This window comes from Ruminococcus sp., from assembly GCF_017549005.1.
Lineage (GTDB): Bacteria > Bacillota > Clostridia > Oscillospirales > Ruminococcaceae > Ruminococcus.
In genome coordinates, this window is sequence record NZ_JAFYYT010000038.1 from 115,344 (window position 1) to 172,072 (window position 56,729).

Sequence of the window (56,729 nt, forward strand, 5' to 3'; positions counted from 1 at the left end):
GGAGCTCATAAGTTCCATACAGCTCTTGAGATCCTGGAGCAGACTGCGGTAAAGATAGACGGTTTCTGCTCGGGGATCGGCACGGGCGGAACTATCACAGGTATCGGCGAGGCTCTCAAGGCTCAGTATCCAGATATGATAATATGGGCTGTAGAGCCCGAAAACGCTGCCATACTGGCAGGCGGAAACATCGGAACTCACCTTCAGATGGGAATAGGCGACGGAATAATCCCCGATATACTCAACCAGAACATATACGATGATATTTATATAGTTACCGACGAGGAGGCTATCCAGACCGCAAAGGACCTTGCTTCAAAGGAGGGCATAATGTGCGGCATCTCCAGCGGCACAAACGTAGCGGCTGCTCTCAAGCTTGCTGAAAAACTGGGTGAGGGCAAGACAGTGGTCACTATTCTTCCCGATACTGCGGAGAGATATTTCTCCACGCCGCTTTTCGAGGACTGACAAAAACGCCTCAGGGCGTTATGCCTGATGCTTATATAGAAAGTAAAAAAGTTTCTATATGAGTATCAGTGATAAAAATAAGGAGGTATATTTATCATGAGCAAACTTAACGATTTTCTTACGGAGGCAGGCATTTTTTTCGTTGCAACAAACGACGGAGCACAGCCTAAGCTCAGACCTTTCGGGGCTCACGTCGAGGTCGACGGCAAGGAGATTTTTGCTGTGGGCGATTTCAAGGCAGTTTACAGACAGATGCTCGCAAACCCTCTCTGCGAGATAGTTGCCTGCAAGCCTGACGGCGTATGGCTCCGCTACACGGGAAGGATCGTTTTCGACGATGATCCGAAGTATCAGGAAGCTATGTTCGCAAGCAGTCCGCTTCTCAAGGAGATATACAACGAGAAAACAGGCTTCAAGATGAAAACTTTCCACCTTGAGGACGCTACCGCGTTCATTATGCCGCCTATGGGCGAGCCCGAGAAGATACTCTGATAATGCATAATTCATAATTATGCATAAAAAAGTCATGAGTTTTAACTCATGGCTCAGTCTGTCAAAAAACTATTTTATTTAAGGAGACGCCCTCACTTGCAGGGCGTCTCCTCTTCAAAAACAGTCCACCGGACTGTTTTTTGAATTCACCTCTTGCGGAGCGCTTTGAAGCTATATGTGGGGCTTTGCCCCACTCCCCACCAGAGGCGCTGCCTCTGGACTCTGCCAAAGGGTTGTGAACCCTTTGGAATCCCTTTCGTGGGTAAAGTAACTTTTCGCCAATTATGCAATTATTAATGAAAAAGCCATGAGTGGAAACTCATGGCTTTTGTCATCTGTATGCGAGTTTTAAGTCCTCTGAAAGTATCTTTCTGAGGTCGAATGCGAATATCGCGCCGCCTGCGGCTGCGGTGACAAGCTCCGAAACGGGGATAGTCAGCCATACCAGATTTATGCTGCCGAGGCAGTATGCAAGGAATGCAAGCGGTATGACGAGGAGCGTTCCCCTCAGGAGAGATATCATCTGCGCTGTGTGAGGCTTTTCACTTGACGAGAAGTACACGGCAAGTATGGTGTTTATACCCATGAACGGCATGAAGAGGAAGTAAAGCCTCAGACCGTGTTCGGCTATTGACTGTAATGTCCTGTCGCTGCTGCTGTTGAAAAGTCCGACTACAGGCGATACCTGCATGAAAAGCAGAGCGTAGGCTGCTGCCGAGAATATCAGCGCCGTGACTACGGAAAGTTTCAGCAGGTAGCGTATAGCTGCGTCGTTTTTTCTGCCGTGGTATCTGCACATCAGCGGCTGCACGCCGCCTGAGATACCTACATATATAGCCGTAAAGACTATTCCTATATTTGCGATGACGCCGTATGCGGCAATTCCTGTATTGCCGAGCAGGCGATAAATTACGAAATTGAAAACAAGTATGACTATTCCGCCCGAAACTTCTGTAAAGAATGAGTGCAGTCCGAGCGAGACTATCTCGCGTATGAGCTTCGGAGAGGGGAGCGATAACCGCAGACTGAATGCGTTCCAGCCTGTGATGATATGTATGCTCATAATACCCATACTTACGAACGGAGCGATACACGTAGCAAGCGCCGCGCCGTCCATTCCCATATCCATTCTGAAAATAAAAATGTAGTCAAGCACTACATTGACAAGACTGCCGCTCAGCATTCCAAGCATTGCCAGCTTAGGAGCGCAGTCGTTACGCATAAAGCAGGCAAGCAGGTTATTGAAAAGGAAGGCAGGCGAAAACAGCAGTATCCTGTGCAGATAGCTGTGCGACATCTCGAACACGGCAGCGTCTGCGCCGAGGAGATGTGTTATCTGCCGCGAGAAAAATATCCCCAGTATCTCAAACACGGCTGCAATGAGCAGCGTTGTCATGAACGCATTTGAGAAAATTCTGTCAGTTTCTTCTCGTTCGGTCCTGCAATACATCATGGAGAACTTGCTTCCACCGCCCATTCCGAGCATAAGCCCGAAACCGTTCAGGAAATTGAACACAGGCAGGGCAAGGTTCAGTGCTGCAAGACCTTCCGACCCCATTCCCTTAGAAATAAAGAACGTATCTATCAGTATATAGATAGATACGCCTACAGAGCTGGTGACATTTGCCAATATGTACCTGAAAAAATCATTACGTATTGGTTTTCTGTCCATTAAAAATGTTTACCCCCTGTAAACAAGCGAAGCAAGCCGGAACGGCCTGCTGACCTGTACGTACACTCGGTATGTGCGCAAGGTCGATCCTCTAATACATAAATATATTATATCACAATATCACTAAAATTAATAGCCTGGTTTGGGAAGTTTGTATGAATGACGAAATTAAATGCTTAAATTATTACCTTGACTTAGCATGTCAAACAAATATCAGGCGAAAAAATGTGCATTTCGTGTGGAACTTTGATGACATTTATGTAAAAAGGCTGTTTTCAGGACAGATCAAGGGTGTGTATGCCGACGCCGCTGAGTTTTAAGTGAAGCTCACGGAAGGCTTCATGCTGCTTCTTTTTAGCAAAGAGGCCTGTGCATTCCACGGTTATCCTCAGCTCCATAAGAGGGGAGCTGAAACGGAAAAACGGCGGCTTTGCCGTGATATCCCTTTCAAAGTTCGTGAACATTGACCAGTAAAAGGTCGAAAGGTCATTGAAAACTATCTGTTTGCCGTCTATGGATTTTATATCGTTATAGCTTTTGACGAATGGTTCCCAGTATTTGAAGCCGAAGCCGTCCTGAGGCTCGCCGATCTCATAGCCGAGGGCTTCCGTAAGCTTTGCTTTGAGCTCGGGGTACCATTTGTCCCATATCTCGTCGGGCATTTCTCCCGATATCTGTATTCCGCCGGGTTCTGCGGAAGAGTAAAGCCCGATATCATTTCCCTGCCATGTAAGACAGTTCTCACCTTTGCTGTAGTATTCCATTGATCTGTAGACTTCATCTATCTTAGCCCATATTTCATCAGGGGCGCAGTCGTCAATATTCAGGGAAACATCATGGTGTGACATATTTTCAGCTCCTGTCTCTGATTATTGTAATGAAAAAAGAGCGCCCCGTCAGGAACGCTCTTCATTATCCATGTTGATCGATCAAGCTCTTTCAACCTTACCTGAACGCAGGCATCTTGAGCAAGCGTAGATATGACAAGGAGTACCCTTGACGATAGCCTTAACACGCTTTACGTTAGGCTTCCATGTTCTGTTGGAACGTCTGTGTGAGTGAGAAACCTTGATACCAAAGGTTACGCCCTTTCCGCAGATATCACATTTTGCCATTAGGTTGCACCTCCTTAACTAACCTGTAAAAATACAACATGATTATTCTAACACATAATCAGAAAAAAAGCAAGTGTTTTTTGAAAAAAAACTAAAAAAATTTTTTTTGAAGCATAAAAATACTTTTTTACTTGAAATATATAGCGATTTATAGTATAATATATATTGTATATCTATATGCATTAATGATACTGCATAAAAGAAAGGACATTAATATGATAGGCGGCACTTTGGATATCCAGACTTTTTTGAAATACTTTTCGAGGATAGCGACGCTTCTCCTCGTTTTACCGCTGCATGAATCGGCTCACGGCCTTATGGCGAAGTGGCTTGGAGATGATACTGCACAGAGACAGGGAAGGATCTCGCTCAATCCCTTCGTACACCTTGACCCGCTGGGCTCGATACTTATGATACTCGGCGGATTCGGCTGGGCAAAGCCTGTTGAGGTAAACCCGCTGAGGTTCAGGCATTACCGTGCAGGATACGCGCTTACAGCTCTTGCGGGACCTGTTTCAAACCTGCTGGCGTCATTTGTTTCAGCGCTTGCATTTGCGGTGATCCTCTGCTTCAGGAGCGGTCAGATGGCTTATTTGAGACTTATCACCAATCAGTATGACACCATGTCGTGTCTGCTTCTGCTTCTGCAGTTCCTTATTATCGTCAATATCGGACTTGCGCTGTTCAATCTCATACCTGTGCCGCCCCTTGACGGATTCAACATTCTCCGCGCATTCACGCCCGAGAAGTTCGACCGCTGGGTATATCAGCACCAGAGAGAGATAAATTACGTTTTCTTTGCACTGTTTTTCCTTATCAACGTTGTTCCGTCCAAATATTCTCCGCTTGCCATAGCCTCCGAATATCTCTACGGACTTATGATGAAGGCTGTACTGTGGATACCCGATGTCTTCGGCGCGTAATTAAAGGTTTTGGGAGAATAAAATGGAATATAAGATATACAGAGTTTTTCTTACACTTGTCAGCAGAGGAGTCGTGCTTACTGCTTTAATGCCTCTTGCCTGCTTTGCTAAGGCGTGGGTCGCCCAAAAGCTGGGTGACAGGACTGCCGCAGGAGAGGGGAGACTTTCCCTTGATTTCCGCAGGCATACGGACTGGTTCGGAATGCTCATGGTAATGGTAATCGGCTTCGGATTCAGCAGGGAGGTCAATATCGACGTAGCAAGGCTGAAGAATATGAAGCGCGACGTTACTCTTATCTCGCTGACTGCGCCTGTTACGTACTTTATCATGTATGTGCTCCTCAGGAACATAAGTCAGCTGATACTCGGCATAAGTCCTGCCTCGTTCATACTGGCGAGCGTGTATTTCGTGCTGAGAAAGGCGGCTTTCTCATCGCTTTTCTTCGGTGTGATAGCGCTTCTGCCGATACCGCCCCTTGACGGCTTCCACATATTCTATCAGTTCTCATGGCCGAAGTTCAGGCGCTGGTATTTCACAAATTATCAGAAGATAACGGAGTGGTCGAGATTTATACTTCTTGCGGTATTCTTCCTTGAAAGCGTCAGCGACGGCGAGTTTTCGATACTTGCGCCCCTTGTGTATCTGTGGAGACTGCTGCTTGACCGCCTTATATTCTTTTTCCCCGATCTTTCGGACGCTACGCAAACATTACTGAGAGAGATCATTTATAAGTGCTGACGAAGCGAATGGTCCCTGTTTTTACGGTGAAATATGGAAAGTATATCATTCAAGCTCGAGGTCTTTGAAGGACCTCTCGACCTTCTGCTGAGCCTTATCGCAAAGCATAAGCTGAATATCTGCGATATCGAGATATCCAAGCTGCTGGAGCAGTATCTGCTCTACATAGATCAGGCTCATGAGCAGAATCTTGAGCTTGCAGGCGAATTTCTTGAAATGGCTGCAAGGCTCATATATATCAAGACTGCGTCGCTGCTGCCGCAGCCCGAGGAGGCTGAGCAGATGAAGCGTGAGCTGGAGGGAGCTCTCATCGAGTATTCTCTCTGCAAGATCGCCGCAAAGCAGCTTGCGGACGCATATGTGGGCGGAAGTATTTTTGTCCGCGAGCCCATGAAGATAAAGGCGGACATGACCTATACACTTGTGCACGAGCCGGAAAGGCTTGCAATAGCATACAGCGCAATATCGCTGAAAAATATAAAGTCCGAGCACGCTAAGCTCCATGTTGAGAACAAGATAAACTCAGTGGTGAAACGGCGTATCGTTTCGGTAATGTCAAAGGTAGTCCATGTGCTCCGCGAGCTGTACACCACCGGCGAGGTATATATGGATAAGCTCTATGACGGAGTTACCGACCGCTCGGAGAGAGTCGCCACCTTCCTTGCAGTGCTGGAACTGACGAGGTCGGGCAGGATAACCATAAGCGACGATAATATGATGATATTCTTCAAGGGAAGAAAGAACGGAGTGAAGAAATCTTGGAGATCAAGGACAGGCTCGGAGCAATAGAAGCTATACTCTTTGCAAGCGGCGAGCCCATAGAGATATACCGCCTTTCGGAGGCGAGCGGAGTTGACGCGGGAACGCTCCCGTCCATGATCAGGCTGCTCAATGAGCGCTATGAGGACTGCGGAAGCGGCATCTGCATCAAAAAGTTGGACAGCAGCTATCAGATGTGTACCCGTGAGAAGTATGCAGAACAGATAAGAGCCGCTCTCGAGACAAAACGAGCTGCTCCGCTTTCAAATGCGGCTATGGAGGCTCTTACTATAATTGCCTATAATCAGCCCGTATCAAAGGGCTTCGTTGAGAATGTAAGAGGTATCGACAGCTCCTCGGTCATCAATAATCTGGTCGAAAAGGGGCTCGTTGAGGAGGCGGGACGTCTTGACGTTCCGGGAAAGCCCATAGTCTACAGGACTACCTCCGTGTTCCTGAGAAGCTTCGGACTCAGTTCAACTGCCGATCTTCCGCCTCTTCCGGGACAGGGAGACCTGGTCCTCGAAACTGAGGACGAGTTCGTGGACAGAGAGCTGGCAGAGGCTCAGCAGGAAAGACAATAACAGAAAGGAGCGGCAGGAATGATCGTACTGAAAATTCTGCTGTATATACTTCTTGCCGTTTTAGGCATAATACTTCTTGTGCTGATAACTCCCGCAGGCGGTGAGTTCAGCTATATCGACGGGAAATTCAGTTATAAGGTGAAGCTGTGGGTGCTGAATCTTACGGACTCGGAGGGCGGAGGCATTTACGGCTGGTGGAAAAAGCGCAGGGCAAAGAAGAAGGAAAAGCCCGAAAAGCCAAAAAAACCGAAAAAGATCAAGGAAAAGAAGCAGAAAAAGAAGAAAGAACGGGATAAGTATGAATGGGAAGAGGAGCTTGACAGCATTCCCGTGAATGATCCCGGAAGTGATATGCAGTCCGCGGCGGCTGCAGAAACTTCTTCGGAGACTGCCGGAAGCGGAACTCACGAAGCTGTTCCGGACAGCTCTGAGGAAGAGCCGAAGAAAAAGAAGGACAGGAAGAAAAAGGACGATACCGACGAGGATATCTTCGCGGAAGAGGCCGCTCCTGAAAGCGGTGATGACGACGAGGAGAAGAAGTCCCTGAGCGATAAAATAGAGTTCCTTGTTGGCATATGGGAGAGCGCTCAGCGCCCTATGCTGAAGATATTCAAGGGCTTCAGACTGAAAGACCTGTATATCGACTTTGTTATAGCTGACGAGGACGCATATGACTGTGCGCTGAAATACGGTAAGTATTCCACTCTCGTCTACAACGGGATAGCCTTTTTCAGCCAGCTTTTCACAGTAAGGCTGAAAACCATAGACGTCCGTCCGCAGTTCGGCGTATCAAAGGGACGGTGGGACGCAGCCGGAAAGTTGTATTTCCGTCTCGGAACAGTGGTTATTGCAGGAGCATGGTTCCTGATAACATACCTTTTCAGGACTTTCCTGCCTGAAAAGCTGAGAAAATTCAGAATGAAACGCAAAATGAAAAAATCCGCCGCAAGGCAGAAGTGAGGTATATAATCATGAGTGCAAACAATACACCTGTAAGCGATCTCTTAGGTATTTCCATTGAAAAGATCAAGGAAATGGCAGACGTAAACTCAATAATCGGCGAACCCATAAAGCTTCCCGACGGAACTACGATAATCCCCGTTTCAAAGGTGAGCTACGGCTTTGCGTCAGGCGGCTCCGACCTTCCGTCAAAGTACGATAAGGACCTTTTCGGCGGCGGTGCAGGCGCAGGAGTTTCCATAAAGCCTGAGGGATTCCTTGTTATAGCTCCAGACGGCTCTGCAAAGATGGTGAACATGGAGGGCTCAAACGATCCTATCAGCAACGCTATCGAGAAAATGCCTGCGATCATCGACAAGGTCAGCGGCTTTATCAGCAAGAAAAAGGGCGGAAACGCTGAGGCAAAGACCTCGGATATCACAGACGGCTCTGTTTCAATAAACTGAGCATAAAACCGTGATGTACGGCATATCCTTTAGCATGAACTTATGCGGAGGTGTGCCTGTGAAACGACTTATATCTGTATTTTCGGCAGTTCTGCTCATATTTCCATGTATGTGCGGTACTGCGGCTTTCGGAGCGGAAGAGCCCGAAATATCTGCAAAGGCGGCAGTGCTCATATCTGCCGATACCGGCGAGGTGATATACGGTCTCAATGCCGCGGAGAAGCTCCCTATGGCAAGCACTACCAAGATAATGACGACTCTGCTGTGCCTTGAAAGCGGCGGACTTTACGACGAGTTCGTTGTGGACAGCGAGGCTATAAAGGTGGAGGGCTCGTCAATGGGGCTGCGCGAAGGGGATACAGTCACGAAATATGCGCTGTGCTGCGGAATGCTGCTGCCCTCGGGCAATGACGCGGCAAATGCGGCAGCCGTAAGGATATCGGGCAGTATCGAAGCCTTTGTGGAGCTTATGAACCGGAGAGCCGCAAAAATGGGACTTTCAAAGACATTTTTCGTCACTCCCTCGGGACTTGAAGGTGAAGGACACGGTTCATCGGCGGCGGACATGGCTCTGCTTGCACGGGAGGCTCTTAAAAACGAGACTTTCCGCGATATCTGCTCAAAAGAGAGCATAAAGGTGCGCTTCGGCGATCCGCCGTATGACAGGTGGCTGAAAAATACAAACAGGCTCCTCACTATGTATGAGGGAGTTTACGGCGTAAAGACGGGCTTTACCGATGAGGCGGGGCGCTGTCTTGTATCTGCCTGCGAGCGTGACGGGAAAAGGCTGATTTGCGTTACTCTCAATGACAGCAACGACTGGAACGACCATATTGCAATGTACGGATACGGCTTCGGAGAAGTGCGTCAGCTTGAGTTTTCGCTTCCGGAGGATATAACTGCCGATATAGTGGGCGGTGCTTCGGAAAAGCTCAGGCTCGTACCGGAAAACAGCACATATACCGTGTCAACTGTGGCAGGAAATGCCGACGACTTTACATATACGGTGCTGAGACCGCCTTTTCTGTATGCTCCCGTAAAAGAGGGCGATGAGGCGGCTGCACTCAGGATAAGCCGGTTCGGGCAGGAGGTGGATACGATACCCCTCTATGCCGCGGAGAATATCAGTGCAGCTCCCGTAAAGGCTGAAAAAGCCAATAAAGGGCTGTTTACAAGGATAAAAGAATTTTTCGGGAGAGTTTTCTCCCCTTAAGGACTGGATAAAAGTGGAAAAAATAAGGATTCAGAAAATGATCGCCGACAGCGGCGTATGCTCCCGCAGAAAAGCTGAGGAGCTCATAACACAGGGCAGGGTAAAGCTCAACGGTCACCCCGTGAAGCTGGGTGACAAGTGCGGCTTCAAGGATATCATCACCGTTGACGGCGAGCGTATCAATATGCCGAGGAAGAAGAGCTTCCTGTACCTCATGATGAACAAACCGAGAGGCTATGTCACCACGGTCTCGGACGAGCTCGACAGGCGCTGCGTCATGGACCTCCTCACGGACGTTGAGGAGCGCGTTTACCCTGTAGGACGTCTCGATCGCAATTCCGAGGGACTTCTTCTCTTTACCAACGACGGCGAGTTTGCAAACAGCATAATGCACCCCAGCCGCCATATATCCAAGACATACCGCGTTACCGTGCGCCCCGACATAAATGACGAACAGCTAGTAAGGCTGTCCGAGGGCGTCGAGATAGACGGCAAGAAAACTCTCCCTGCCTCTGTTGTGGTAAAAGAAAAGGAAGAGGGCAGAGTTGTGCTCCTTATGACCATAAAAGAGGGCAGGAACCGTCAGATACGCAAGATGTGCGAAGCTGTGGGACTCGAGGTCGCAAGGCTCCGCCGTATCAGCATCGGTCCTCTCAAGCTCGGTATGCTCAAGCCCGGAACTTACCGCGAGCTGACAGCCGAGGAGCTCCGTGCCCTGCGTAACGCCATAGGCAAGGAGAAGTAATATGCTGGAGATACAGGAAAGGTTCGATACTGTCGGCTATGAGAAGCTGAAAGAAGCCGCAGGCGGCGCAGAGCTCCACATCACGGAGGCTCTTGACAGGGGCGGCGTTATAGGATTTATTGCCTATTCCTACGGAGCTGACAGGACTGTCGTTTACGATTACGACGACGGCGGCGACCTTATGCTTTGCGACGGGCTTGTCCGCTCCGTCATGCTGAAAAGCGTACTGAAAGGTATAAAGCATATGCTTTTCGAGCTTGACGACAGCTCCAGATTCGACGATCTGAAAAAGCTTCGCTTTGTGAGCGGAGACAGCAGACAGTGCAGCGACCTGGACAGCTTCATGAACGGCTGCCAGAGCTGCAGGAACAAGAAAGAATAAATACGAAAGGAACGATAAGGATTGCCAATCAGGATTTCTTCAGAGCTTCCTGCTTTCAAAACTCTTGGAAATGAAAATATCTTCGTTATGTCGAAAGAAAGGGCAGAACATCAGGATATCCGTCCGCTGAGAGTGGTCATTCTCAATATCATGCCCAAAAAGATAGAAACGGAGTGTCAGCTGCTGAGACTTCTCAGTAATACGCCGCTTCAGGTGGACGTCGATCTGCTTCAGATGGCTTCGCATACATCGAAAAATACCTCGCACCATCATCTTGAAGCCTTCTACAAGACCTTCGACGAGATCGCCGACGACAGATACGACGGAATGATAATAACGGGTGCTCCCGTGGAGCTGCTCGACTACGAGAAAGTTGACTACTGGAAAGAGATATGCAGTATCATGGAGTGGTCGAAGACACACGTTTTCTCCACTATCTATATATGCTGGGCTGCTCAGGCCGGACTTTACTACCATTACGGTATACCTAAGTATACCCTCGACCACAAGATGTTCGGTATATTCCCTCACAGGGCGGAGGTCAGCAACTGTCAGCTCCTCAGGGGCTTTGACGATATATTCTACGTTCCCCATTCCCGCAATACGGAGGTACGCAGAGCCGATATCGAGCGCATTCCCCAGCTGGAGGTGCTTACCTCGTCGGATATCGCAGGAGTCCATATAGTTGCAAACAAAAACGGCAGACAGTACTTTATCACCGGACATTCCGAGTACGACAGGGACACTATAGCCAACGAATACAGGAGAGATGTGGAAAAGGGCATAGATATACAGATACCGTATAACTATTTCCCCGGGGACAATCCTGAGAATATGCCTGTTTTCTCATGGCGCTGTACAGCAAACCTCATGTTCTCAAACTGGCTCAACTACTGCGTTTATCAGAAAACTCCATATAATCTTGAAGAACTCGAGGTTCGCAACTGGAACTGGGAAACAAGTTTATAAAGCAAGGAGAATACAAAATGGAAGATATGTTTAACAACGGCAACTACGACAGCAACGGATACAGCAGCAATAACGGACGCGGATATTTCCCTGACGGCGAGTTCAGAGGCGATTACGGCGAGAACTATGATCTCCCTCCCGAGCGCAAGGGCGGCGGACTGGCAATAGCGGCTTTTGTAATAGCTCTTGTAAATATTGTGCCATGCTGTACGGCTCTGAGCATAATCTCAGTTCCGCTCTGTCTCATTCTTGCCATAGTTTCGCTTGCAGGCAGAAGAAAGGGCACGGGCTTTGCGATAACGGCTATAATACTTTCGGTGCTGGCAGGTCTGATGTTTGCTTACTACGGATTTATCATGTATAAGATAGCTCCCGATTATCTTTACTTTGTGGCGAATGCGGAGCAGATAGCCGCAGACTACGAGGAAGACGGAACTATCCCCGAAAGATATGAGAAGTACCGTGATCCCAAGTATGACAAGTACTGGCAGAGAAGCGGATACAATTCCTTTGACGAGTTCTTCGGAAAGTTCATAGAGAGCTACAGGTCGAGCCTGAATTCAGCGGCAGGCAGCTATTCGGGCAGCAGCTCCCCGGAGGAAGGCGGCAAGGATCAGATAGCAAGACAGTTTATCCCTGTTTTTGAATAATTAACGGACAGACAGCCATAGAGGAGCTCTGACTTCTTTATGGCTGTTTTTTTATATGCTGACATATCAGTTCACGGCTGAAAGCCTTGCCATGTATTCTTCCGTTGTGAGCAGTCCGCTTCTGTTATAGCGGAAAATGCCGTACAGACAGCGGGGCTCGCGAGTGATATAGTTCATGCCCTCGCGGCAGGTCAGGGTCATAAGTATGCCGCTGTCACGGAGCACGGGGAGGCTTTCCCTGCTGAGTGCGCCGAACGGATAGGCGAAAACCGCAGGAGCTATTCCGCAGTTCTGCATGAGCTCGGTCTTCAGCAGCCCTATATCAGCACTCAGGAGCGAAGTGTACTCCTCTGAGGTCTCATCCGGTAGCTTCGCACAGCCGTTCCTTTTGCTTTTGTTTGAGTGCATATCATAGGTATGGCTTCCTATCTCCACCCGTCCAGAAGCCGCAAGCTGCGATATGTCCTCCCATGTGAGGTAGGAATAGCTGTCCGCGTGAGGGTCGGCAGGTGCATAATCGTCGGTATACCTGCCAACAATAGAGACAACGGCGCACATATCGTACTTCTCCAGCAATGGCAGGGCAAGGGATAGATTATTGTAAAAGCCGTCGTCAAAGGTTATGAGGACCGACTTCCCGGGGAGCTCGCCTATGCCGTTGGTGTAGTCTATGAGCTGTCGGGCGCTTACAGAGGTATAGCCATTGTTTTTCAGCCACGCAAGGTCGTTTTCGAGCTGCTGCGGAGTTACGGTGTAGTCCGATGGCGTTTTTCCGCAGACGCTGTGATACATTATGACTGGGAGAGGGACAGGCTTTTCGCCGCTTTTTCCTGCCGAGGCAGTGAATATCGTTCTTCCTGCAATGAAAAAAGCCGCGCATAGGGTCATAATCAGCAGCGCAGACAGCAGTCTGTACAGGAGCTTGCTGACAGAAAGGCATTTGTACATCATTATCACCTCTTTCCCATGATATGCCGTTATCTGTCGGAAAATGACATGAAAATGCGGACATATAGCTCTGCGGTGCCGAATATACTTATTTCAGTGAAAGAGGTGAGTATATGACGCGCCATAAACGCAGAAAAACAAGGGGCTTCGCAAGGTGTATCGCAGCTGTGCTCGTACCTGCCGCAGCGGCTTTCGGAGCAAAGGAGATGGCAGGTATAAAAGGCTTTTTTGACGGAGCTGACAGCTATACGATGGGAATAACGGAAAAAGCGTCGGCAGATCATATAAGTGCCGACGCAGAAGTGATAAAGCGCATAAAGCTTGAGGACGAAATGCTTGCAGGAGCCGATACAGTGTCCGAGGGCTACGGTTATGCAGATGAGGACGACAGGAACAGGGAATACGTAAGACTGCCCGACCCTCTCGACATGAAAAGCTCCGATGCAGGAGCAAAGCCCTACCCTGAGGTATGGAGCGACGGCGGAGAGATAATCCGTACCGCCTACGGAAAATACAGCGGAAATTCCTTTTTTGACCTCGTGGGCGGAGGACAGGTGAACAACAGGACGGGTATCCCGAATGAGGAGCTCTTCCGTGAAAGCGGCTATTATCCCAATTTTACGGTAGATGATACAGACGAACCCCTTGTGCTCATCTATCACACCCACACTACCGAGAGTTTTGAGCCCTTTGTCCGCGAAAGCTACGACCCGACCTTCAATTACAGGACTACAGACGATACAAAGAATGTGGTAATGGTGGGAAACGCTATACAGGCGGAGCTTGAAGCTCTTGGTATAGGCGTTGTCCACGCGACAGAGATACACGATTATCCTTCTTACAACGGTTCATACGGCAGGAGCCGCGGTACTATCACGCCGATACTCGAGAAATATCCCAGTATAAAGGTGGTCCTCGATATCCACAGGGACGCAATTTCGGGAGAGGGTTACGCCTATCAGCCGTTTATTGAGGTGGACGGCAGGGAAGCGGCTCAGATAATGATAATATCGGGCTGCGACGACGGAACTCTCGGTATGCCGAATTATATGCAGAATTTCCACTTTGCCTGTACTCTTCAGAGCAAGCTCGAATCCGACCATGAGGGCTTGACGCGCCCCATACTCTTTGATTACAGGCACTATAACCAGGACCTCACCAACGGAAGCCTGCTTATCGAGGTCGGCTCGCACTGCAATACTCTCGGGCAGGTGCAGTTTGCAGGGCAGCTTTTCGGGCGCTCGCTTGGGGAGCTCCTTAATTCAATGAAAGGACGATAATATGCGTATAAAAAAGAAAAAGACCGCCCTGAAAGCAGCTTTTCTGTATCTGCTTCTGAGCGGCGGCTCATGGATGTTTATCAATTCATATGCTAATTCATATAATATGCTGAGCAATAAATGCATAGCTCCCGCAGGACTTGTGCTCAGGGACGAGGAACTGTCCGTGAAACTGCTGGGTCACAGCGGAAATATTGATATATCGCTGATAGCTCCCGAAAGCAAAGCCTACTGCGGAGCATATATCCTTGCGCCCGATGAGGTAAGGGCTGCGGCGTATATCATATCATTATGTATATAGCTTGGATTTTCTTGTGTAATAGAAGGTATTGAGCTCGCCTGCGTAAATAAGATCGGCTCCCGGGAAATTCCTGAAATCATCAGGAGTGTAAAGCGAGAAGGCTTTGTCGAGAGGAATGCCTATTTTATCCATAATGTATGCGACAAACTGCGAACAGACGAAGCTGCGCTCTCTTTTCCACTCGATGTTGAAGTATACCGCAAGAAGTCCGAGAAGGTTGTAAGAATAGACCTTGCGGTGCTGGGCAAAGTGGGAAATAAGTTTGTTATAGGCTTCCTTTTGTTCGGGAGATACGCTTATCCGGTATATTTCACACGGGATATTGTGGTACTGACCGAGAGTGCCCTGTCCGACTATCTCTTTATTGAAGGTGGCAGGCAGCGGAAAAGGTCTGTATGTACGGCAGAAGCTGTACATTTCCGAAAGTTCCATATCCCCTGAAAGAGAAACGTGATTGAACGGTTTTTTAGTACAGAACTTGAAGAACCGCGCAGGTCTGGTACCTGTTTGTGCAACTATTAAATAGATATAGTCCACCAAAACGTTCCCTCCTAATATATTTTTTATAATTATATCATAAAAGCTTGCAAATTTCAAGAGTTTTTGATATAATTATATGGTACTTGAAAATATGCGCCTGTAGCTCAGTGGATAGAGCATCCGCCTCCGACGCGGTGTGCGCTGGTTCGATTCCAGTCAGGCGTATTCAAAAAGGCAGTATACAGAGAAAAGCAGGTATCGGGTCCGTCAGTGAAATGCGCTCGTTTTCCTGCTTTTTCTGTTTTCTGAGAAAACGGCTGAAAATGAACGGTTTGTAAATATTTTGGATATGGTAATATGATGATGTGAATTCTTTGGGTTTGAAAGTTTGCTTGTCATATATTAAGAGTATTGATTTACTCTATGCAGTCATATAATATAAAAATATATTTTCTGAAATAAATATTTTGTCAACTATAGACATTCAGCACTTAATATTGTATAATTAAGGTGGATATTCTGCTTATCGGCAAAAAGGAGGAGCCGCTATGAAAAAATTTCATCGTCACATGTTTTCTCTGCTCTGTTCCGCTGTGCTCGCAGTTATGGCTGCAATCCCGTTGTCCGCTTCGGCTGACTGGGAGCATATCGGTTATATGGGAGACCTGAACAATGATAAAGTGCTGAATGTAGCTGACCTTGTTATTATGAAACGACATCTGCTCGGTATCGAACCACTGAACGACAGCAACAGCTACCACGTTCAGGAGTCGTTTATCGGTATCAACGGAGCAGACGGTTTCAAAGCAGGGGAGTACTTTGTTACTGCTGATATAAATCAGGACGGAGCAGTTGATGTTTTCGACCTTGTACAGCTGAGAAAGGCTGTTGTGAATAACAGCGGACTATGGGTCTGGCAGTGGGAAAATGAACAGATAGTTCCCGATGATCCCATTGGAGAAAACGGTGAATTCATCGGTGCTTCCGTAAATGATGTCTATAAGTTCATGCCGTCGCAGGGAAGCGGAAGAATGCTTATCATCTATGCGGATTTTTCGGACTGCAAGTTCAGCTATTATCCCGATACGGACAAGATAGAAGAGGCAGCCTTTGGCCCCGAAAATCCGTACAGCAGTCAATACCCCTGGGAGAGCGTATCGGCGTTCTTCAGTCGAGCCTCTAAGGGAGCTCTTGATCTGAGCGGCAGGGCTTATTATTACAACTGCCCGTATCCTGTCGGCAATTACAATGGAGTCAAGGGACAGAAGGCTCTTCTTACCGAGGCCTGCAAGGCTCTTGACAGCACGATAGACTTCCATGATTTTGACGGCAACGATGACGGTTACATAGACACGGTAACTGTGATCGTTCCGGGGCAGGCAAGCAAGGATACATGGTGGCCTGCGTCGGTACAGTTCGCCAATGATAAATACGTCTATGACGGGCTGAAAATAGGTCATATGATAACAGGAAACTGTCAGATAAAATCGAACTCGGACTCACGTGATTTTGTATCTACGCTTACTCACGAATCAGGTCACTGTATGGGACTGCCCGATTACTACAGATACGATAAGAGCAGTGACGCTGACGGCTTGCACGGTCAGGCAGGAAGTGAGCTTATGGACGATACAGGCGGCGACCTGAGCTGCGTATCAAAGCTCCATCTCGGCTGGTACAGGACCGATCAGGTACAGGTATATGACGCTTCAGCAGGAACGCAGAGCTTTACGCTCCATAATGCTCAGACATCGAAGGGCAATACCGTTATTATCCCGTATGGAAAACTTGATAATCGTTACCACAGCGAGTACATGATGATAGAATATACCACAAAGGACGCCAATAACAGTTCTCCGCCGTGGTATGTGGCTATGGGAGAGGGAATAAGGATATACCACGTTGAAGCTGATCTTTATAACAACGGCTGGTGGACATCTTTCCGTTATTCGTCAGGTTCTGAGTTTACGGACAATTACGAGGGCAGACGTTTCATAAGGCTTATAGACGACGAAAAATCTGATAATATTTATAAGACGGGAGATATCATCAACGGAAATATCCCGGGATTTCACTGGTACGACAAGAATGCCCGACAAACTGTTGATACGGGACTGACTATTGAGATCGGTGAAAAGAAAAATGATACATATACGGTAACGATCAGGAAGAATTAATTGAAGTTCAGACCAGGTTATCGCTTCGCCGAGCATTACCATATTGAGTACATTCGGTGAACCCTGTCACTGACTGCTTACAACAAATGAAAAGCCGAAGGATTCAAAACGAGTCCTTCGGCTTTTGACATAAATGACGGATCAGAACCACATATCCTCAAGTTCTGCAGCGTCCTGTTCGTTTATATAGCCGTCCCTGTTGTAATCAGCCTGATAAATTCCTTCGGGGGAGAGGGTTCTTTTGCCTGCCACGAAGTCCTTTACAGCCTGCAGATCGTCTATATCAAATACGCGGTTTCCGTCTATATCGGAATAGATAGTGGAGCGGTTGTAGAAATTATTCTTTTTTGTCCAATCGCTGTAATAATGGTAGAATCTGTCGATTCCGACATAATCGTTGAGGAATCCGGTGAAATCCTCCTGAGACGAGCCGTATTCGGGGTGATTCCTGCACAGGGCATAAAGTACGTTGATGAATCTTATGGTATCTCTTGAAGTGAATGATATGGAATTGTTGCCGTATTTGCTGTAGGTATACCTGTCAGAGCCATTTATGAACCGTATAGCGCCGTTTAAAGCGTCAATGCTCATTTCTCCGTCGATTCCGAGGATTATCTTTTCGATAACAGCCCAGCCGTCAGTGAAGCTGTTTGCATACTTGTCGTAAATGTACAGTTGGTCGAACAGTGCATTCATAAAATAGCTGCCTGCGTCCGCTGAATTTTTCAGTGCGTGTTTTGATGAGCCGAGTTCAATACCGTTTATGCTGACAATCATGTCTGCGAGCTGAGAGCAGTTCTGGAGGGCAGTGATCGCGCGGACATTTACAAGGCCTTCATCTCCGACGGTATTGAAGGCTTCATAGCATTTGCTGTTATCGTTGAGGCGGCTGTATGCGTGGGATATTTCGTGGAGTATACCCCAGTCGAGCCTGTCTGCCATGATCTGTTCGCAGTTGTAGCCGCTGGTTTCTGAGTGGAACTTTATAAGTATTCCCGTATTCTGACCGTCACCGTTCCTTATGTAGTCGCAGCATGAGGTAGGCTGTTCGACAGTGGGGTCGTCGAAGCTTATGTAGATGTCATCATATCTTATATCGGAAATATCGGAAAGGCTGGAAATATAACGTCCGAGAGAGCGGAGCCATTCGTTATATTTTGCGTCGGAGAGATCCTTGCTTTTTTCAAACGAGATATGAAGCTTCTGACCTTTGTCGTCGGTGACTGTGGAGTAGAGATAACCCACGTTTGCAGCGCTCAGAGCAACATTGGATAAGGACACGTCATAGTCCCTGAGCTGTGAGCTGAACTGCAGCTGCACAGTAGAATCACCGTAATAGGAAATGAAGCTTCCTTTCATAATATAAACGTTTTTCTGAGCATTTGATTTTTTCTGATCCTTTTCGGCTTCGATACTAAAGTAATTATAAACAGAAGATGAACCGTTTGAATGGATAACGTTCATAGAAACGAGTTCCTTGATTTTTTCGGCTGTGTCTGTTTCGGCTTTGTTTGGGACTGTGAGGACAAAATTCAGTGTCTGCCTGTCCAGAGCATAGGATACTACCTGTTTTTTCAGTGCCTGCTTGGACTTACCTGCGGGGCAGTTGTAAGTCCTGTTTCGCGGTTCGTAGTTCCAGCCTGATCTTGCGGTGAGCTCTACAGGCTGATCTCCGCCTTTTGACCTGTATTCGGATTCAAAAGTGATCGAATGATCGGAAATGGACATTTTCCGTGCTGATCCTGACGAATATGAAGCAGAAGCTGCCAGGGATCTTATGGGAACAAGTCCTATAGATGAAGTTATCAGTAAGGCAGCTGATAAAGCGCCTGAAATGATTTTTTTAGTGTTCATATGAGCCTCCGTTAGTAGTTTGGTCTGTGATCGTTCTATGGTTTCTGCGTATAATCTATTTCAGATAAATCAGTTAAGTATCAGTTTACTTGTTTTTTGAGATAATTCACTCCTTTTTTATCATATTTAAAGTAAAACAAATAAAGCTTATGTGCATATGATACTACAAATTTTGGAAAATGTCAATAGAAATTGCATTATTTAGCACTATAGGAGCACAAAATGTTATAGTTTAGCTAAAATACTGAGCAAGAAAAAATTTTTCTTCAGAAGTGTTACACTTTGTATCGTTTGTTCGATTAGTATGTATGAAAGCCGTATCCGTAACATATGTCTTTGGCACAGGTTCGGATCAGCACTCAATGACAAAGAAAAAAGGAGATACAATTATGAAAAGATCAGCACTTGTTTTAACACTGGCAGCACTATTATGCGCGTTTACTTCCTGCGGCAGCAGGAGCACGGACGATACCGATGCAAGCCCTGTTGCTATGTCGTCAACGAAGGCGGTTTCCGAAAAAACGGAGACAGCTGCTCCAAAGGAGACAAAGAAGAATGAGGAAGAGACCACTGTAAGTACGGAAGCTGTAACAGCTTCGGAGCATAGCACTGCTGCCGTAAACACAGCAGAGAGCGTGACAGAACAGGCTTCGCAGAACGAAACAGCGCCATTTGCGGGAACAGCATTCAAAAGGGGAACGGTAAACGGAAACGTCTATACATCGGAATATGCAGGATTCAGGTTTACAGCTCCCGAGGGCGCACAATTCTATGATGAAGAGCAGATAGAGCGTGCAAATACCACTCCTTTGCTGTATATGAGCGAGGAGGAAAAGAGCCGCTTCATGACAGGAACGCTTGATACTTCAGTAAGGTACACCGATCTCGGCGGTGATGTCAGCATATGGTACTATGATACAAAGCTCAGATATCCCGAAACTCCCGATATTTCAGCGGAGGACTTCATACAGAAGGAGTTCTTTGAAGCGGATTACGAGATACGCCCCAAGGATATGGAAGGACCTGAGAAAGTGACTGTCGGCGGCATGGATTACGTGAGGTTTTCGTGGACTTCCCTCGGTCACCCGTATTGTATGTATGTAAGAAGGATAGACGACGATTTCATCGTCAAGATAGACGCGGCGGAAGATGCTATCGGCGATATCGAAAGCAGGATAACCGCAATTGAATGATATATCAGCTTGACCTCTCGGCTGTTCAGCCGTGAAAAACAGGATAACTCCGCAGAAATGACCGTGATACTCCTGCGGAGTTGTTTTTTTGCAGCAATGAGTATTATTGTTCACAGGCAGAGTATTTTTGTACACCTCTGATTCGTTGACAAATTGGCCAAAAAATCCTATAATAATATCAATAAATTTATATCGGAGGATATTGAAATGAAAATCAGAAAGCTTATTGCAGCCGCCCTCTCAGGCTGTCTTATGCTGTCGGCTCTGTCAGGGCTCTCCGTTACAGCAGCAGACGGGCGCGTTTCCGTTCACGATCCCTCTGTCGTGAAAGCCAACGGTACATATTATGTATTCGGCTCGCATATCGAAGCGGCAAAGTCAGGTGATCTGCAAAGCTGGAGGCGCTTCTCCAACGGCTATGCGACCGTTAATAATGTGGAGTTCGGCGACCTTTCACGGAACCTCGGAAAAGCCTTTGAATGGGCAGGCGAGGACTTGCAGGACTGCGAGGGAGGATTTGCGGTATGGGCTCCCGATGTGGTGTGGGACGGCGATTATATCAACAGCGACGGCAGCAGGGGAGCATATCTCATGTATTTCTGCACGTCGTCCACATATATGCGCTCGGTCATCGCGTATGCCGCCGCAAAGAACATCGAGGGACCATATACCTTTGTGGACACACTTATCTACTCGGGCTTCACGAACAACGACAGCTACGTGAAGAGCAGCACTAAAAACGTCAACTGCAAGTACACTTCCACCAATATCGACGAGCTCATCGCACAGGGCAGTGTGAGCTTCAACAGCGGCTGGTTCAATAAGGACAATTACAATAACAGGCTTTATCCGAATGCTATCGACCCTGCTATCTACTTTGATACCGACGGCAGGATGTATATGTGCTACGGCTCATGGTCGGGCGGTATCTTTTCCCTTGAGATAGACCCGCGGACAGGTCAGTGCATTCACCCGAAAACAGGACAGACCGCTGACGGAAGAATGGTGGACAGCTATTTCGGCACGAAGATCTCGGGCGGATACGGCAAGTCGGGAGAGGGTCCCTTCATCGAATACAACGCCGATACAGGCTATTATTACCTGTGGGTGACTTACGGAGGACTTACCTCAACAGGCGGCTATAATATGCGCGTATTCCGCTCGGTATCTCCCCTCGGTCCCTTCACCGACCCTGCAGGCAGACAGGCGGTCCTTCCCGCAGATCCCGACCTTGACTCCACAGGACTGAAGGTCATGGGAAATTACAGATTCAGCTCCCTTAGCAAGGCTTACATGGCCTGCGGACATAACTCCGTACTGCGTGACGATGACGGCAAATGGTATCTTGTGTATCATACCCGTTTTGACGACGGAGCCGAGTTCCATGAGGTCCGCGTACATTCCATGTATTTCAATGAAAAGGGCTGGCCTGTAGTTGCTCCCTATGAGTATGCAGGGGACGTTATCTCAGGAACGGGCTATGATGAAGCTGATATCGCAGGGGATTACGAGTTCATCGGCCACGGCACCTCCACAGACGGAAAGATAATCAATTACAGCAGCATAAAGCTGAACTCCGACGGCAGTATCAGCGGTTCAGTTACGGGAAAATGGTCGCAGGCAAAGGACAGCTCCGCAGCTGAGGTCATTATCGGAAATCAGGCGTATTATGGCTTTTTCCTTGCGGCAAAGGACGAAAACGGCAAAAAGGTCATGTCATTTACCGCAGTCGGCAGTAATAATCAGACGGTATGGGGAGTTCAGACCAGGGCGTTCACAGGCAGGGAGCGTTCGGGACTTGCGGACTTCACCGACAAGAACTCGCAGCTCATAAACAAAGCCGTTGCCGTATCGGGTTCGGGAGCCTGTGCAAGGCTCAGCGGTACAGAGCTCCTCAGCGGAGTTCCTTACTATATCATCAATCAGAACAGCGGAATGGCAATAGATATCCCCAACGGCAGGCTTGACGAGGGTACGAATATCCAGCAGTGGGAGCGCAACGGCAGCTGGGCGCAGCAGTGGCGGCTCATATCGGTCGATGAGAACTATTTCCGCATAGTTTCGGCAGGGGACGAGTCCATGTGTATGGCGGTTTCCGAAAATTCTGCCGATGACGGAGTAAATATTGAGCTGCAGAAGTATACAGGAAGTGACGAGCAGCTGTTCAGACTGAAAAAATGCGGCTCGGATTACGGAATAGTTTCCAAATGTTCAAAGGACGCAGGCGGACTTGATGTGTACGAATGGTCAAAGGAGAACGGCGGCAATATCAACCAGTGGAACTACTGGGAGGGCGGCTGTCAGCTGTGGAGCCTTGCTCCTGTTCATCCTGCGGTCACAGACGGTGATTATACGGTGCGGAGCATTGCAAGCGGACTCTTTATGGCTGACATTTACGGTAAGACAGTTCAGAGCGATATCAGCAATATCGCCGTTGAGTATGACCCCACAGGCTCGCCTCCGCCGTTTACGCTGAACGATCAGATATGGAGCTTCACAAGGCTTGACGACGGCAGATATTCCATAAGGAAACAGGACGGAAAGGCTCTTGCATTAAGCTCGGGAAAGCTTTCCGTAACTGAATTTACGGGAGCTGACAGTCAGAAATTCAGCCTTGTTTGCAACAGGGACGGCAGCTATTCCATATTGCAGGACGGTAATTGCATTGACGCAGGCGATAATGCCGATAAAGCCGAAGCTCCCCTCAGTCAGGCTAGGTTTACGGGAGCTGAGAGCCAGAGATTCGTGCTTGAACCTGCTGTTCCTATCGTGGTCGAGCTTCCCGTTAAGGGTGATGTAAACAGGGACGGCGAAGTTGATGCGGCTGATCTTGTCATGCTGCAGAAGCACCTCCTCGGCACAGGCTGCCTGAGCAGCAGCTATTCCGCCGATGTCAACGAGGACGGCAGAGTGGATATATTCGACAGCGTGAGCCTCAGAAAGCTCCTGATACGCGGATAGCAGCAGTATTTTGAATAAACGAAAACGTAGCGGCAATATGTGTGATGCTCGTAAAGAAGTATATATGGGACTTATCGGGGGAAACCTTTCTGAGGAAAGGTTCTCCCCCGAACCCCCTTCCAAAGACTTTTAACCCAAATTTTTCCAAACAGGACGCCCCTGTAAGAGTTACAGAGGGCGTTAGTTTTCGTTGGGCGTCCTGTTTGGAAAAATTTAAGCTGGAAGTTTTAGGAAAGGAGTTTGAGGATTACTCCCCGTTGTACGGGGAGATGTCCGAAGGACAGAGGGGACAGGTCCCTGTTAGGGAAACCCTTTTTCAAAAGGGTTTTCCTCAATAAATTCTCACAAATACTTCTCTATGTGTATCGCACATATGCCGCTACGGCTTTTTGCATGAATTGGTCAACAACTTGACACTTTTCCTGCCCCGTGATATAATATTCCTGTAATTGAATTGCAGTCTGAAACTGAGGGAAGCACGGTGAAAATCCGTCGCAGCAGTCACTGCCGTACAGTCGGATCGCTCGTCAGACAATGCAGGCAATTAACGTTTTTGGACAATGAAAAACGTATGCCGCCGACTTCACATACTCTGTGAAGCTGTTTTGCTGCGCTTTTCTGCACCGCGGAAAGGCTTTTTTATTGCCCGTACTACATTATTTCAAAGGAGTCGGTATTATGAAAAAGACACTGGCAATGGCAGCTGCTCTGCTTATCTCATGTTCAGCTGTATGTATGAACGTATCTGCTGCGGAAACAGATCCTGCAACCGTCTATGTTACTGTTTCTGACGGCGAAAAAAAGTTTGCTCTCATTGAAGAGCCTGTAACTGTTACAGACATCGACAGCGACGGAAAGCTCACTGTCAACGACGCTCTCTATATCGTCCACGAAAGCAAGTTCACAGGAGGTGCTTCGGCAGGCTACAAGTCATCTGTGGGACAGTACGGACTCCAGCTCGACAAGCTCTGGGGAGTTGAAAACGGCGGAAGCTACGGTTTTTACGTAAACGATAAAATGTCTTTGGGACTTGCGGACGAAATCAAGAGCAACGACCAGATACAGGCTTTCATTTATTCGGATACAAAGAGCTACAGCGACTCATACAGCTTCTTCAATGCAAAGAAGGGCGAGGATACAGCCAGGGATTCGGAGATCTCCCTCGAGCTCTCGCATATTGTTTTTGATGAGAAATTTGCTCCCGTTGATAAGAAGCTTGCAGGTGCAAAGATAACTGTGAACGGCAAGGCAACGGACTTCGTTACCGATAGCGAGGGAAAGGTCACTGTAAAGCTCACGGAAGAGGGCAAAAATATACTTAGCGCCACATCTGACAGCGTAAACATCGTTCCGCCTGTATATGTCGTAAATGTAAGCGGCGAAGCTGCTGCTGCCACCACGACAACAACGACAACCACAACAACAACTACTACTACGACAACGACCACAACTACTACCACCACAACCACAACAGCAACGACTACTACCACAAAGGCGGCAACAACTACCGCAAACAAGGGCAATTCTCCGAAAACAGGAGTAAAGGGCGCAGGTATCGCAGTCGCAGGACTTGTTACCGCAGCTGCAACTGCTTTCGCATTAAGACGCAGAGATGAAGAATAAACTGTTATCGGGGATCCTGTGCCTGATATCAGCATTGATACTGACGCTGGAAATAGTTCCGTTCAGTGCGGAATGCAGCGATCATACCGTCGGTGAGGTCGATGACCTTATCGGCGGTATCGTCAGTTATAAGCTGGGACAGGCAGGCGCGGGAAGTGTGGAGGAATGGCTGGAAAGCGGTATCGCAGAGGGCGCAGGCAGGACAACGGACTGGTATGCCCTTACTCTCAGCCAGTGCGGATATACTGACCTTTCAGCCTATGAACGCTCCCTTACGGAGTATCTCGGCAGCAACAATATCGCTTCTGCGACCTCACGGGAGAAGTACGCTCTTGCTCTCTGTGCGGCAGGCAGCGGAAACAGCTACATCACCGATATCCTTGACAGCTCCATAGGCGAGCAGGGCATGATGAGCTGGATATATGGTCTCCATGTGCTCAACAACGGCTATACCTGTTCGCGCTTCACGGCGGAGTCGGTAGTCGATACCATACTTTCCATGCAGTATCCCGACGGCGGCTGGGCGCTTTTCGGGGACTACGGCGACATCGACGTCACAGCCATGACTGTGCAGGCTCTTGCCCCGTATTATCATCGGAACGGCGAGGTTTCGGACTCCGTGGACAGGGCTATTGACTTTATGTCGCGGAAACAGATGGATACAGGCGGCTATGAGAGCTTCGGGAACCCCAATCCCGAGAGCACGGCTCAGGTGCTCACGGCAGTTTCGGCGCTGGGAATAGACTGCCGCAGCGATGAGAGATTCATCAAGAACGGCAGCGACCTCATTGACGGCATAGTGCGTTTCCGCCTGCCCGACGGCAGCTTTTCACATATCGAAGGCGGCGGCTCCAACGAGACCGCAACTGTGCAGGCGTACTATTCCTTTGTGGCGTTCAGGCGCATGACGGAGGGGAAATCGCCGCTGCTCATACTGGACAACCGCAGACATGAAACAGCTCCGCCGCAGAATGAGGAAACTCCCACACAGGGCGAAGCTGTCACTGAGGGCACTACAGCTCCGCAGTCATCGTCAGCGGTCACGGCCTCACAGGGGACTACAGTCACGGTCACGAAAACTGCGGCAGTTTCGGCTTCGGCATCTCTTAAAAAGACGGAGACCGCAGCTAAAGAAATCACCTCCGCAGTCACGGCAGTCAGGACTGAGAGCATACAGTCCGCGGCAGCTCCCCAAAGGGAAGAATCAGGCCGAAAAGGCGGCTTAAAACCAAAGCTCATCATCATTATTGCAGGCTCGGCTCTTGTCCTTTCACTTATCATGCTCATTCTCGGCAAAAGGAATATCAGGAACTTCATCTTCATCGGCATAGCCGCAGGCGCGGCAGTGCTCATTGTGCTGGTGACGGATATAAGCTCCGCCGATGAGTACTACAGCGGCAATAAAAAGGTCAAGGACAATGCGGTCGGAACTGTCACTATGGAGATACGCTGCGACACCATAGCAGGCAGGGCGGAACATATCCCTGCGGACGGCGTGATACTGCCGCCCACGGCTTTTGACATTGAGGCAGGGGATACCGTCTTCGATATCCTCACGGAAGCCGCTCAGACCTGCGGCATACAGGTGGAAAACAAGGGCAGCGCAGGCGGAGCTCACGGCATGGTCTATATTTCGGGCATAAACTACATTTACGAATACGATTTCGGCGACCTTTCGGGCTGGGTTTACCATGTGAACGGCATAGCTCCCTCGCGGAGCTGCGGCGAATACGAGCTCTCCGACGGTGACAGGGTGGAATGGCTCTACACCTGCGAGATAGGTCACGACCTTAACGAGGTATACGAACAATGAGAAGCTTTTCCGAATACAATCCCATAGCGGTAACAGTATGGTTCTTCAGCGTTACGGGAATAGCCATGTTCAGCAGCTATCCGCTGCTCATGGTCATGTCGCTGGTGGGGGGAGCTGTCTTCTTCACGGTACGCAACGGCTTTTCACGGGGCAGGGAGCATATCTTCTTCTGGGTGCTGTTCCTGATACTTGCCCTTGCAAATCCGCTCATATCCCACAACGGAAAGACAGTCCTCTTTGTCATGAACCACAATCCCGTGACTCTCGAAGCCGCCCTGTACGGTCTTAACTCAGCGGCTATGATAGTGGGAGTCCTGTACTGGTTCAGGTCTTTTACGCAGATAATGACAAGCGAAAAGCTCCTCTATGTCACGGGAGCTCTCTCGCCTAAGCTGTCTCTCATACTGTCAATGGCTCTGCGGTTCGTGCCCCTGTTCAGCAGGCAGTCCGCGAAGATAAACAGCGCACAGAAGGCAATGGGGCTCTATAAGGACGACAACATCATCGACGACATAAAGGGAAAGTCGCGGGTTTTCTCCATACTTGTCACATGGGCTCTCGAAAACGGCATCATCACCGCCGACAGCATGGAGGCGAGGGGCTTCGGCACTCACAGGCGCACACAGCTCCGCAGGTTCGGGTTCAGGGCGGCGGATATCGCACTCCTGGCGGCTTCCCTTGCTCTTCTCGGCGTTACGGCAGCCGCCGTGGGAAGCGGTTCCCTTGATTTTATGTTCTATCCGTCCGTAAGCACGGCAGTTCCCGACAAGCTCGGCAAAGCAGGGCTCATTGCATACGGAGCGCTTATCATGCTCCCAATTATCATTGAAACGGAGGTGAGTCTCAGGTGGAGATACTTGCGGTCAGGGATCTGACATTTACATATCCTGAATGCGGCTCGCCTGCAGTGAAAAACGTGTCGTTCAGCCTTGAACGGGGCGAATTTGCCGTACTGTGCGGAGCTACGGGCAGCGGCAAGTCCACGCTCCTGCGTATGCTCAAACGTGAGCTCACCCCTGTGGGTGATATGAGGGGCAGCGTTTCTTTCTGCGGAACTCCCCTTGCAGAGCTCGACAACATCACATCGGCTTCTGCAACAGGCTTCGTTATGCAGAACCCCGAGCAGCAGACCGTCACCGACAAGGTGTGGCACGAGCTTGCGTTCGGACTTGAAAATCTCGGTACTCCTCCCGATGAGATATCGCGGCGCATTGCCGAAATGGCAAGCTACTTCGGCATAGGGGAATGGTACGACAAGAACGTTTCTGAGCTTTCGGGCGGTCAGAAGCAGCTCCTCAACCTTGCCGCGGTACTGGTCATGCAGCCGCAGCTGCTAATACTCGACGAACCCACCGCCCAGCTTGACCCCATAGCGGCGGCGGACTTCACGGCAACGCTGAAAAGGCTTTGTCAGGACTTTTCCGTTACCATAATAATGGCGGAGCACCGCCTGGAGGACGTTGTTCCTGTATGCGACAGGCTCCTCGTAATGGAAAAGGGCTCGCTCATCGCTTCTGCGCCGCCTGCCGAGGTCATTTCGGGACTTAAAGGGCGGAGCGATATACTCTGCGGTATGCCTGCGGCGGCAAGGGTTTACGCAGGGCTTGGCGGCATGGGGAGATGTCCCCTTACTGTCCGCGAGGGCAGGGCGTTCATAGAGAGCGGCTACGGGAACTCCGCACGGGCGCTGCCGCTGAGGGAGCACGGTCACAGCGATGAAACGGCTCTCGAGTACAAAAACGTGTATTTCCGCTACGAGAGAAACGGCAGGGACATACTTGACGGTCTCAGCCTGAAAGTGTACAGCGGCGAGCTTTTCTGCATACTCGGGGGGAACGGTTCGGGCAAGACCACGGCTCTTTCCGCGGCGGCAGGGCTTCTCAGAGCCTACAGCGGCAGTATAAGGGTATTCGGGAAACGGCTGAAAGACTACAGGAACCGCTCCCTTTACCGTGATTGCCTTGCAATGCTGCCCCAGGACGTTCAGACGGTCTTTCTGAAAAATACAGTCCGCGCCGAGCTTGACGAGTGCGGAGCCCGTACAGATGAGCTCCCTTACGATATATCGCATCTCATGGACAAGCACCCCTACGACCTTTCGGGAGGCGAGCAGCAGCTTGTCGCCCTTGCAAAGGTGCTTGCCGCAAAGCCGAAGCTTCTGCTCCTTGACGAGCCCACAAAGGGACTTGACGCGGCTGCGAAGCTGAATATGATAAAGGTACTGCGGAGCCTGAGAGAAAAGGGGATAACTGTTGTGACCGTCACCCACGACGTTGAGTTCGCAGCAGCATTTTCCGACAGGTGCGCCATGTTTTTCGGGGGCAGGATAGTTTCCGTCGGCGAGCCCCGTGAGTTCTTCACGAAAAACAGCTTCTACACCACGGCAGTAAGCCGCATGACAAGGGGCTATTACGACAATGCCGTTACCGTTGAGGACGCTGTGGAGCTTTGCAGCTCGAACGGCAGAAAGGAGTGCTGAAATGCTCCTTATCAGAAACAAAGAGCTGCGGAATGCCATAAAAATAGCCGTTCCCTTTGTGATAATACCCTCAGTTACGATACTGGGAGCTCTCGCATTTGACGAAAAGAAGCACATAATCGTTTCCCTTGCAGTTGCGGTGTTCTCCCTTCTTCTCTTCGCGGCAGGCTTCGAGAAGAAGTCCACGGGAACGCGGCGAATGGTCATAGTTGCGGTAATGACGGCTCTCTGCTTTGCAGGCAGGTTCATACCGTTTCTCAAGCCCATAGCGGCTCTGACGATAATCACCGCCCTGTATCTCGGGGGCGAGGCAGGCTTCCTTGTGGGAGCTCTTTCCGCTGTGCTGTCCAATTTCTACTTCGGACAGGGACCGTGGACGGCTTTCCAGATGCTTGCATGGGGACTTATCGGACTTTTCGCAGGGATATTCTCGGAAAAACTCCTGAAAAGCCGCGTACTCCTCCTGCTTTACGGAGCTGCAACGGGTATCGCCTACTCGTTCATCATGGATATATGGACGGTGCTGTGGTATAATCAGGGCTTCAGCCTGAAACTCTACCTTGCGGCGCTGGCTTCGGCTGTGCCGTATACTGCGTCATATGCAGTGTCCAACGTGCTGTTCCTGTATCTGCTGGCAAAGCCCTTCGGCGAAAAGCTGGAGCGTATAAAGACCAAGTACGGAGTGTGAATTAAGAACTAAGAGCCTGTAGGGGACGCCGCCCTCGGCGTCCCGACCCTCTGTCAGCTCCGCTGACATCTCCCTGTACAACAGGGAGTCACCCCCGGCGTCCCGCGCCTTACGTGATGAAGAGATAAGAACTAAGAGCTTAGAGTTATTGTTGGGGTGTTATGCATATTCTCCTAAAGATATTCTGAAAATTTGTATACATTATTTGCAGAATGTTCACAAATATTATTGCAAATATGATATAATATTATTAAGGAAACGTCAGCTTTTTATAACGGGGAAGTGAACGAAAAGCTGTACGCGACTGCAAAACAGCTGTCTGAAAGGAGTTGATCTTCTGTGGTAAAGGGTTTGGGCGTTTATGCGCCGATGGCTTTGCTTCCGACCATAATAATAGACAAGGTCCGCGAGAAATATGAGCCCGACATTTACAGGACAAGCATAATGATACTCAAACTGGTAAGCGGCGATCTTGTCAAATACAGGTTCTGGGTCGACAAGACCCCCGATATCCTGCCTATGCGCGAACTGGCTATAGTTGAGGTCATGGCTCAGGAGCTCACGGAGGGAGAACAGGCTGTTATTGATACAGTGCTGAAAATCGCAGCGACTGCTGCGTTAAAAAAGGTATAAGTTAATGGGACTTCATATGATAGACCTCGGGCACCTGGAAAAGTACAGGGAAAACAACAGGATAGAAGCCAAAAAAGCTATAGGCGGACTTCCCGTAAGTCTGTGGGAGACATATTCCGCTTTTGCCAACACTCTGGGTGGCATTATCCTCCTCGGAGTCGAGGAGCTTGACGACAGGTCGCTCCATGCTGTGGACCTGCCCGACCCCGAATGGCTTGTGAAGGACTTCTGGGACATAATCAACGACCCGAGAAAGGTCAGCGTGAACATACTCAGCGAGGAGGACGTGAAGATAAGAGAAGTTGACGGCAAGCATATCATCTCTATAACCGTGCCGAAAGCAAGTACCTCCGACAAGCCCGTCTACATCAACGGCAGTCCCTTCACGGGGACTTACAAGCGCAGCGGCGACGGTGATTACCGCTGCTCGATACGGGAGATACAGGCGATGATAGCAAGTCGTTAGCGAGCCGGTTGCCAGTGAATGCTTCGGAGCTGTTAACGCTCATGTGGTGTATAGTTATAAAAAAAGGACTGCTTTCGGAGCAGTCCCTTTTTGTTTATTCGGCAGGGCGGATATTATCCGACCGCCCTTGCAAAAAACTAACCACGCGCTTATGCCATACCTGCGGTGATGATAGCCATTTTGTAGACCTCGTCAGCGTTGCAGCCTCTTGAAAGGTCGTTGATAGGAGCGTTAAGTCCCTGGAGGATAGGTCCGTAAGCCTCGTATCCGCCGAGTCTCTGAGCTATCTTGTAGCCGATGTTTCCTGCCTCGATGAGAGGGAAGATGAATGTGTTTGCCTGTCCTGCCACCTTTGAGTCAGGGCACTTTGTCTTTGCAACTTCTGCGGAAACTGCTGCGTCGAACTGGAACTCACCGTCGATAACGAGGTTCGGGTCGATGTTTCTTGCCTCGATGACTGCGTCGTGGCTGAGCTGAACTGTTCCGCCCTTGCCCGAGCCGTATGTGGAGAAGCTGAGAACTGCTACCTTAGGGTCGATACCGAAGAAATCAGCAGTCTTTGCAGTCTCAACAGCTACTTCTGCAAGCTGTCTTGCAGCGGAGAGGACTACGTTGCCGTCCTTGTCGAGTCTGTCGGTGTAGCCGAGGTTGATAGCGCAGTCGCCCATTGCTATCTTCTCTTCCTTGCCGTCCTTTTCGCGGAAGAGTATGAATGAAGAGCTTACGAGGTTTGAGCCCTTCTTGGTCTTGATTATCTGGAGTGCAGGTCTTACCGTATCGGCTGTGGAGTAGGTCGCGCCGCCGAGAAGAGCGTCTGCCTTGCCTGCCTTTACGAGCATGGTTCCGAAGTAATTGGACTTTGCAAGAGCTGCACGGCACTCCTCCTCAGTCATCTTGCCCTTTCTGAGCTCTACCATCTGAGCTACGAGAGCGTCCATTTCAGGATATGTAGCAGGGTCGAGTATCTCTGCGCTGTCGATATTGAAGCCGCCGTTCTTTGCAGCTGCCTTAACTTCGTCAACGTTGCCGCAGAGGATAACTCCCATGAGGTTTTCCTTGATAAGTCTGTCGGCTGCGGAGAGGATACGGGGATCGCTGCCCTCTGTGAAGACTATTGTTTTCTTGCTGGATTTAAGGTTTGCTATAAGCTTGTCAAACATTCCCATTTTGAGTGACCTCCATTGGATTTAATTTTTACCTTTCCATTATATCACAGTCGTTCCCTAAAGTCAAATAGTAAATTAAGAGCTAAGAACTAAGAGCTAACGGTTAGCGGCTCCATAACTGCACCTGAGGTGCAAAATATGAGGGGAACTCGCGATATTAAACGGTTTTGTGTTTAATAAGGGGCTTTTCCGACCCACTTGTGAAAAAACTTTTTCGGGAGGTAACTTCACAATGGAAAAAAAAGGCATATACAACATGGCTCATATCAGGGAAGTCAGGACGGAATGGCTGTGGTACCCGTACATTCCCTACGGCAAGGTCACTATCATTCAGGGAGACCCCGGCGAGGGCAAGACCACTCTTGCACTGAACATAGCCGCCGCTCTCACAAGGGGCAGAACTGTCACGGGCGAAAAGACCGACCCCCTTACAGGCGAGGAACTCTTCCCCACATCGGTGCTGTTTCAGACTGCCGAGGACGGTCTCGCGGACACTATCAAGCCGAGACTCCTTGCGGCAGACGCGGACTGCGGCTATATCAGCGGCGTTGACGAGAGCTCCTACCCTCTGACTATCACCGACGGGCGGCTCGAAGAAGCTCTCAGGCTCACAAATGCAAGACTGGTCATACTCGACCCGTTGCAGGCTTATCTCGGAGCCGACGTGGATATGCACAGGGCAAACTCCATACGTCCCGTCATGAGCTACCTCGCCAATATGGCGGAGCAGTACGGCTGTGCGGTGATACTCATCGGTCACATGAACAAGAATATGGGAACCAAGGCGGCTTACCGCGGTCTCGGCTCTATCGACCTGACTGCCGCCGCCCGAAGCGTCCTGCTGGTTGCAAGGGACAAGAGGGACGAGGACAGGCGCATAGTCATGCAGATAAAGAGCTCCCTTGCGAAAGAGGGCAAGCCCGTGGCGTTCAGAATGGGCGAGAACAACAGCTTCACCTACGAGGGGGAGTGCGAGGCTGACCCCGAAAATGTCCTCATGGGGATAGCTCCCGTACAGCCCAAGCAGACCGACCTCGCAAGGCAGTTCCTTATGTCGGAGCTGGGCGGCGGCGAAGCAAAACCCGTGAAAGCACTGACTGAAAAGGCGGAGAATATAGGGATAACGTCCCCCATACTCAGAAAAGTCAAATCAGAAATGCATATCAGGACATTGAATGAAGAAAGAATATGGTATTGGCAACTGGAATAAAAAGTTTCTCACATTCTCACATTCTCAGTATGTCGATTTAAATCATTAAAGTATAGTGCTTTATGTAAGTGAGAAAGTGAGAAAGTGAGAAAGTGAGAAAGTGAGAAAGTGAGAAAGTGAGAAAGTGAGAACAGGGAATGTGTGTCAAAGTTAAAGGGACGGATAAAATCCGCCCCTTTGCAAGTTGCTGTTCACTGAAAATCAGCTTTTATTAATTATATATCCTCTTTTATAAGGCGTATTATCAAACGTAGTTGTACTTGTATCTTCCACCCCCTATGCAAGTTGCTTATTCACTGAAAATCAGCTTTTATGAGTTATTTATCCTTTTACCAGGCGTATTATCAAACGTAGTTGTAATGGTATCTTGCGGGAACATAATATCCGCTTGTTGTCACTACCCAGTCATAATGATCGTCTGATATAACAGTAATTTCGCCTTTTTTATTTCTTTTAATCTGAAAAATTTCACCCTGATAATAGGTCTTTTTGGGTTTTGCTTTCATACTGGGTGCAACTCGTGAGTTTACTCCCGGATAGCATGCAACTTGGGCATTGTTTCCGGCAATATTGAGAAAAGTCTCTGTTTTTTCTTTTTTTGCCGAAGCAACGATTGAGTTGTCAAGCTGTGGTGCGACATATTTTGTTACAGCTGTACCGGTACCGATGATAGTAAAAGCCATAGCAGCTGCCGCGATCTTTCTGATTACGTTTTTCATGATTTTTAACTCCTTTTAAATAAATTTTCGGGGGCTTTGGGGGAGCCCTCACTTATAATAACGCAAGAGCAGCATGAAAGTGTAACAGAAAATAAAAAAAATTTTTCAGTGCTTAATTCTTAGCTCTTAGCTCTCAATTGCTCCATTTGGACTTGACTTATGAACGTCAAAGTTATATAATGATAACAGAAAGATGAAAGAAGGAATAATATGACACTGAAGGAACTGAAACCCGGCGAGTCCGCTGTTATAGACAGAGTGGGCGGCGAGGGAGCTCTCAGGCAGCACTTCCTTGACATGGGAGTTATACCCGGTGCGGAAGTTACCCTGCTGAAACTTGCTCCGATGGGAGACCCTATGGAACTGGAGATACACGGGTACTCGCTGACCCTGCGCCTTGCGGACGCGGACAGGATAGAGGTCACGCCCCTGAGCGAAAAGACCGCTTCTGCCGCCGCAAAGAAGAAAAAGCCGAAAACTCACCACCCGGGACTCGGCGAGGGCGGTATCTTCCACGCAAAGGGCGACGGAGACCCTCTTCCCGACGATGAACAGCTCACATTCGCACTCGTAGGCAATCAGAACTGCGGCAAGACCACCCTGTTCAACCGCCTGACGGGCTCCAATCAGCACGTGGGAAACTTCCCCGGAGTTACCGTGGACAGAAAGGACGGTCCCATAAAGGGCTATCCCAATACCCTTGTGACGGACCTGCCCGGTATCTACTCCATGTCGCCATACAGCAGCGAGGAGATAGTTTCGCGAAACTTCGTCCTCGACAACAAGCCGAGGGCTATCATAAACATCGTTGACGCCATGAACATCGAGAGAAACCTCTACCTCACCATGCAGCTCCTTGAAATGAATATCCCAATGGTAGTTGCTCTGAACATGATGGACGAGGTAAGCGGAAACGGCGGCTCCGTAGACATAAACGCAATGGAACAGCTCCTCGGAGTGCCTGTGGTGCCTATTTCCGCCTCGAAGAACAAGGGCGTTGACGAGCTCATAGACCACGCTCTCCATATCGCCCACTATCAGGAGCGCCCCGTTCAGCAGGACCTCTGCGACGAGAGGCACAAGAACGGCGCTGTACACCGCTGTCTCCACGGTATAATAGCTCTTATAGACGACCACGCAAGGGACGCAGGAGTACCCGTCAGGTTCGCTGCAAGCAAGCTCGTGGAGGGAGACAGGCTCATACTGGAACAGCTCCGGCTGGACGATAACGAGAAGGAAATGCTGGAGCACATCATCAGTCAGATGGAAAAGGAGAGAGGTCTCGACAGGAGCGCCGCCGTTGCGGATATGCGCTTCGCTTTCATACGCAGGATATGCGACGAGACCGTCACCAAGCCCCACGAGAGCCGCGAGACTATACGAAGCCGCCGCGCAGACAGGTTCCTCACGGGAAAGTACACGGCGATACCTGCCTTTCTCGGTATCATGATACTGGTATTCCTGCTGACCTTCAACGTCATAGGCGCATGGCTCCAGGGACTTCTCGAAAAAGCTGTTGACTGGTTTACGGGAGCTGCCGACAGGCTCCTTGTGGACTTGGGCATAAACGACACCATACACAGTCTCGTCATAGACGGCATATTTGCAGGCGTGGGAAGCGTTCTCAGCTTCCTGCCCGTCATCGTGACGCTGTTCTTCTTCCTGTCCCTCCTTGAGGACAGCGGCTACATAGCCCGTGTGGCATTTGTCATGGATAAGCTCCTGCGAAAGATAGGACTTTCGGGCAGAAGCATAGTTCCGCTGCTCATAGGCTTCGGCTGTACGGTGCCTGCGGTAATGTCCACGAGGACTCTCCCCAGCGAGAGAGACCGAAAAATGACCATACTCCTGACGCCCTTTGTGAGCTGTACGGCGAAACTGCCTATCTACGCCTTTTTCGTCAGCGCTTTCTTCCCGAAACGGGGCGGTCTCATCATGGCAGGACTGTACATACTGGGCATACTCATGGGTATCGTCACGGCTCTGCTCTACAGAAAGACCATTTTCCGCGGAGAAGCCGTTCCCTTTGTCATGGAGCTCCCCAATTACCGTATGCCGAGCCTGAAAAACGTAGTGCAGCTCCTGTGGGAAAAGGCGAAGGACTTCCTGCAGAGGGCTTTCTCGGTAATACTTATCGCAACTGTGATAGTGTGGTTCATGCAGAATTTCAGCTTTGACTTCAACATGGTCAGCGACTCGGAGGACAGTATCCTCGCGGCAGTTGCAGGACTTCTGGAGCCCGTGTTCAGACCTGTGGGACTTGGCGACTGGCGCATAGTGACTTCCCTTATCACGGGATTCATGGCGAAGGAAAGCGTGGTCTCCACCCTTGAAGTCCTCTTCTCGGGCAACGTGGGAGCAGCTCTCACCACCGCAGGAGCGGCTTCGCTCCTTGTGTTCAGCCTGCTGTATACGCCCTGTGTAGCGGCAATAGCAGCCGTAAAGCGCGAGCTCGGCAAAAAGTGGGCTTTCACCGTGGTGATTTTCCAGTGTACCGTGGCATGGTCGGCAGCTCTTGTCGTAAGGCTGATATGCATGGCTCTGGGAGTGAACTGACATGAACGTATTCGATATAGTTATACTGCTCTGCATAGCCGCAGGACTTGTTCTTGCGGTGCGGAGCCTCATAAAGCAGAAGAAAAAGGGGAGCTGCTGCGGCGATTGCAGCACTTGCCGACGGCGGCATAGAACTAAGAGCTAAGAGCTGAGAATTAAGAGCTAAGAACTAAGAACTTGTAGGGGACGCCGACCAACAGGCGCCGCGACCCTCTGTCAGCTCCGCTGACATCTCCCTGTACAACAGGGAGTCACCCTCGGCGTCCCGCGCCTTATGTGATGAAGAACTAAGAACTAAGAGCCTTGTTACATTGTTAAATAAATAAAATATATATATAACACTTGCAATGGGGAGAAATATGTGTTAAAATATTATTTAGACTTGTCCCAATAGCTCAGTAGGATAGAGCGACTGCCTCCTAAGCAGTAGGCCGGAGGTTCGACTCCTCTTTGGGACGCCAGCGCGGTTCAGCAAAACTGAGCCGCCTTTTTGTTTTACCAAAGCCAAGAGCTCCAATAAATAACCTCAAACTCTAAACTCTTAGCTCTTAGCTCTTAGCTCTTAGATCTTAATTAAAAGGGGTGTAAATTATGAACCAGCATACAAGATTCAATCTTCCCATCTGCCTTGCAGTGGAGGAGGACGCTTTTTTCCATTCGGACGAGATAATCAGGCGCTATATCCCCGACATGATCGGTCAGAAGACCATAGTGGTGTCGGAGGAGTTCCTCATCGGTATCTACAGGGAGAAGATAACCGATATAAGCCGTGATTTCGGCAATGCCGAGATAGTTGCCATGAAGAGCGCAAGCTTTGACGAGGCAGTTGCCATAGCGAAGAAGGTCTGCATCGAGGACATAAAGGTGATAATCGGCATAGGCGGCGGAAGAGTCCTTGATACTGCGAAATACGCCGCACATATCAGCAAGGCGGTCTATATCTGTATGCCCACCTCGCTCAGCAACGACTCCCTTGCGTCGCCGTTCTCGGTGCTGGAGACCGTGGGAGCTGCACGAAAGACCATTTCCTGCAAGATACCTACGGCTATAATAGTTGATACCAATATGATAATCAATGCTCCCGAGGGGCAGACTCTCTCGGGAATAGGCGATACAATCGCAAAGCACACGGCTCTCTACGACTGGAAGCTCTCCGCGGCAAAGACAGGCACACAGGTGGACGACTTCGCCTATGCCCTCAGCAGAATGAGCTATGATTCGGTCTATCACTGCGACGAAAAGAACATGAAGAGCCGCGTTTTCATAAGGATACTGTCCCGTGCTCTCGTCATGGGCGGACTTGCTATGGAGATAGCAGGCTCGTCGCGCCCCTGCAGCGGCAGCGAGCACCTTTTTGCCCATGCTATCGAGGAATACTACCCCGATATCAAAATATCCCACGGTATGGGAGTTGCACTGGGAACTATCCCTGCCTGCATATTCCAGGGGCAGAGCATAGACGGACTTCTCGGCTTCTTCAGCACCTACGGACTGGACATAAATCCGCAGTCCTACGGCATTTCCGAGGAGATGTTCGCGGATATGTGGCTGAAAGCAAGGACTGTCAGAACGGGCAGGATAACCATACTCGACGAGATAAAGCACGACAGGGTGCAGCTCAATGAAATATACGCAAGAATGGTGGAGGGAAAATGAAAACAGGACTTATCTTCGATATGGACGGAACTCTCTGGGACTCGTCCGCAAACGTAGCGGCTTCGTGGACTGAAAAGGTCAGGCAGCTGGGCTACGACCGCCCCGAAATAACCAAAGAGGACATAATGGGCGTAATGGGGCTGACTATGGACAGGATAGCTGATATCCTCTTCGGCGACCTGCCTGAGGAGGAGCGCTACGACCTCCTTCAGAAGTGCGGCGAGTATGAGAACGAGTACCTCCTGAAACACGGGGGAGTCCTCTATCCCGACCTGGAAAAGACGCTGAAACGTCTTGGCAGGAAGTTCTCCCTCTACATAGTGAGCAACTGTCAGAGCGGCTATATAGAGGCATTCCTGGAGCATTACGGCTTCGGGAAGTACTTTGACGACATCGAGTGCTACGGCAACAACCTCAAGGGAAAGGGCGAAAACATAGCGCTGCTTGCAAAGCGCAACGGACTTGACAGAGCCTGGTACGTAGGGGATATACAGGGCGACTACGACGCCACTATGGAGGCAGGGCTGGAGTTTATCCATGCCGCCTACGGCTTCGGAAAAATAGCTCAGGAAACACCAAAGCTCAGGAAATTCAGCGAACTCCCCGAGCTTCTTCAATGTATAATTGATAATGCTAAGCACTGATCACTTAGCTCTTAATTCTCAGCCCTCAGCTCTAAATTCTCAGCTCTTAGCTCTTAGTTCTTAGCTCTATTATGTCTGCCATAATTGCAGGGGTAACTTCGTAGGGGCAGAGAGCAAGCTTTGCCTTGTTCTGCATTACCGCTTCGGCTGACCTTTCAAGGAGCTCCCTGTCACAGGAAACAGGAGCAAGTGCGGCTATGAACTCACCCATTTCGTCCGTGTCCGTGAAGCCTGCGGCGCTGAGGACTGCGTTCCTGCGCTCTTTCTCCGCGTATTTCAGGTACTTGCTCTGAAAAGCTCCCACAGCCGCACCGTGGGGAATCCCTGCATTGTAGGTGAGCATATAGCTCAGGGAATGGGGGACAGTGGTGCCTGTCTGAGCAATGGATATTCCTGCCGCAGCCGCAGTATCCATGAGAAGCTGCGCTCCCTCCGCAGTAAGCTCCTCCGCACCCTCGATGTACGGACGGCACCTGCGCCACAGGGAAAGTCCCGAAAATACCGACATATCGCTGTAAACGTCCGCACAGGCGTTTACGGCGCTTTCTATCAGGTGAGCAAGGGCGTCAACGGCGGTATTGACTATTATCTTCCGCGGTGCTTTCAGCAGGTACTTCCCGTCGATAAGGGCTATGTCGGGGAATACCTTATGCTTCGCCGAGAGCTTTGTCCTCATGTCATGGCGCGTGAGCACGGCAACTCCCGTGACCTCCGAGCCTGTTCCGCAGGTGGTGGGAACTGCGGCAAGGGGAAGAGCTTCCGCAGGAACGGTCTCGTAGAGGAACTCCCACGTTTTCTCCCTGTTCTTCATCATGAGAGCGGCAGCCTTTGCCGCGTCAAGAGGCGAACCGCCGCCGATACCGATAACGAAGTCAGCTCCGCAGGCAAGACCTTCGTCCCGTGCAGCCATGACAGTCCCGACCGAGGGATTTTCCTCGACTCTGTCGAATATGGTGTACTTCACGGAACGGCTTTCAAGAGCCGATATCACGTCGTCGAGGGAGCCGTTGAGCTTTGAGGAGCTCTTTCCCGTAATGATGAGCGCATGGGATCCGAGAGCGGCAAGCTCCGCGGAGTGCTTTCCGATACAGCCGCTTTCGCTGTAAAGTTTTGTCGGCATATAGTATTTCATGGCAGTACGCCTCCTCTGAATTTATATAAAAATATTATATAACACCCTCTCCGCCTTGTCAATACGGTCAGTATCCTGCATAATGACAAAAAAACAGACTAAAATTTGCTGAATTTTGCAAAAGGACTTGACATTTCGGCTCTGTGGGTATATAATGAATACCGCGGAATAAAGGCAAATCAAGGGAATTTTATATAAATGGAGATTAGTATGGAAGATGTTGAGATTTTTCTGAGCAGACTCGCCACCGAGGACAAGCTCTACGAGGAGACTGCGAAAAAACTGCAACGGCCCGAGGTCGCTGACAAATTCACACTTGCAGGAGCTGTTGCCGAAAAGGGCTCTCCTGCCTCATACAAGATATATATTTCCGACGAGGAGACAGAAAACGGTACAATCGACGAGATAAAGGCTGTTTTTGCGGAAGCTGCCGAGAACGACAAGGAAATAAACGTTGAGTTCATTTCCGACGAGTTCCTGAACATCATCGACGACCGTGCAAGGATAACCTCCGAGAGCAAGCCCCGTTCACTGGTCCACAGGGACGGCGAGCTCCACCCGACGGTGCATATATGGATGATAAAGCGCCGCGATATGGGAGTTTTCGTGCTCCTGCAGAAACGCGCCCACAATAAGGACATCAACCCCGACTGCTTCGACGTTTCGGCGGCAGGCCATGTCTCACAGGGGGACGAGTTCCGCTATACAGCCCTGAAAGAAGTCCGTGAGGAGCTCGGCCTCGATATCGGACGCAGCCAGCTGGAGTTCATAGGTCTGAAAAGGGCGGAGTACTCAAAAGGCGATATCCGCGACAACGAGCTCGTGGCTGTCTATATTTGCCGTGAACCCATTAATATCGAGGACCTTACTTTGCAGTCCTCAGAGGTCTCGGAAGTCTGCTGGGCGGAGATAGACGAGCTCCTGTCCATAATGAAGTACGAGGATATACCAAATTGTATCTCCCTCGAAGAACTGGATATGATAAAAAAAGCGGTGTTCTGATGAAGTCGGACTTTTCACCGTCTATGATACTCATGTAAGAGATTTTTACTTCCTATGTAAGTATCGCGGACAGTGAAAAGTCCGTTTTTATCTGACGTCGTAGTAGAACTGGTCGGCAGCCTGGCGGTCTCTGCCCGTGAAGATGCGCTTGGTGAGCCTGCGGTTCCTGATGAGGTACCAGTCGCCGAATTCGTCGAACTTTCTTGCAGAGGTGGTGACGTAGGACTTTTTCAGAGTCCCGTACTTTCTGCCGCTCTTCCTGCCGTGAGCTTTCAGGCGCTTTGCGAAGTCCATATCCTCAAGGCTCACAAGGCTCTCATCGAAGCCGCCTATGGCGTCGAAGTCCCTCTTGCAGAACCAGAACATTGCTCCGCTGAGATAGCCGCCGTTCTTCACCATGACGGGGATAAGATTTAACGCGACATACAGCGTGGAAGCTGCTATACCCAGCGACATTCTGTCGAATTTGGGATTTGTTCCGCCGCCAACGTATTTGCGGCTTTCCAGCATGGACCTTATCTCAGCAAGGGAGTACTTGGTCATAAGGCTGTCCGCGTCGACAGTGACGATGATACGCCCCTTTGCAGCTCTCACACCTGCGTTCCGCACAGCAGCAATGCACTTTTCTTCGTTTGTGAGAACTTTCGCGCCGTACCTTTCAGCGATAGCGGCAGTATGGTCGGTGCAGCGGTTCGCCACTACTATTATCTCCACATTGTCGGGAGCTACGTACTTTGCAGCGCTCCTCACCGCGCGGAGACATTTTCCGATGTATTTTTCTTCGTTATGTGCGGGGACAACAACAGTAAAGTCAGTATTCATGCAGTACCTCCGTTGATATTAGTTGATTATTGAGAAAAAGGCGTAAAGAAACCAACATTTCCTTACGCCTTTATTGTATTTATTCCGCAGCTGCTGCAGGAGCCGCTGTTTCGCCGCCTGTTGCAGCACCGCCGCCTGCGCCTGTATCGGGCGGAGTTACCACGGGAGTCTCAGCTCCTGTACCTGCGCCGCCTGTACCGTTATCGGGGGGAGTTACCACGGGAGTCTCGGTCCCTGTACCTGCGCCGCCGCCTGTACCGTTATCGGGGGGAGTTACTACGGGAGTTTCAGCTCCTGTACCTGCGCCCGAACCCGAGCCGCCGCTGCCCGAACCTGTTACGTTTCCTGCAGCGCCGCCTGCGCCTGTGGTTACAGTTGAACTTCCGCCTGCGGGAGCAGAGGCAGTTGTCTTTGTAGTGGGAACGAAGTACTCATTCGGGTAAACGCCTGTGGGTATCCTCTGATCCACGAAATAGCGCGAGCCCGAAGTTACCTTTATGGTGTAGTTTGTCCTTGTGGTCTTTGAAACAGTGGTAGCTGTACGCGTACCCTTTACCACCTTTATATCGTTAAGCGTAGTCGTAACAGCTGTAGTAACTGTTGTTGCGGTATTGTCTCCTTTAATGACCTTTTCGCGTCCGAAGCTGGATATCACCTTTTCCGAAGGCGTAACGGGGAAAAATACAAAGAAAGTAAGGATCGCCGCCGCAAGTGCTATAAAACAGCAGCACGATACAACGGTTATTTTTGTGGATTTTTTCAGATTGCTGAAAAAGCCGTTCCCTTTACTCATTTAAATAACACACTCCTGTACCATAGATGATTTTATTATACTATAAATGTCGGAAAAAGTCAAGCCCTGAGTGCAGGCGGACAGTCAGGGCATACTCAGACAGCGCAATGACTGCAATTGACAATCATGCCGCCTGATGCTATAATAATAAAAAAGTCAGGAAAGGAAAGACTATGGTAGTACAGATACAGGATAAAAACGAAAAAATGGCTATATCGCGCAGGATACTGGAGGCTCTCAGGGAATGGTTCGAGGTTGACGAGAGCAGGGAGAAGTACATTGCCGAAAGCGCGGAGCAGCTCTTCTGGGCGGCAGAGGAAAACGGCGAGTACATAGGGTTTCTCTGCCTGAAGGAGACCGGCAGGGACACAGTGGAGCTTGCTGTCATGGGAGTTCTGAAGTCATGTCACAGAAACGGTGCAGGCAGGGCGCTTGTGGAGGCTGCAAAGGAGTCTGCAAGGGCGGCAGGCTATTCCTTCATGCAGGTCAAGACCGTGCAGATGGGAAAGTACGAGGACTATGACAGGACGAACCTGTTCTATCTCGGCTGCGGCTTCAAGGAGTTCGAGGTGTTCCCGTTATACTGGGACGAGGACAATCCCTGTCAGATCTATGTAATGGCGCTCTGAATCAGTGAATAGTGAATGGTTTTGTATTATTGTAGGGGACACTCTGCATAAGGCATAAGAAAGGCTCCCCTCATGTAAGGGGAGCCTGTATGCTTTACCATCTTAATTGATAATCATTCAATTTTGTAGCAGAACCCCACTGCTTTCCGCATTCCTGGCATTTCTTAAACTTTACTTTGCGCCATACCTGAACTCCGGGAGAAGCATATACAATACCTTCGTCACAATAATAGACTTCCCATTTTTTTGCAGTATGGTCGTAACGATACTCATAAGCAGTCTCTACAAACTGTCCGTGTGCATGGCAAGCTGCGCTTGCAACGATAGAGTTGTCCATCTGTGGTGCGATCGATTTTGTTACGGCTGTACCTGTTCCGAGGATAGTGAAAGCCATAGCTGTTGCTGCGATCTTCTTGATTACGTTTTTCATTTTTTTACTCCTTTTGTAATAAATTTTCGAGGCTGATAAAACAGCCTTCACTTATAATAACGCAAGCCGACCATGAAAGTGTAACAGAAAATAAAAATTTTTTTTGAGTGAGCAGTGATTGGCTTTGTATAGGATAAAAAAGGGACTGTTCATACAGTCCCTTTTCTGATATTGTCATGATGAAAAGTCGGGCGGCAAACCCTGACAACTAATCACTTCTTACGCAGCTTGAGGAGTTTATAGATGAAGAGCTCCAGGGAGATAAGGCATATAACAACAGCACCCGAGATAAGAGCGGTCTTTGCAACGCCGTTGGGGTCGCTGTTCTTTTTGTCCTCCTTTTCGGACTTTGAAGCCTTTGAGGTGGTCTTTTCAGACTTGTCCTTCGTCTTCTTTGCCTCCGTGACCTCTTCCGTGGTCTCGTTCTTCTTGCCGTTGGAGTGCTTGATTATCTTTATGCCGTCATCAGTAGCCTCCTGCGCCGTAAAGCCTGCAAGCCATGCCAGTGAAGCGTTCCAGTTGATAGTACACTCGTTTACCGACCATGCCTCGATGTTGTCCAGGTAGCACTTCTGCGGAGCTATCTCGCCCTTCTTCCAGCCCGAGCCCTGTACCCAGGGGTCCTGCATACCCGAGTTGGGGCCGCCGCACATTACGCCGTTTGGAGCCTTCGGGAAAGCCTCGTCTATCTGCTTTGCCCAGTAGCGGTGGTGGGGATACTCTATGGCATGAGTGCCGTAGCCCGTAACATAGGAGTAGTCCATAGCGTTTCTGCCCAGGAGGTAGTCCATGCCGCCGAGAGCTCCGTCAAGATACTGCTCGTCATCGGTGAGGAGATAAGCGTATGCCATAACGATGGAGTTGTCCGCAACGAAGGAGTTGGAGCCCCATATGTAGCCCTTGTCGCTGTCGTTGTAGCTGAGAGTGCTCTGACCGTAGGGGAGACCGTAGCCCTGATTGTTCTCCATTGAGATGAAGTGGTCGGCAGCTGCAATTATGGCTTCATGGACTATCTCAACGTCGCCCTTGTCGAATTTCTCGGGATTGAGAGCCGCGCTGAGAGTTGCAAGAGCTCCCGTGTTGCCCCAGTCGAAGCTGCCTGCGGTGTCAACGCTCTCGCCGCCGCCGAGAGTCTGCGGCACATCGAGGAAGAACCTGTTCTCCGCAGCCTCGTCGTAGTAGTCCTCATTGCCCGTAGTGATGAAGAGTTCGAGGGCAGCCCAGCAGAACTCGTCGTCAACGTCCGTATCGCCGTAAGCTCCGCCGCCGATGGACTCATCGAGGGGAGCGTACATTTTCGGGTGCTTTTTAGCGGCTGCAAAGGCATTTTCGGCAGCTTCGAGACATTTTTCGGAGAAATCGCTGTCTATATCCTTCCACAGTCTGCTCGCCTGAGCCGCGCAGGCGGCAAGATTGAGTGTAGCCGCAGTCGTAGGCGGCTTCACGATACGCTTCATATCGTCGTCGGCAGGAGCGATTCCGAGAGCCGTCCACTTCTCGTCGTGAGCCTTGTGGTAAGCCATGCCCTTGTAATCGCCGCTGTCCACTATCATTTTCAGCATCCATTCCATTTCCCACCTTGCCTCGTCGAGGATATCGGGGACGCCGTTGCTGTTTTCGGGGAGAAGCATGGTACCGTCGGCATAGGCGCTGTCGAAGCCGTACTTCACCGCAGTTTCGTACTGATTCTGCATGAGCCACAGTGAGAAGCCGCCGTTTACCACGTATTTTCCGTGGTCGCCTGCGTCGTACCAGCCGCCAGTAACGTCTATTGAGCCGCTGCTGCCCTTGTAGCCCCATGTCTGCTCTATCTCAGCCATATCATTCGGGTGACCTGCCGCACGGGCAAGAGCCTCCGTGTCTCCCGAGGAGATGTAATCGCTTTCTATCTCGATGCCGCTGCGGTTCTGATAGAAGTAGTTGAGGGCGTCATAGAGCATGAACGAATATGGCTGTGAGCCGCATACTGCGAAGTTGCGGCTTTCCGAGCCGTCCTCGGCCCTGATGTGGAAAGTTCCCTCGCTCTTCAGGTCGGAGAAGTCGATAACGTGTACATTGTCCCCCGAGTCCCTGTCCTCGCCGAAGGGCTTGCTCTTGCCCTCGTATACGGTCTTGCCGCCTGTGTCGATGACCTCGAACTTCACAGCCTTGTCTGAGTCGCTTAGAAGAGTTGCCCGCTTGGCTCTTTTCGGGAAGTAGCAGACCTGATTGGTGAGTATCTTCGCCCTCACATATGGCTCTTCCTCGGGCCAGTCGTTCTCGTCGCCGGAGAGGTCGATGAGGGACATATTGTCGAACTGTATCTTCGTGCCTGCAGGGAAGCAGTCGCCGTTGGTGTACTGACCGCTGCCGCCCAGGTGGAAAGCCCATTCCGCCACGTCCAGTGACTTATCCGCGGTAAAGGTGAGCTCCACCTTCTTTGTCTCGTCCTTGTTTATGGGGATACAGTCCCATGTGCCGTTGAAGTCGGGACCGCCGTCCGCCATCATATTGTGCCATATCTCCACATCTCCGTCGAGGTTGCCTATCTTGGTGTAGTACTTGCCGCTCTCGGAGGGAGTTATCTCGTATGAGACCTTGTATTTGTGACCTGATACTATCTTCAGGCCTCTGTGCCTGAACTGGCAGTCCCAGCGGTCCTCTCCGCCTCTGGAAGCTCCGCCCGGATTGACGATAGTCACAGTGTAAACGCCCTTGCTGATGTCGAAATCCATTTCACCCGGAGCTGACTCAACGATATGCCAGGGGAGACCTGCGCCGTTTTCAAAATCAGTCTGTCCCAGCTGCTGTCCGGCATAGGCGGTAAGAGTGCTGTTATCGCCTGTATACGGGAAAAAACTGCCTGACGCAACTGCTATGGCAGCCGTGAGGGAAGCCGCCCTGACAGAGAGACCATTTATCTTTCTCATTTGTAATATCCTCCTGTTTTCTGTATTTTTTCAATATATACTTTAATACTTTTTGAAAATAATGTAAAGTACAGGTGCAGAAAATTTACAAATTGGCCTTTTAAAACGGCATTTTGCTCAGTATTCGGGAGCAAATGCGTAATATTTAGGTGAATTAGACTATTTCTTCATTTTTGGTCATAAGAAAGCAATTTTTGACACGTTCTCCACTTGATTTATTGGCACTGATGTGCTATAATGTCTTATTGTGGAGTAATCTGCAAAAAAAGAAATCATATGTGGAGCTTTGATATGAACCGTATTTTTTATATCATCGGCAAGAGCGCTTCGGGAAAGGATACCATGTACAGCCGCATAGTCGCTGAGCTGGGACTGCTTCCCATTGTGCTTTATACTACCCGTCCTGTGAGAAGCAGCGAACAGGAGGGCGTTGAGTACCACTTTGTTGACGACCAGCGCTTCCGCGAGATGCAGGAAAGCGGAAAGGTCATAGAATCGCGTACATACCATACCTGCCACGGCGACTGGACTTACTATACGGCTGCCGACAGCATTTCCCTGGACAAGGGGGACTGCGCGGGGATAGGTACTGTTGAATCGTTTCTGCGCCTGAGAGAATACTGCGGAAGAGACACTGTCGTTCCGATCTACGTTGAGGTAAACGACGATATACGCTTTCTTCGTGCGGTAGAGCGCGAAAAGAAGCAGTCACAGCCTAAGTACGCCGAGCTATGCCGCAGGTTTTTAGCGGACAATGAGGACTTTTCTGACGAAAAGCTGGCTGAGGCAGGCATTGGCATAAGGTTCGGGAACAACGGTACTGCCGACGAATGCTTTGACAGGATAAAGAAATACATTTCCGGGCTCCGTGAGGATACTGATTGATTTTTTGTTGCTTTTGAAAGCAAATATGGGAGGTTTATTGTGGAATTGGAAAACAAACTTGACTGCTGCGCGAAAAGGACTATGATAATCGGTGGCGGAGTTGCTGCGACCATGCTGCTCAATGAGATATTCAACGCTCAGAGGTCGCCGTATACCGATGATAAGTTTTCAGCTCAGTTCGAGCCTGTATGTATTATCGACAACGACCCTGCAAAGCTGGGCAAGGAGATACTCGGCGTAAAGGTCGTCGGAAGATCGGAAGAGATCGTTAAATACGCAAAGGAATACGGGATAGAACAGCTCATACTTGCCATACCGTCACTCACTTCGGACGAGCGCAAGGCTATAATAGATATCTGCAACGAGACAAAACTGCCCCTCAAGATAGTTCCCTTTATCGGAAACCTTATCCTTGACGACTCTGCGTCCCTTCTCGGACAGGTAAGGGATATCAAGGTGGAGGAGCTCCTGGGAAGAAATCCCATAAAGTTCGACAACAAGGACATTAAGGAGTTCATCGGCGGCAAGGTATGTATGGTAACAGGCGGCGGCGGAAGCATCGGCTCCGAGCTCGTCCGTCAGATAGCAAGATATAACCCCAAGAGGATAATAATCGTCGATATCTACGAGAACAACGCCTATGAGATACAGCAGGAGCTGGTCATGGAGTACGGCAGCGAGCTCGACCTCGTGACGCTCATCGCTTCTGTCCGCGATTATTTCCGCATGAATCAGATATTCGAGAGATACAAGCCGCAGATAGTGTTCCATGCAGCTGCACACAAGCACGTTCCCCTTATGGAGAGCTCGCCTATGGAGGCTATCAAGAACAACGTCATCGGTACTTTCAACGTGGCTACACTGGCACAGTTCCACGACGTTCAGAAGTTCGTGATGATATCAACGGACAAGGCTGTAAATCCTACAAACGCTATGGGCGCTTCAAAGCGCTGCTGCGAGATGATAGTTCAGTTCCTTTCACAGGAGCATGAGGGAAAGACCGAGTTCGTCACCACACGTTTCGGCAACGTTCTCGGCTCGAACGGCTCTGTTATACCGCTCTTCAAGAGACAGATAGAGCAGGGCAAGCCCGTTACAGTTACCCATGAGGATATCATACGCTACTTCATGACTATACCCGAGGCTGTAAGCCTTGTCATGGAGGCTGCCGCTATCGCAAACGGCGGCGAGATATTCGTCCTCGATATGGGTCAGCCCGTAAAGATAGTTACCCTTGCGGAAAACCTCATCAGAATGTACGGAAAGGTGCCGTATAAGGACGTTCCTATCGTTTTCACGGGACTCCGCCCCGGTGAGAAGATAAAGGAAGAGCTCCTCATGATGGAGGAGGGACTGCAGAAGACCTCGAACAAGCTCATTTTCATCGGCAAGCAGATAGACATCGATGCGGACCATTTCGCTTCGAGACTCAAGAAGCTCCGTGACGCCGCACAGCTCAACGACGAAGCTGTGGCTATACAGGCTCTTCACGAAATGGTGCCGACCTTTATAACTCCCGAGGAGTTCAACGGCAAGATACTCGATAACGAGGCGCCAAAGGAATAACATACAAACCTGCACTTCAACATTTGGATGAAGTGCAGATTTTTTTACAATAATTGCAGATAATATTGACGTTTTTTGCGAAATCTGTTATAATTATTACAGGTATACATATTATAATGCTTTTTTCATGGTATATTACCATTTCATACGGAGATGATATTTTGACAGGCACTCAGCTGATAACTGAAACAACTAACGCAACATCGGCAGCTTCCGCTGCGGAGACCACAACGGGAGAGCTCATGGGCAGCATACAGGAATCCGTGGAAAAGACCTCGGGAATACTTTCGGACGGGGTCGAATATCTTAAAAAGGCCCTTCCTCTGCTGATAATTGCCCTGCTGATACTGGTCATCGGCATATTGATATCAAAGCTCATCGCAAAGATAGTGGGCAAGGCAGTCTCGAAGTCCAACGTGAACGGCGCGGCAAAGAGCTTCCTTGTGTCGCTGATAAAGATAATCCTCTATATCGCAGTTGTGATAATGGCGCTGTCGGTGCTGAATGTGCCCATGTCGTCCATAATCACTATCCTGGGCGCGGCAGGTCTCGCTATCAGCCTTGCGCTCCAGAGCTGTCTCTCAAACCTCAGCGGCGGCTTCATAATCCTCTTTACGAAGCCCTTTACTACGGGAGATATCGTTGAGCTTGAGGACTCGGTGGGAACTGTAAAGGATATCGGCATATTCTACACAAAGATAGCCACCTTTGACGGAAAGACCGTATTCATGCCCAACGGCAGGGTCACGGACGCAAAGATAATCAATTATACGGAGACTCCCGCAAGACGTATCGACCTTAACTTCAATATCAGCTACAGCGCGGATTTTGAAAAGGCAAGGCAGGTCATTCTTGATATAATATCAGCCGAGAAGCTCATACTGAAGGCTCCCGAGCCGATAATACGCATGAGCTCCCACAACAACAGCTCGGTAGGCATAGATGTGCTGGTGTGGGTGAATAACGGCGACTATCTTACCGAACGCTACAATATGACGGAGGCTGTCAAGGCGGCGTTCGATGAAAACGGTATCGAGATACCATTCGATCAGCTCGATATCCATGTAAAGGAAAAGTTCTAATGGCATCAGGCAAAAAGAAAAATACTGACAACAGCGCGAAGAAGAAGGAAAAAGAGAAGAAAAGCTCCGCGAAATGGCTGTGGCTCGTTCTTATAGCGGGAATATGGTGGTTCAGCAACTATACCCTCAGGACTACCGTGGAGACCGTATCCTCTCCGAAGATAAACTCGGAGATAAGGATAGCCGTCATAAGCGACCAGCACGCTTCAAAGCTCGGTATCGGCAATAAGACGATACTGAAGACTATATGCAGGGCTGAGCCCGATATGGTCTTCATGCTCGGCGATATGTACACCAGCGGCAGCGACTGGGAACTCATGCAGAAGCCTGTGGAGCTTGCAAAAGATATAGTTTCAGAGGGCTACCCGCTTTACTGCGTTACAGGGGAGCACGACTACGACGGAAGATATATCGAGGAGCTGAAAAAAGCAGGTACAAGGGTGCTTGACTATGATGAGGAATATGTGGAGCTCAGAGGCAGCAGGCTACGTATCATAGGCATCGACAATGTCTATTACAGCCCCACGTTCGACCTGAGGAACGAGTATGCCCTTGACGGCGGCAGCTTCAATATTCTCCTCGCGCACATACCGAATTACGAAAAGTTTGCCGACTTCGGAGCTGATCTCACCATCTGCGCCGATACCCACGGAGAAATGGCGCGGCTCCCGTTCGGACTCGGTCCTGTCTACTGTTCCGAAAAGGACGTATGGCTACCAAAGCTTCTGCACAAGGAGCTTGAAATATATGACAAGGGTCTCTTTGACTACGACGGCGGAAAGATGTTCATTACATCGGGCATAGGCGTTTATCCTGCGCCTGTGCGCTTCAATAACCGCCCCGAGGTCGCAGTCATAGACCTTATACCTAAGGGGTGAAGAAAATGAGCAGGATCACGGATATCGCGGTCATAGGCGGCGGAGCTTCGGGACTTGCGGCTGCTGTTGAGGCAAAGAACATTATGCCGAAAGCAAGGGTCGTTATTCTCGAGAAGCTTGACAGAGTAGGCAAGAAGCTGCTCGCAACAGGCAACGGCAGGTGCAATCTCAGCAACATCAACATGAGTCCCGAGCATTATCACGGCAGCGTCAAGAACGCTATGAGGATAATAAACTCTACTCCCTCCGCAAAGGAGTTTTTCGGAAGCCTGGGAGTTATCTGCTCTGCCGATACAAAGGGCAGGGTCTATCCCAGGAGCAATGCCGCTTCCACAGTGCTTTCCGCTCTGAGGCTCCGTGCGGCAGAGCTGGGGGTCATCGAGCGCTGCGGCTTTGAGGCAAACTTCATAGAAAGTGCTGCGGACTGCTTCAGGATATCGTCGGCTTCGGGTGAAAAGTACCCGTGCAGGCGCGTTATCGTAGCGGCAGGAGGCTATGCGGCTCCGCAGTACGGTACTGACGGCAGCGTTATCCGGCTTCTTCGCAGCAAGGGCTGTCATACCACGAAGATATGTCCTGCGGTGGCACCGCTGAGAGTGCGCCCCGAGCTTCTTAAAGGGCTCAAGGGTGTCCGCGCAAAGGGTAGGGTAATGGCTTATTCGGGCGGCAGGCTCCTCAAGGAGGAAATGGGCGAGATACAGTTCACGGACAGCGCTCTTTCGGGAATATGCGTGTTCAATATGGCTCATCTTGTGTCGAATTACGACGGAAAGCTCACACTCAGGCTGGACCTTGCAGCAGATATGGACACCGAACAGCTTGTGGGCTACCTCCGCATAATACAGTATCAGCGCGGCAGCCATACCACCGAGGAGCTTCTCACGGGACTCTTCCCGAGAAGCCTTGCACATTACCTTACAAAGCGCGCTCTCGGCCGCTCGCTCACTGACGAGATATCATCGCTCCGCGATACGGAACTGAGACAGCTGGCACAGCTCATAAAGAACCTCGACTTCGACGTTCTCGGCAGCGCCCCGTGGAAGGAAGCGCAGGTGACCTCGGGCGGTATCAACGGCGACTGCGTTGATGAAAGGTTGCAGCTCAGGAGTGAAAAAGGTATTTTTCTCTGCGGTGAGATACTGGACGTTGACGGAGACTGCGGCGGCTATAACCTGCAATGGGCGTGGTCGTCGGGAATATTTGCAGGCAGGAACTGTGCCGAATCACTGAGGGGTGAACTCAAATGATAAGAGTCGGCGCCATAAGAGCGGCTCTTGATACCGATTTTTCAGACCTTGCGGCTTTGTGTGAGAAAAAGCTCAGAATAAGCCGTGATAAGATAATAAGCGTAAAGCTTGCGAAAAAATCCGTGGACGCGCGGAAGAAAAGCGACGTTCACTTCACGATATCACTTGATATAGAGGCGAAAAATGAGGAAAAGCTCCTCAGGACGCTGAAAAACGCCTCAAAATACGAGCCTGTGGAGTATGCTGTACCCACAGTCCGGCGCTGCGGAAAAAGACCTGTTATAGTGGGCTTCGGTCCTGCAGGTATGTTTGCGGCACTGGTGCTTGCAATGGCAGGCGCAAGACCCATCGTCCTCGAGCGCGGCGGCGATGTTGACAGGCGCTGCAGGGCAGTAGAGGAGTTCCGGAACGGCGGAAAGCTCGACCCCGAATGCAATGTGCAGTTCGGCGAGGGCGGCGCAGGTACCTTTTCCGACGGAAAGCTCACCACAGGCATAAGGGACAGCCGTATAGGCTGGATACTTGAAAGGCTTGTGGAGTTCGGCGCTCCCGGGGAGATACTCTACCTTGCAAAGCCACATATCGGCACGGACAAGCTCCGCGGAGCTGTAAAGGCTCTGCGCGAAAGGGTCACAGCCCTTGGCGGAGAGGTAAGGTTCGACTCGAAATTCTGCGGCTTTGAAGCTGAAAACGGCAGGCTTGTCTCTGTAAGCTTCACTCACGGCGGCGAGACCTGTAAACTGCCGACTGACAGCCTTATACTTGCGGCAGGCCACAGCGCAAGAGACACCTTTGAAATGCTTTACAACGAAAAGATAAGCCTTTCCCAGAAGAGCTTCTCTGTAGGCGTGAGAGCGGAACATCTCCGCACCGATATCGACAGGGCTATGTACGGGGACTTTGCCGGACACCCTGCGCTGAAAGCCGCAGATTACAAGCTTTCGGTGCATCTTCCCAACGGAAGGACGCTTTACACATTCTGTATGTGCCCCGGCGGTCACGTAGTGGCAGCTTCCTCGGAGGAGGGCAGGCTGGCAGTCAACGGCATGAGCTTTTTTGCCCGTGACGCGGAGAACTCGAACAGCGCTCTCCTTGTGAATGTGGGTCCTGAGGACTACGGCAGCGACCACCCTCTTGCAGGAATGTACTTTCAGCGCGAGCTGGAGGAAAAGGCGTTCATTGCAGGCGGCAGCGATTACCGTGCTCCTGCGGCAGTGCTGGGGGACTTCATGAACGGCCGCGTCAGCGTAAGTTTCGGCAGAGTCAGGCCGTCCTACCGTCCTGCGGTGAAGTTTGCGGCTCCTGAGGAATATCTTCCCGATTACGTGTGCCGATCCCTGAAAGACGGCATAAAGGAAATGGGCAGGAAGATAAAAGGCTTTGACGACAGCGATACGCTGCTTACAGGCATCGAAAGCAGGAGCAGTTCTCCTGTGCGTATAGACCGCGGCGACGACCTGCAGTCCGTATCCCTTGAGGGGCTCTACCCCTGCGGAGAGGGTGCAGGCTATGCAGGAGGAATAGTTTCCGCCGCAGTTGACGGCATGAAATGTGCCGAGGCGGTATGCAGAAGAATGGAGGGAATTTGAAGTACACATGAAGATCGTTTACATATCGGGCAATAATATGTTTCTGTGCAGCGACGGAAAGATAACGGAACTCCCTTGTGAAAGGGCGGAAAAGTACACTGATACAGTCAATGAGATAAACAAGAACAAGGAGTGGAAACATTCGGGCGCAGGTGCCATGTTCAGGGAGGATATAGACTATTACCCCGACGCATCGCGCTTCGTGAAGATAAACGGAGTTTCCGCCGCAAAGGAGGATTTCATCTACTCGGCGGTACTTGGCGGAATGGGCGCTATCTACAGAAAGAGCGCTGAGTCGCCGAAAGCTCCCGAGGGACACATCTACACGGGAATGAACAGGAATATCGGCAGCATTGCCTATAAAAACGGCAGGATAGCCGCTATCCTCGACGGTCATCTTGCTGTCTTTGACGAGCGCGGCGACTACGATGAGCTCACCGACGGTCATTCCGAGGAGGACTCTCCCTGCTGGTCGGCTACGGACGACAGGATATTCTGCTCAACGAGAGGACGCGCCCTCGAGGGCGGCAGCGGCTATTCCGCAAGCTCTGTCCTCGCAGTTGACGAGAACGCAGGAACTATCGACACTCTCTTTGCAGAGGAGGGCAATGACCTCCTTGAACCGAAAAACGACGCCGAGGGCAACTATTACTTTATCCGTCAGCCCTACAAGCAGGAAAAGGAAGCCCGCGAGCCAATATGGAAGTCGGTGCTGCTTTTCCCTGTAAGGCTCATAAAGGCCGTATTCGGCTTCATAAATGCGTTCACTCTTCTCTTCGGCGGCGAACCTCTGAGAAAAAGCCAGAGAAAGGGCGACGTGAAGTCAAAGACAAAGTCTCCCCGTGAGCTCTACCTTGAGGAGAGAATGCGCGAAGCCGAGAGGAACGAAAAGGAAAATGCGGCGGCAGGTGATAAGAACCCCGGTATCTTCCCGAGAAGCCGTGTGCTTGTAAGGATTAGTCCAGATGAGACTGAGACCGTGCTCTGCAAGGGAGTCCTTGACTATACCATATGCAGCGAGGGCGTTATCTGCTCAAACGGCAAGGAGCTTATCCTTATTGACAGGGACGGCGGCGAGAAGGTCATAGCCAAAGCCGAGCTGGCTGAAAAGCTCAGCGTCATAAACTAACATAAATCCCCCGTAAACGGGTATAAACAAATTTTATCTATGAACAGGAGGCTTTAGTATGAAAATCAACGTTATTGGCGGAGAAATGAACAGTTGTGAGATCGATGAGTACATTAAGTACGTAGCACGGAAGTACGTGGGCAGACAGATCGGACAGATGGATATTGTTATCGACGGCGAATTTGTGGATCTTAAGGTCTATTTCAAGGACATGGATTTTCAGAGAGCCTACCGTTCTGCCGATTATCTGGTGAATACAATGGAAAAGCTCAACGACGCAAAGCGCACTGAGTTTTCCGAGAAACAGCGCCACAGCATTTAAGGAGTACTCAATGAATCTAACCAACATCGGAACAGTGAAGGATATACTGTCCCGTCACGGCTTCAGCTTTTCAAAGGGGCTGGGACAGAATTTCATAATCAATCCCGATATCTGTCCGAAAATAGCAGAATACGGCAACGCCTGCAAGGGCTTCGGAGTTCTTGAGATAGGAACCGGTATCGGAGTCCTTACGGCGGAGCTTGCAAAAAGAGCAGACAAGGTGGCTGCCGTGGAGATAGACGAGAGGCTGCTGCCTATACTTGCGGAGACACTTGCGGACTTTGACAATGTAAAGATCATCAACGAGGACGTAATGAAATGCGATCTGCACAGGCTTATAGACGAGGAGTTCAAGGGGCTTCACGTTGCGGTGTGCGCAAATCTGCCGTATTACATTACGTCCCCCATCATTATGATGCTCCTTGAGAGCCGTCTGCCCATAGAGTCCATTACCGTAATGGTACAGAAGGAGGCTGCACAGCGCCTGTGCGCGAAGGTGGGCTCGCGCGAGTCGGGAGCTATCACCGTGGGAGTGAATTACTACGGCACGGTGAAGAAGCTTTTTGATGTTTCACGGGGCAGCTTCATGCCTGCGCCCAATGTGGACTCGGCTGTCATGAGGATAGATATAAACAAGGAGCAGCGCCTTGACGAGGAGAGCGAGAAGTTCTTCTTCAAAGTGGTCAAGGCAGGCTTTTCACAGAGAAGAAAGACCCTCGCAAATTCTCTTTCGTCAGTTATGGGAATACCTAAGGAAAGGGTATATTCCGCACTGAAATCACAGGGACTTCCCGAGGCTGCACGTATAGAGCAGCTCGATATGGAAAAGCTCATTGCAGTTTCTGCAGAGCTTATGGAGCAGTAATGGGAAAGCTCTATGGCGTAAGCGTTGGAGCAGGCGATCCGCAGCTCATGACGCTGAAAGCGGTGGGTATACTGGAAAGGTGCAGAGTCATAGCCGTACCGCGCACGAACGGGGAGAGCTCGCTTGCTCTTTCGATAGCGGAGAAAGCCGTGGACTTGTCCCGCAAGCGTGTGATATACCTCGATTTCCTCATGACCAGCGACAGGGAAAGACTTGACAGGAATCACGGGGAGCTTTCAGCCATGCTTTGCAGGGAGCTTGAAGACGGAGATGTGGCATTCCTTACTCTCGGCGATATATCGGTGTATTCCACATTCGGATACATCGCCTGCCGCGTCGAACAGGCAGGCTTTGATGTGGAGGTATGCGCCGGAGTGACCAGCTTCTGTGCGGCTGCTGCCGCTGTAAGGGAGCCGCTCTGCCTCGGCAGCGAGGAGCTGCATATCATACCTTGCAGCTGCGGCGATATGGAAAAAGCTCTCGGG

At 50.1% G+C, this 56,729-nt stretch carries 55 protein-coding genes, 2 tRNA genes and 1 riboswitch (2 of these 58 cut by a window edge); of the genes, 44 read left to right on the forward strand and 13 right to left on the reverse strand.

Annotated elements, in window-relative coordinates; translation table 11 throughout:
- Together cysK and IKW96_RS09870 are read left to right on the forward strand one after the other, a co-directional pair.
- Window positions 1–468 carry the 3' portion of a cysteine synthase A gene (cysK, locus tag IKW96_RS09865; protein WP_296573908.1) on the forward strand. It extends 462 nt beyond the left edge of the window, so only the last 468 of its 930 coding nucleotides appear in the window; the start codon falls outside the window, past its left edge; it ends in the stop codon at window positions 466–468.
- A 96-nt stretch (window positions 469–564) separates the two neighbouring features.
- Window positions 565–960, forward strand: coding sequence for a pyridoxamine 5'-phosphate oxidase family protein (locus IKW96_RS09870; RefSeq protein WP_296573912.1), 396 nt, complete (start codon window positions 565–567; stop codon window positions 958–960).
- 331 nt (window positions 961–1,291) lie between these two features.
- Here IKW96_RS09870 and IKW96_RS09875 read toward each other — a convergent pair whose 3' ends face one another.
- From IKW96_RS09875 to rpmB, 3 genes are all read right to left on the reverse strand, one after another.
- A complete protein-coding gene (locus IKW96_RS09875; RefSeq protein WP_296573914.1) occupies window positions 1,292–2,632 on the reverse strand; it encodes an MATE family efflux transporter in 1,341 nt (446 codons plus the stop codon).
- Between the two features lie 275 nt (window positions 2,633–2,907).
- Entirely contained in the window at window positions 2,908–3,480 is a 573-nt protein-coding gene (locus tag IKW96_RS09880; RefSeq protein ID WP_296573918.1) for a hypothetical protein, read from the reverse strand.
- Between the two features lie 81 nt (window positions 3,481–3,561).
- Window positions 3,562–3,747 carry a 50S ribosomal protein L28 gene (gene rpmB, locus IKW96_RS09885; protein WP_019678047.1) on the reverse strand — a complete coding sequence of 62 codons (186 nt, stop codon included), beginning with the start codon at window positions 3,745–3,747 and terminating at the stop codon, window positions 3,562–3,564.
- 215 nt (window positions 3,748–3,962) lie between these two features.
- On the opposite strand from rpmB, the gene IKW96_RS09890 reads away from it, so the two are divergent.
- The 11 genes from IKW96_RS09890 to IKW96_RS09940 are packed head-to-tail and all read left to right on the forward strand — an operon-like array spanning window position 3,963 to window position 12,117.
- Entirely contained in the window at window positions 3,963–4,670 is a 708-nt protein-coding gene (locus IKW96_RS09890; protein ID WP_296573921.1) for a site-2 protease family protein, read from the forward strand.
- 22 nt (window positions 4,671–4,692) lie between these two features.
- Window positions 4,693–5,409, forward strand: coding sequence for a site-2 protease family protein (locus IKW96_RS09895; protein WP_296573924.1), 717 nt, complete (start codon window positions 4,693–4,695; stop codon window positions 5,407–5,409).
- 33 nt (window positions 5,410–5,442) lie between these two features.
- Window positions 5,443–6,198 carry a segregation/condensation protein A gene (locus tag IKW96_RS09900; RefSeq protein ID WP_296573927.1) on the forward strand — a complete coding sequence of 252 codons (756 nt, stop codon included), beginning with the start codon at window positions 5,443–5,445 and terminating at the stop codon, window positions 6,196–6,198.
- Window positions 6,168–6,752: an SMC-Scp complex subunit ScpB gene (scpB, locus tag IKW96_RS09905; RefSeq protein ID WP_296573930.1), complete on the forward strand. Its 585-nt coding sequence runs from the start codon at window positions 6,168–6,170 to the stop codon at window positions 6,750–6,752. Before IKW96_RS09900 ends, scpB begins: the two co-directional genes overlap by 31 nt.
- 18 nt (window positions 6,753–6,770) lie before the next feature.
- A complete protein-coding gene (locus IKW96_RS09910; RefSeq protein ID WP_296573937.1) occupies window positions 6,771–7,712 on the forward strand; it encodes a hypothetical protein in 942 nt (313 codons plus the stop codon).
- Window positions 7,713–7,723: 11 nt separating this feature from the next.
- Window positions 7,724–8,158 (forward strand): GerW family sporulation protein, encoded by a 435-nt coding sequence (locus tag IKW96_RS09915; protein WP_296573940.1) that lies wholly within the window; start codon window positions 7,724–7,726, stop codon window positions 8,156–8,158.
- Between the two features lie 58 nt (window positions 8,159–8,216).
- Window positions 8,217–9,371: a D-alanyl-D-alanine carboxypeptidase family protein gene (locus IKW96_RS09920; RefSeq protein WP_296573943.1), complete on the forward strand. Its 1,155-nt coding sequence runs from the start codon at window positions 8,217–8,219 to the stop codon at window positions 9,369–9,371.
- Between the two features lie 13 nt (window positions 9,372–9,384).
- The gene (locus IKW96_RS09925; RefSeq protein ID WP_296573946.1) at window positions 9,385–10,116 is read left to right on the forward strand and encodes a pseudouridine synthase; all 732 of its coding nucleotides are present in this window, start codon (window positions 9,385–9,387) and stop codon (window positions 10,114–10,116) included.
- A 1-nt stretch (window position 10,117) separates the two neighbouring features.
- The gene (locus IKW96_RS09930; RefSeq protein WP_296573949.1) at window positions 10,118–10,498 is read left to right on the forward strand and encodes a hypothetical protein; all 381 of its coding nucleotides are present in this window, start codon (window positions 10,118–10,120) and stop codon (window positions 10,496–10,498) included.
- A gap of 21 nt (window positions 10,499–10,519) precedes the next feature.
- Entirely contained in the window at window positions 10,520–11,467 is a 948-nt protein-coding gene (metA, locus tag IKW96_RS09935) for a homoserine O-succinyltransferase (RefSeq protein ID WP_296573951.1), read from the forward strand.
- Window positions 11,468–11,484: 17 nt separating this feature from the next.
- Window positions 11,485–12,117: a DUF4190 domain-containing protein gene (locus IKW96_RS09940; protein ID WP_296573954.1), complete on the forward strand. Its 633-nt coding sequence runs from the start codon at window positions 11,485–11,487 to the stop codon at window positions 12,115–12,117.
- A gap of 66 nt (window positions 12,118–12,183) precedes the next feature.
- Here the strand turns inward: IKW96_RS09940 and IKW96_RS09945 are convergent, their stop codons facing one another.
- Complete coding sequence (locus tag IKW96_RS09945; RefSeq protein ID WP_296573958.1) at window positions 12,184–13,068, reverse strand: polysaccharide deacetylase family protein; 885 nt, start codon at window positions 13,066–13,068, stop codon at window positions 12,184–12,186.
- A gap of 110 nt (window positions 13,069–13,178) precedes the next feature.
- Between IKW96_RS09945 and spoIIP the strand changes: the two genes are divergently transcribed.
- Together spoIIP and IKW96_RS09955 are read left to right on the forward strand one after the other, a co-directional pair.
- A complete protein-coding gene (gene spoIIP / locus IKW96_RS09950) occupies window positions 13,179–14,345 on the forward strand; it encodes a stage II sporulation protein P (protein WP_296573959.1) in 1,167 nt (388 codons plus the stop codon).
- 1 nt (window position 14,346) lies between these two features.
- Window positions 14,347–14,646, forward strand: coding sequence for a hypothetical protein (locus IKW96_RS09955; RefSeq protein ID WP_296573962.1), 300 nt, complete (start codon window positions 14,347–14,349; stop codon window positions 14,644–14,646).
- Here IKW96_RS09955 and IKW96_RS09960 read toward each other — a convergent pair.
- A complete protein-coding gene (locus tag IKW96_RS09960; RefSeq protein ID WP_296574125.1) occupies window positions 14,635–15,183 on the reverse strand; it encodes a hypothetical protein in 549 nt (182 codons plus the stop codon). The two genes, IKW96_RS09955 and IKW96_RS09960, sit on opposite strands and share 12 nt — an antisense overlap.
- Before the next feature lie 96 nt (window positions 15,184–15,279).
- On the opposite strand from IKW96_RS09960, the gene IKW96_RS09965 reads away from it, so the two are divergent.
- Both IKW96_RS09965 and IKW96_RS09970 read left to right on the forward strand, forming a co-directional pair.
- A tRNA-Arg gene (locus IKW96_RS09965) sits at window positions 15,280–15,351 on the forward strand.
- 323 nt (window positions 15,352–15,674) lie between these two features.
- Window positions 15,675–17,303, forward strand: a complete 1,629-nt coding sequence (locus tag IKW96_RS09970; RefSeq protein ID WP_296573964.1) for a dockerin type I domain-containing protein — start codon at window positions 15,675–15,677, stop codon at window positions 17,301–17,303.
- Between the two features lie 141 nt (window positions 17,304–17,444).
- On the opposite strand, the gene IKW96_RS09975 is transcribed toward IKW96_RS09970, so the two are convergent.
- Window positions 17,445–19,157 carry a dockerin type I repeat-containing protein gene (locus tag IKW96_RS09975; protein ID WP_296573966.1) on the reverse strand — a complete coding sequence of 571 codons (1,713 nt, stop codon included), beginning with the start codon at window positions 19,155–19,157 and terminating at the stop codon, window positions 17,445–17,447.
- A gap of 389 nt (window positions 19,158–19,546) precedes the next feature.
- Between IKW96_RS09975 and IKW96_RS09980 the strand changes: the two genes are divergently transcribed.
- From IKW96_RS09980 to IKW96_RS10020, 9 genes are all read left to right on the forward strand, one after another.
- Window positions 19,547–20,350: a hypothetical protein gene (locus tag IKW96_RS09980; protein WP_296573969.1), complete on the forward strand. Its 804-nt coding sequence runs from the start codon at window positions 19,547–19,549 to the stop codon at window positions 20,348–20,350.
- A 207-nt stretch (window positions 20,351–20,557) separates the two neighbouring features.
- Window positions 20,558–23,311: an RICIN domain-containing protein gene (locus IKW96_RS09985; RefSeq protein WP_296573972.1), complete on the forward strand. Its 2,754-nt coding sequence runs from the start codon at window positions 20,558–20,560 to the stop codon at window positions 23,309–23,311.
- Window positions 23,312–23,769: 458 nt separating this feature from the next.
- Window positions 23,770–23,879: riboswitch (adenosylcobalamin-variant (AdoCbl-variant) riboswitch) on the forward strand.
- 110 nt (window positions 23,880–23,989) lie between these two features.
- Entirely contained in the window at window positions 23,990–24,934 is a 945-nt protein-coding gene (locus tag IKW96_RS09990; protein ID WP_296573974.1) for an NPXTG-anchored protein, read from the forward strand.
- Window positions 24,924–26,747 carry a DUF4430 domain-containing protein gene (locus IKW96_RS09995; protein WP_296573977.1) on the forward strand — a complete coding sequence of 608 codons (1,824 nt, stop codon included), beginning with the start codon at window positions 24,924–24,926 and terminating at the stop codon, window positions 26,745–26,747. The genes IKW96_RS09990 and IKW96_RS09995 overlap by 11 nt, the downstream gene beginning before the upstream one ends.
- Window positions 26,744–27,622 (forward strand): energy-coupling factor transporter transmembrane component T, encoded by an 879-nt coding sequence (locus IKW96_RS10000; RefSeq protein WP_296573980.1) that lies wholly within the window; start codon window positions 26,744–26,746, stop codon window positions 27,620–27,622. Before IKW96_RS09995 ends, IKW96_RS10000 begins: the two co-directional genes overlap by 4 nt.
- Window positions 27,595–29,226 carry an ABC transporter ATP-binding protein gene (locus tag IKW96_RS10005; protein WP_296573984.1) on the forward strand — a complete coding sequence of 544 codons (1,632 nt, stop codon included), beginning with the start codon at window positions 27,595–27,597 and terminating at the stop codon, window positions 29,224–29,226. Before IKW96_RS10000 ends, IKW96_RS10005 begins: the two co-directional genes overlap by 28 nt.
- A 1-nt stretch (window position 29,227) precedes the next feature.
- A complete protein-coding gene (locus tag IKW96_RS10010; protein WP_296573988.1) occupies window positions 29,228–29,914 on the forward strand; it encodes an ECF transporter S component in 687 nt (228 codons plus the stop codon).
- 339 nt (window positions 29,915–30,253) lie between these two features.
- Window positions 30,254–30,547, forward strand: coding sequence for a hypothetical protein (locus IKW96_RS10015; protein ID WP_296573990.1), 294 nt, complete (start codon window positions 30,254–30,256; stop codon window positions 30,545–30,547).
- A 4-nt stretch (window positions 30,548–30,551) separates the two neighbouring features.
- A complete protein-coding gene (locus IKW96_RS10020) occupies window positions 30,552–31,013 on the forward strand; it encodes a helix-turn-helix domain-containing protein (protein ID WP_296573992.1) in 462 nt (153 codons plus the stop codon).
- A gap of 149 nt (window positions 31,014–31,162) precedes the next feature.
- On the opposite strand, the gene pta is transcribed toward IKW96_RS10020, so the two are convergent.
- The gene (pta, locus tag IKW96_RS10025; RefSeq protein WP_296573993.1) at window positions 31,163–32,179 is read right to left on the reverse strand and encodes a phosphate acetyltransferase; all 1,017 of its coding nucleotides are present in this window, start codon (window positions 32,177–32,179) and stop codon (window positions 31,163–31,165) included.
- 232 nt (window positions 32,180–32,411) lie between these two features.
- Between pta and IKW96_RS10030 the strand changes: the two genes are divergently transcribed.
- On the forward strand, window positions 32,412–33,389 hold the full coding sequence (locus IKW96_RS10030) for an AAA family ATPase (protein ID WP_296573995.1): 978 nt from the start codon (window positions 32,412–32,414) through the stop codon (window positions 33,387–33,389).
- A 344-nt stretch (window positions 33,390–33,733) separates the two neighbouring features.
- On the opposite strand, the gene IKW96_RS10035 is transcribed toward IKW96_RS10030, so the two are convergent.
- Entirely contained in the window at window positions 33,734–34,108 is a 375-nt protein-coding gene (locus tag IKW96_RS10035) for a hypothetical protein (protein ID WP_296573997.1), read from the reverse strand.
- Window positions 34,109–34,318: 210 nt separating this feature from the next.
- Here IKW96_RS10035 and feoB point away from each other — a divergent pair, with 210 nt between their 5' ends.
- The 5 genes from feoB to IKW96_RS10060 all read left to right on the forward strand — a co-directional run bounded on the left by feoB (window position 34,319) and on the right by IKW96_RS10060 (window position 38,964).
- The gene (gene feoB / locus IKW96_RS10040) at window positions 34,319–36,664 is read left to right on the forward strand and encodes a ferrous iron transport protein B (RefSeq protein WP_296574001.1); all 2,346 of its coding nucleotides are present in this window, start codon (window positions 34,319–34,321) and stop codon (window positions 36,662–36,664) included.
- Between the two features lies 1 nt (window position 36,665).
- Complete coding sequence (locus IKW96_RS10045) at window positions 36,666–36,809, forward strand: FeoB-associated Cys-rich membrane protein (protein ID WP_296574004.1); 144 nt, start codon at window positions 36,666–36,668, stop codon at window positions 36,807–36,809.
- A 239-nt stretch (window positions 36,810–37,048) separates the two neighbouring features.
- Window positions 37,049–37,125, forward strand: a tRNA-Arg gene (locus tag IKW96_RS10050).
- A 130-nt stretch (window positions 37,126–37,255) separates the two neighbouring features.
- On the forward strand, window positions 37,256–38,320 hold the full coding sequence (locus tag IKW96_RS10055; RefSeq protein ID WP_296574007.1) for an iron-containing alcohol dehydrogenase family protein: 1,065 nt from the start codon (window positions 37,256–37,258) through the stop codon (window positions 38,318–38,320).
- Window positions 38,317–38,964 carry an HAD family hydrolase gene (locus IKW96_RS10060; protein WP_296574010.1) on the forward strand — a complete coding sequence of 216 codons (648 nt, stop codon included), beginning with the start codon at window positions 38,317–38,319 and terminating at the stop codon, window positions 38,962–38,964. The genes IKW96_RS10055 and IKW96_RS10060 overlap by 4 nt, the downstream gene beginning before the upstream one ends.
- A gap of 46 nt (window positions 38,965–39,010) precedes the next feature.
- On the opposite strand, the gene IKW96_RS10065 is transcribed toward IKW96_RS10060, so the two are convergent.
- The gene (locus IKW96_RS10065) at window positions 39,011–40,096 is read right to left on the reverse strand and encodes an iron-containing alcohol dehydrogenase family protein (protein WP_296574013.1); all 1,086 of its coding nucleotides are present in this window, start codon (window positions 40,094–40,096) and stop codon (window positions 39,011–39,013) included.
- A 210-nt stretch (window positions 40,097–40,306) separates the two neighbouring features.
- Here IKW96_RS10065 and IKW96_RS10070 point away from each other — a divergent pair, with 210 nt between their 5' ends.
- Complete coding sequence (locus IKW96_RS10070) at window positions 40,307–41,098, forward strand: NUDIX domain-containing protein (RefSeq protein ID WP_296574016.1); 792 nt, start codon at window positions 40,307–40,309, stop codon at window positions 41,096–41,098.
- An 87-nt stretch (window positions 41,099–41,185) separates the two neighbouring features.
- On the opposite strand, the gene IKW96_RS10075 is transcribed toward IKW96_RS10070, so the two are convergent.
- Together IKW96_RS10075 and IKW96_RS10080 are read right to left on the reverse strand one after the other, a co-directional pair.
- On the reverse strand, window positions 41,186–41,920 hold the full coding sequence (locus IKW96_RS10075; RefSeq protein ID WP_296574019.1) for a glycosyltransferase: 735 nt from the start codon (window positions 41,918–41,920) through the stop codon (window positions 41,186–41,188).
- 79 nt (window positions 41,921–41,999) lie between these two features.
- Window positions 42,000–42,713: a hypothetical protein gene (locus IKW96_RS10080; protein WP_296574022.1), complete on the reverse strand. Its 714-nt coding sequence runs from the start codon at window positions 42,711–42,713 to the stop codon at window positions 42,000–42,002.
- Window positions 42,714–42,886: 173 nt separating this feature from the next.
- Between IKW96_RS10080 and IKW96_RS10085 the strand changes: the two genes are divergently transcribed.
- A complete protein-coding gene (locus IKW96_RS10085) occupies window positions 42,887–43,342 on the forward strand; it encodes a GNAT family N-acetyltransferase (RefSeq protein ID WP_296574024.1) in 456 nt (151 codons plus the stop codon).
- Between the two features lie 94 nt (window positions 43,343–43,436).
- On the opposite strand, the gene IKW96_RS10090 is transcribed toward IKW96_RS10085, so the two are convergent.
- Together IKW96_RS10090 and IKW96_RS10095 are read right to left on the reverse strand one after the other, a co-directional pair.
- Entirely contained in the window at window positions 43,437–43,772 is a 336-nt protein-coding gene (locus tag IKW96_RS10090; RefSeq protein WP_296574027.1) for a hypothetical protein, read from the reverse strand.
- A 212-nt stretch (window positions 43,773–43,984) separates the two neighbouring features.
- On the reverse strand, window positions 43,985–46,681 hold the full coding sequence (locus tag IKW96_RS10095; RefSeq protein WP_296574030.1) for a glycoside hydrolase family 9 protein: 2,697 nt from the start codon (window positions 46,679–46,681) through the stop codon (window positions 43,985–43,987).
- A gap of 291 nt (window positions 46,682–46,972) precedes the next feature.
- Between IKW96_RS10095 and IKW96_RS10100 the strand changes: the two genes are divergently transcribed.
- The 10 genes from IKW96_RS10100 to cobI form a co-directional block, all read left to right on the forward strand.
- Window positions 46,973–47,566, forward strand: a complete 594-nt coding sequence (locus tag IKW96_RS10100; RefSeq protein ID WP_296574033.1) for a guanylate kinase — start codon at window positions 46,973–46,975, stop codon at window positions 47,564–47,566.
- A 39-nt stretch (window positions 47,567–47,605) separates the two neighbouring features.
- Window positions 47,606–49,132 carry a nucleoside-diphosphate sugar epimerase/dehydratase gene (locus IKW96_RS10105; RefSeq protein WP_296574036.1) on the forward strand — a complete coding sequence of 509 codons (1,527 nt, stop codon included), beginning with the start codon at window positions 47,606–47,608 and terminating at the stop codon, window positions 49,130–49,132.
- Window positions 49,133–49,293: 161 nt separating this feature from the next.
- The gene (locus tag IKW96_RS10110; RefSeq protein ID WP_296574039.1) at window positions 49,294–50,214 is read left to right on the forward strand and encodes a mechanosensitive ion channel domain-containing protein; all 921 of its coding nucleotides are present in this window, start codon (window positions 49,294–49,296) and stop codon (window positions 50,212–50,214) included.
- Complete coding sequence (locus tag IKW96_RS10115; RefSeq protein ID WP_296574043.1) at window positions 50,214–51,092, forward strand: metallophosphoesterase; 879 nt, start codon at window positions 50,214–50,216, stop codon at window positions 51,090–51,092. The genes IKW96_RS10110 and IKW96_RS10115 overlap by 1 nt, the downstream gene beginning before the upstream one ends.
- Window positions 51,093–51,097: 5 nt before the next feature.
- Window positions 51,098–52,339 carry an aminoacetone oxidase family FAD-binding enzyme gene (locus IKW96_RS10120; RefSeq protein WP_296574045.1) on the forward strand — a complete coding sequence of 414 codons (1,242 nt, stop codon included), beginning with the start codon at window positions 51,098–51,100 and terminating at the stop codon, window positions 52,337–52,339.
- Window positions 52,336–53,928: an NAD(P)/FAD-dependent oxidoreductase gene (locus IKW96_RS10125; protein ID WP_296574048.1), complete on the forward strand. Its 1,593-nt coding sequence runs from the start codon at window positions 52,336–52,338 to the stop codon at window positions 53,926–53,928. The genes IKW96_RS10120 and IKW96_RS10125 overlap by 4 nt, the downstream gene beginning before the upstream one ends.
- Before the next feature lie 7 nt (window positions 53,929–53,935).
- Window positions 53,936–55,057: a hypothetical protein gene (locus IKW96_RS10130; RefSeq protein ID WP_296574051.1), complete on the forward strand. Its 1,122-nt coding sequence runs from the start codon at window positions 53,936–53,938 to the stop codon at window positions 55,055–55,057.
- Between the two features lie 58 nt (window positions 55,058–55,115).
- On the forward strand, window positions 55,116–55,379 hold the full coding sequence (locus tag IKW96_RS10135; protein ID WP_296574054.1) for a hypothetical protein: 264 nt from the start codon (window positions 55,116–55,118) through the stop codon (window positions 55,377–55,379).
- A gap of 10 nt (window positions 55,380–55,389) precedes the next feature.
- Entirely contained in the window at window positions 55,390–56,244 is an 855-nt protein-coding gene (rsmA, locus tag IKW96_RS10140; protein WP_296574056.1) for a 16S rRNA (adenine(1518)-N(6)/adenine(1519)-N(6))-dimethyltransferase RsmA, read from the forward strand.
- Window positions 56,244–56,729: the 5' portion of a precorrin-2 C(20)-methyltransferase gene (gene cobI / locus IKW96_RS10145; RefSeq protein WP_296574059.1), read on the forward strand. It continues 210 nt past the right edge of the window; 486 of the gene's 696 nt are visible here — the first part of the coding sequence; the start codon lies at window positions 56,244–56,246; its stop codon lies beyond the right edge, outside the window. The genes rsmA and cobI overlap by 1 nt, the downstream gene beginning before the upstream one ends.

What these genes read in the sequence shown, in the direction of transcription:
- IKW96_RS09990 (WP_296573974.1), top strand. Translation starts at nt 23,990, where the DNA reads ATGAAAAAGACACTGGCAATGGCAGCTGCTCTGCTTATCTCATGTTCA.
- IKW96_RS10120 (WP_296574045.1), top strand. Translation starts at nt 51,098, where the DNA reads ATGAGCAGGATCACGGATATCGCGGTCATAGGCGGCGGAGCTTCGGGA.
- IKW96_RS09970 (WP_296573964.1), top strand. Translation starts at nt 15,675, where the DNA reads ATGAAAAAATTTCATCGTCACATGTTTTCTCTGCTCTGTTCCGCTGTG.
- IKW96_RS10000 (WP_296573980.1), top strand. Translation starts at nt 26,744, where the DNA reads ATGAGAAGCTTTTCCGAATACAATCCCATAGCGGTAACAGTATGGTTC.
- IKW96_RS10130 (WP_296574051.1), top strand. Translation starts at nt 53,936, where the DNA reads ATGAAGATCGTTTACATATCGGGCAATAATATGTTTCTGTGCAGCGAC.
- IKW96_RS09955 (WP_296573962.1), top strand. Translation starts at nt 14,347, where the DNA reads ATGCGTATAAAAAAGAAAAAGACCGCCCTGAAAGCAGCTTTTCTGTAT.
- IKW96_RS09910 (WP_296573937.1), top strand. Translation starts at nt 6,771, where the DNA reads ATGATCGTACTGAAAATTCTGCTGTATATACTTCTTGCCGTTTTAGGC.
- IKW96_RS09995 (WP_296573977.1), top strand. Translation starts at nt 24,924, where the DNA reads ATGAAGAATAAACTGTTATCGGGGATCCTGTGCCTGATATCAGCATTG.
- IKW96_RS09880 (WP_296573918.1), bottom strand. Translation starts at nt 3,480, where the DNA reads ATGTCACACCATGATGTTTCCCTGAATATTGACGACTGCGCCCCTGAT.
- IKW96_RS10065 (WP_296574013.1), bottom strand. Translation starts at nt 40,096, where the DNA reads ATGAAATACTATATGCCGACAAAACTTTACAGCGAAAGCGGCTGTATC.
- IKW96_RS10075 (WP_296574019.1), bottom strand. Translation starts at nt 41,920, where the DNA reads ATGAATACTGACTTTACTGTTGTTGTCCCCGCACATAACGAAGAAAAA.
- IKW96_RS10055 (WP_296574007.1), top strand. Translation starts at nt 37,256, where the DNA reads ATGAACCAGCATACAAGATTCAATCTTCCCATCTGCCTTGCAGTGGAG.
- IKW96_RS09940 (WP_296573954.1), top strand. Translation starts at nt 11,485, where the DNA reads ATGGAAGATATGTTTAACAACGGCAACTACGACAGCAACGGATACAGC.
- IKW96_RS09895 (WP_296573924.1), top strand. Translation starts at nt 4,693, where the DNA reads ATGGAATATAAGATATACAGAGTTTTTCTTACACTTGTCAGCAGAGGA.
- IKW96_RS10010 (WP_296573988.1), top strand. Translation starts at nt 29,228, where the DNA reads ATGCTCCTTATCAGAAACAAAGAGCTGCGGAATGCCATAAAAATAGCC.
- IKW96_RS10125 (WP_296574048.1), top strand. Translation starts at nt 52,336, where the DNA reads ATGATAAGAGTCGGCGCCATAAGAGCGGCTCTTGATACCGATTTTTCA.
- IKW96_RS10070 (WP_296574016.1), top strand. Translation starts at nt 40,307, where the DNA reads ATGGAAGATGTTGAGATTTTTCTGAGCAGACTCGCCACCGAGGACAAG.
- pta (WP_296573993.1), bottom strand. Translation starts at nt 32,179, where the DNA reads ATGGGAATGTTTGACAAGCTTATAGCAAACCTTAAATCCAGCAAGAAA.
- IKW96_RS09900 (WP_296573927.1), top strand. Translation starts at nt 5,443, where the DNA reads ATGGAAAGTATATCATTCAAGCTCGAGGTCTTTGAAGGACCTCTCGAC.
- feoB (WP_296574001.1), top strand. Translation starts at nt 34,319, where the DNA reads ATGACACTGAAGGAACTGAAACCCGGCGAGTCCGCTGTTATAGACAGA.
- IKW96_RS10100 (WP_296574033.1), top strand. Translation starts at nt 46,973, where the DNA reads ATGAACCGTATTTTTTATATCATCGGCAAGAGCGCTTCGGGAAAGGAT.
- IKW96_RS10095 (WP_296574030.1), bottom strand. Translation starts at nt 46,681, where the DNA reads ATGAGAAAGATAAATGGTCTCTCTGTCAGGGCGGCTTCCCTCACGGCT.
- IKW96_RS09980 (WP_296573969.1), top strand. Translation starts at nt 19,547, where the DNA reads ATGAAAAGATCAGCACTTGTTTTAACACTGGCAGCACTATTATGCGCG.
- IKW96_RS10135 (WP_296574054.1), top strand. Translation starts at nt 55,116, where the DNA reads ATGAAAATCAACGTTATTGGCGGAGAAATGAACAGTTGTGAGATCGAT.
- IKW96_RS10085 (WP_296574024.1), top strand. Translation starts at nt 42,887, where the DNA reads ATGGTAGTACAGATACAGGATAAAAACGAAAAAATGGCTATATCGCGC.
- IKW96_RS09975 (WP_296573966.1), bottom strand. Translation starts at nt 19,157, where the DNA reads ATGAACACTAAAAAAATCATTTCAGGCGCTTTATCAGCTGCCTTACTG.
- IKW96_RS10060 (WP_296574010.1), top strand. Translation starts at nt 38,317, where the DNA reads ATGAAAACAGGACTTATCTTCGATATGGACGGAACTCTCTGGGACTCG.
- IKW96_RS09985 (WP_296573972.1), top strand. Translation starts at nt 20,558, where the DNA reads ATGAAAATCAGAAAGCTTATTGCAGCCGCCCTCTCAGGCTGTCTTATG.
- IKW96_RS10090 (WP_296574027.1), bottom strand. Translation starts at nt 43,772, where the DNA reads ATGAAAAACGTAATCAAGAAGATCGCAGCAACAGCTATGGCTTTCACT.
- spoIIP (WP_296573959.1), top strand. Translation starts at nt 13,179, where the DNA reads ATGACGCGCCATAAACGCAGAAAAACAAGGGGCTTCGCAAGGTGTATC.
- IKW96_RS09930 (WP_296573949.1), top strand. Translation starts at nt 10,118, where the DNA reads ATGCTGGAGATACAGGAAAGGTTCGATACTGTCGGCTATGAGAAGCTG.
- IKW96_RS10045 (WP_296574004.1), top strand. Translation starts at nt 36,666, where the DNA reads ATGAACGTATTCGATATAGTTATACTGCTCTGCATAGCCGCAGGACTT.
- IKW96_RS10020 (WP_296573992.1), top strand. Translation starts at nt 30,552, where the DNA reads ATGGGACTTCATATGATAGACCTCGGGCACCTGGAAAAGTACAGGGAA.
- IKW96_RS09915 (WP_296573940.1), top strand. Translation starts at nt 7,724, where the DNA reads ATGAGTGCAAACAATACACCTGTAAGCGATCTCTTAGGTATTTCCATT.
- IKW96_RS10080 (WP_296574022.1), bottom strand. Translation starts at nt 42,713, where the DNA reads ATGAGTAAAGGGAACGGCTTTTTCAGCAATCTGAAAAAATCCACAAAA.
- IKW96_RS10115 (WP_296574043.1), top strand. Translation starts at nt 50,214, where the DNA reads ATGGCATCAGGCAAAAAGAAAAATACTGACAACAGCGCGAAGAAGAAG.
- IKW96_RS09890 (WP_296573921.1), top strand. Translation starts at nt 3,963, where the DNA reads ATGATAGGCGGCACTTTGGATATCCAGACTTTTTTGAAATACTTTTCG.
- rsmA (WP_296574056.1), top strand. Translation starts at nt 55,390, where the DNA reads ATGAATCTAACCAACATCGGAACAGTGAAGGATATACTGTCCCGTCAC.
- rpmB (WP_019678047.1), bottom strand. Translation starts at nt 3,747, where the DNA reads ATGGCAAAATGTGATATCTGCGGAAAGGGCGTAACCTTTGGTATCAAG.
- IKW96_RS09875 (WP_296573914.1), bottom strand. Translation starts at nt 2,632, where the DNA reads ATGGACAGAAAACCAATACGTAATGATTTTTTCAGGTACATATTGGCA.
- IKW96_RS10030 (WP_296573995.1), top strand. Translation starts at nt 32,412, where the DNA reads ATGGAAAAAAAAGGCATATACAACATGGCTCATATCAGGGAAGTCAGG.
- IKW96_RS10035 (WP_296573997.1), bottom strand. Translation starts at nt 34,108, where the DNA reads ATGAAAAACGTAATCAGAAAGATCGCGGCAGCTGCTATGGCTTTTACT.
- IKW96_RS09870 (WP_296573912.1), top strand. Translation starts at nt 565, where the DNA reads ATGAGCAAACTTAACGATTTTCTTACGGAGGCAGGCATTTTTTTCGTT.
- IKW96_RS09945 (WP_296573958.1), bottom strand. Translation starts at nt 13,068, where the DNA reads ATGATGTACAAATGCCTTTCTGTCAGCAAGCTCCTGTACAGACTGCTG.